The sequence below is a fragment of the Solitalea lacus genome, assembly GCF_022014595.1.
Lineage (GTDB): Bacteria > Bacteroidota > Bacteroidia > Sphingobacteriales > Sphingobacteriaceae > Solitalea > Solitalea lacus.
The window spans coordinates 3,748,416-3,806,086 of sequence record NZ_CP091740.1 but is presented as its reverse complement, the minus strand read 5'-3'; the positions used below and the strand labels follow the sequence as shown (position 1 = coordinate 3,806,086).

The window sequence follows — 57,671 nt, the reverse complement described above, 5'->3', positions numbered from 1 at the left end:
AAACTTTGAAAGTAGTTTAATTAATTTCGCGATCCTTTATAGAGATATTGAAGGTATTCGCACTTAAGAGTCTTGCTTTAGAAACGTAGGAAATTTCACGGAAACAAGACGATAGGTGTAATGCCCATGCTATAGGTATGGGCTCGCTTATCTGTTTCCAGGCTTCCTACGGCCTCTAAAGCGATAAGTTGAGCTCCATGCCTTTTCTTTTTCTGCTTGCTTCACTTTTAAGACTCCTCTAATAAATCTAATCTAAGATTATTGCATTTAAAAGTAACCAATCAATCAGTATATGAAGTCTTATTTAACCATCGAGCAATTCAAAACGCTACCACCTTGATAAGGACAGATGCTGTACGCATCCGGCTTATTTAGGCCGTAACATCTTAACAATCCAATTAATTTTCAATTAATCTTAAAAGCTATGAAAGAAAAAACAGGCTTAATAGGAGCGGTATGGCCGGTTCCCAAGGGCCAAAAAACGGTGCCGCAGGAGCCCAAGGCTCCTTGCGGGCAGAAAGCGCGGTGCAGCCTCGTCATCGGAATGCTGTGCTGCTGCCTCTCGGTAGGCGCACTCGCCCAGGGCCCCAGCTTAACAAAGGAAAAAGCAAACGTGGGCGCCAATCTTTCGGATGTGAGTTTAACCACCATTCTCAACTTTCCGTTAAGCTCCGCTCGCCTGGCGGACTTTAAGGGCAAAGTCGTGATCCTTGATTTCTGGGCGACCTGGTGCGGTTCCTGCGTTTCGGCGATGCCGAAACTGCAGGCTTTGCAGGGGCAGTTTGCCAAAGACTTGCAGGTGCTGCTGGTCACTAATGAAGAACAAGCGAAAATTGAATCCTTCCTCTTAAAAGTCAAACAGGTCCGGGATTTTACCTTGCCGGTGGTACTGGACAGGGATCACCGGCTGTGGGAGCTGTTTAATATACGCCTTGTTCCGCAGTATGCGTGGATCGACCGCCAGGGGATCTTTCGCGGCATCACTACCTCCGAGGAGCTTACCGCTGGCAATATTCAGGATTTTGTCAATGGCAATTATCACTTTCTGCCTGAATATACCCAGGCAATAAATTCAACACCAGCCTCACCCGCGCTGGTTGCAACAGGTGGAGGGGAGCCTTCGCCGGGTTTGCTGTATAGCTCCGTCTTCAGCGGCTACCAAGCGGGAAGTGGAAGCAACAGCTTTATCGGTACTGGGAAGGTAAAGGCGGTGAACTGCACGCCGGAAATGCTCTTTCGCATTACCTACGGCCAGGGGAAACACCTCTTGCCGTATCCCATCTGGAAAACCCGGGTGATCCGGAAGGATTCCTTGTCCCGTGCCCCAAAGGGGAAGAACGCGGCACCCACCTATGGGTACGAGCTGAATTTCCCTGGCGAGGCTACCGATCAACTGCTGCCCATGATGCGTGCGGATCTAGAGCGCTTTTTTCCGCTAACGGCAAGCCTGGAGCAGCAAGCCATCAGCTGTCTGGCCTTACGGTGCAGTGGAAAACCCACCCTTCATTCCAAAGGCGGCCCGCCCCAGGCCGAGGAGAATTATTTCGGCCTGCGCCTGGTGAATCACCCCGTTCAGGCGCTCATCGAAACGCTGCAAGCCTACTCAAAACTTGGCATACTGGATGAAACCAGCATTACCACCAATATAGACATTGAATTGAAAGCAGAGCTGGGGGACCTGGCCCAATTGCAAAAGGCCCTTGCCGTCTATCATTTGGAATTAACACCAGTCACCCGCCAGGTGGAGGTGCTGGTAATTAAAGATCGTACCACTCAACCTAACTGATATGAAACAATTGTTGAATTATTTATGGGCACTCCTATTGTGTGTGCCGCAGCTGGCCAGCGGACAGACCAGCCCGCAAGGCTCGGTCACCGGACAGGTCCTTGCTGCCGATGGCCTTCCGCTGGCGGGAGCCAGTATACTGGTAAAGGGTAGCACAACGGGCACTGCAGCTGATGGGCAGGGACAGTTCCGCTTGCATCTTTCCGAAGGCAGCTATACGCTCGTTGTTTCTTTTATTGGCTACCAGACCAAGGAAGTGAGCTTTAAAGTGCCGCTGAAAACGGCCCTTTCGATTACTTTAACTGAAAATACTGCACAGCTGAAAGAGGTGGTGGTCTCCACGGGGTATCAACACCTGCCCCAGACGCGGGCCACGGGCTCCTTTGCTAAAGTAGACCAGGTGCAGCTGGATAGGGTGGTGGCCACCGGTGTGCTGGCCAAGCTGGAGAACACGGTCAGTGGCCTGGTGGTGAACCGCTCGGCCTTCGGGGAACCGACGCTCACCATTCGCGGGCAGAGCACCATCTACGGCAATTCCCAGCCCCTGATTGTCGTGGATAATTTCCCCTATGACGGGGATATCAATAACCTCAATCCGAGCGATGTGGCCAGTGTGACCGTGCTGAAGGATGCCGCTGCCGCCTCGATCTGGGGCGTCAGGGCCGGAAACGGGGTGATAGTGATCACCACTAAAAAAGGCAAAACGGAAGAACCCTTGAAAATGCAGCTGACAAGCAACGTTACCGTTGGGCAAAAGCCCGATCTCGCTTACCTGCCCACGATTTCTTCGGCCGGCTTTCTGGATTTTGAGCGGCACATGTTTCGTGCCGACTATTACCAAGGGCTGGAGCAGGACGAGACCCAGTCGGCCTTGAGCCCGGCGGTGGAACTGATGATCCAGGAGCGGGACGGGCTGATCTCACCCGCGGAGGCGGCAAGGCGGCTGGAGGCGCTGAGTAAACTGGACGTGCGTAAGGACTTGGCTCGCCATTTCTTTCGCCCCAGCGTCCACCAGCAGTACGCCCTGAGCTTCAAGGGAGGCAGCAAGAACGTGCGCTACTATGTTTCGGGCGGCTGGGACAATAACCTGCCCAGCGAAGTTGCCAATCACTACAAGCGCATGACGCTGAATTCCTCGCTCTCCTTTCAACCTCTCAAGCAACTGGAGCTGGGCGCAGGGCTGAATTATACCCAAAGTACCAACCGCCTGAATAACCCGGGGATTCAGTTGCTCTCCAGCGCCTCGGCCTACGCCAGTAAGCGCCTGTATCCGTATGCCCAGCTGGCGGACGCAGCCGGCAATCCCCTGGCGGTAATCAGCCAGTACCGGGCCGGCTTTGTGGAAAGCGCCCCGGCCAGCGGCTATTTGGACTGGGCCTACCGCCCGCTTGAAGACCTCCGGCTGGCCCAAAACCGTGCCGAGCAGAACGACATGCGGGCCAATGTTCAACTGAAGTACTCCCTGACGGACTATTTGAACGCGGAAGCCAGCTACCAATACGAACGTGCTTTTACCAACACGACCAACCTGCAAGATCGGGCCTCTTTTGCCACGCGCGATCTGATCAACCAGTTTAGTGAAGGCAGTGGAGCGAGCCTAATCCGGAACATTCCCTTGGGCGACATTCTGGACCGGCAGGACGGGCAGCTGAATGCACAGACTGTGCGCGGCCAGCTAAACTTTGTAAAAGACTGGAACCAGACGCATTCGGTGGCAGCGCTCCTGGGCGCAGAGGCCAAGGAGTTATCCACTGCGGCCAGCGCCAGTAGGCTGTATGGCTATGATCCTCAAACCTTGAGCAGCGAAGTACTCGACCTCACTAGAAGCTACCTAGTTCGCCCCTTGGGCTATTATAACTACATTCCCACCTTGCGCGGACAAAGCGAAAAACTGGACCGCTTCCATTCCTTTTATGCCAATGCCTCCTATACGCTGAAAGACCGCTACATGCTGAGCGGAAGTGGCCGCCTGGATCAAAGTAATTACTTTGGCGTAACCACCAATGGCCGCTCCGTACCGCTTTGGTCAGTGGGAGGAGGCTGGATGATCCACCGGGAGCCGTTTTATCAGCTTAAGGGGGTATCCAAGTTGAAGGTACGGGCCACCTATGGCTACAACGGCAACATCGATAAAACGGTGACGGCCTATACCACCGCCCGCTACAGCTACGATCAACTCAACTTCGTCCGGACCCTAGAGATCATCAATCCCCAAAATCCAGAGCTGCGCTGGGAAAAGGTGGGCATGCTGAATGTGGGCCTGGATTTTGAGCTGCAGGGCAAGGTGCTCAGCGGCTCTTTGGAATACTACCGCAAAAACGGACAGGATTTGATCGGGAGCTTGGCCCCGGACCCGACCAGCGGAGTGAGTAGCTTTCGCGGCAACGTCGCGCACATGAAAGGGCAGGGGATCGACGTGAACCTCAACAGTCGGAATCTGGACAAGGGGCTGAAATGGTCGAGTCAGCTGCTCTTCAGTTATGCCACCGATCGGGTGACGGATTATGCTAAAAAGGACGTGGCCTATAACTACACCCAGTTGAGCACCGGGATTGACATCTATCCGCTCAAAGGCCGGCCCGTGTACGGGGTGTACAGCTACCGCTTTGCAGGACTGGACGCACAGACGGGCGATCCGGTGGGCTACGTGAACGGCGAAAAAAGTACGAACTATTCGGCCATTATGGGGGTCCCTCCCGAGGAGCTAGTGTATCACGGCCCGGCCCGCCCCGTCTACTCGGGCGCCTTGCGCAATACGCTGAACTGGAAGAATTTCGGGCTGTCCTTTTCCCTTGGCTACAAGCTGGGTTATTATTTCCGCCGCCCGTCCATCTCCTATTCGCAACTGGCCCAAACCTGGAGCGGGCATCGGGACTATGAGCTGCGCTGGCAACAGCCGGGGGATGAACGGATCACTACGGTACCTTCCTTGCCGGCGCTACTGAACAGCAACCGGGATGATTTCTATTTGAAATCGGAGGTGCTGGTGGAGAATGCCTCCCACCTGCGGTTGCAGGATTTGAACCTGAGCTATGCCTTACGTAAAAAACAGATGAAGGTACTTCCCGTGGAGCACCTGGAGCTCTACCTGTATGCCAATAACCTGGGGGTGCTCTGGAGGGCGAATAAGCAGGGGATTGATCCGGACGCGGTGCCCAACGGAGGCGCCTCGTTCCTGCCTGCGGCCCGAACCCTCGCCTTTGGAATCAGGGTAGATTTTTAACCTTTAACTCGCAAGATCATGAAAAGAACCTATTTCCTATACGTTCTCCTTTTTACAGCAGGACTGTTCTCCTGCGGCAAAGAATGGCTGGATGCCCAGTCGGATAAAGCGCTGGTGGTGCCTAGCAGTCTGCGGGACTTTCGGGAGCTGCTGGATAATGCCTCGGGGGTCATGAATAACAATTATGCCCTATTAGGGGAAATCGGCGCCGATAACTATTACCTCAGGGCCAGTACCTGGCAAGCGGCTTCCCTCACCAACCGGAATGCCTACGTCTGGGCCAAAGATGTCTTTGGGGGCAGAACGGAGCTGAGCTGGAATGCCGCCTACAAGCGGGTGCTCTATTGCAATACGGTGCTTCAGGGGCTGGAGGACCTCAAGTCCTCTTCGGCCCAGCAGGCCGAGTGGAAGGAGCTGAAAGGAACGGCCTTATTTTTCAGGGCTCATACCTTTTACGACCTGGCTCAGATTTATGCCCCGGTCTACTCCGAACCTACGGCAGGATCGGCCTTGGGCATCCCGCTGAGGTTAACCCCCAGCATTAATCAACGCTCGGGGCGGGCAAGCCTGAAGGAAACCTACGAGCGGATTGTCAACGATTTAACCCAGGCAGCACCGTTACTCAGCACGTCTTCCGTGTATAAAACCCGGCCGACCCGGCAGGCGGCCTTGGGCCTGTTGGCCCGGGTGCACTTGTCGATGCAGGACTACGAAAAGGCCTATGCGGCAGCAGATTCCGCGCTGCAGCTTAATCCGACGCTGCTGGATTATAACCTGCTGGATCTGATTGGCGCCAATCCCTTTCTGCCCCTAAATGAGGAGATGGTGTTTTATGCCCAGCTCTCCTACAGTTCAATTTTAGCTTCCACCAGCTACCGGGTGGATTCGACGCTGGTGCGCTCTTACGCGGCTAGCGATTTGCGGCGGAAAGCCTTTTTCTCCCGCCGGCCGGATGGCACCCATACCTTCATCGGCAGCTACAGCGGAGCGTTGCACTTTGGCGGGATTGCCAGGGATGAGCTGTATTTGATCCGCGCGGAATGCCTGGCCCGAAAAGGACAGGTACTGGAGGCGATGAACGATTTGAATACGCTGCTCAAAAACAGGATGGAACGCGCCAGCTTTGTGCCGCTTTCTGCAGGTAGCGCAGAGGAAGCGCTGCGGGTCATCCTCACTGAACGCCGGAAAGAACTCCTGTTTCGGGGGCTGCGCTGGACGGATTTGCGGCGATTGAACCAGGACGGGCGGTTTGCCGTCACCTTGAAACGAAATCTGAACGGTACGATTTATGAACTCGCCCCCAATGATAAACGCTATGTCTACCCGATTCCGGATGATGTGATCAAGGCAAGTGGCATGCAGCAAAATGAGCGCTGATAGACAGGAGTACAACCTTTTCTATACATAGCTAAATGGTAAAGACCGGGCCTTGTGTCCGGACTTTACTTTAATGGGTGCATTCCAATTCCCCTGCAACCATTCCGCTCGGAGAACAGAAATTCTTAAATCATTGAATTGAATGGTTTCCACATAATTAATCAGCTGTGATTAACTTAAAAGCATTATGTGCGTACTTGTTGATCTCGGAACAACAAAGAGGTTGTTGTTTAACAAATAATCAATCAGTAATTATAAATGATTAAAAAATGATAAACTTTAAGTTAATAAACATGATTTAATGTTACGAAGCTGGGTAATTGTACGCATTTTATCAACACTTCCATCAGAATAGTTAAATAATCCATCTATTTTGCATACATTCGCCGCTCGAAATTGCTCTCTACCATATATATAGCTAAGTATTTGCTTTTTATTCAAATCTCATAATTTAAATGAAGTTTAACTTCTATAAGTCGTTCATTGTCGTTTTTTCATTTGTGACAGGCATGCTGGCTACTTCCTGTGTAAGCCGGAAAGAAGTCACCTATTTTCAACCTGCCAGTGTTGAAACTGATCTTTCCAAACTCGACATCAACAATAAATTCATTGCAAAAATTCAACCTGGGGACATTCTAGCCGTATTGGTAAGTAGCCTTAGCCCCGAAGCTAGTGCTATGTTTAACCCTTTCCCGGCACCTGCCAATTTGAATCAACAAAACAACACCGTATTAACTCCTGCTACAGGATTTTTGGTAGATCAAACCGGTTGCATTACGCTTCCTTTGGCCGGAAAAATTAAACTTGACGGGCTAAGTACCAAAGAAGCCGGAGATTTTTTAACTCAAAAACTAAACAAATTTTTAGTTGACCCTACCGTTAATGTTCGCATTCAAAACTATAAGATTTCGGTTATGGGCGAGGTTGTACGGCCATCTCTTTATTCCATTCCCAATGAAAAAATTTCATTGCCTGAAGCCTTAAGCTTGGCGGGTGATTTAACCATTTACGGAAAACGCCAAAACATTTTAGTTATCCGTGAACGTAACGGACAACGTGAATTTGGCCGTGTGGATCTGACCAATCGTGATATGTTCAGCTCTCCTTATTACTATTTACAATCAGGAGATATAGTGTATGTAGAACCGAGTTCAAGTAGGGTAGCAACATCTGACCGTACCTACCAATTAGCACCAGTAATTATAAGTGCACTTTCATTAATTACAGTTATCATCACCAGTATTGCCAAATAAAAAATGAATAACCAAATAGACCCATTTTTCTTTCAACAAGAAGAACAGCAGGATTTTAACCTAAAGACCTTAATATTTAAATATTTAGCCTACTGGAAATGGTTTGTTGCGTCTATTGTTGTGGCAATAATTGCAGCATTCATATTCCTAAGCTATCAAACGCCTCAATACCTGGTTAAAAACAGTATCTTAATAAAAGATGAAAAAAAAGGGTTGGGCCAGGATGCCATGCTAAAAGAGTTAGACATCTTCACATCAAACAAAGTTGTAGAAAATGAAATTGAGATAATCCGTTCGTACACTTTACTGGAAAATGTGGTCAAAAACCTCAACTTGAACATCAGTTATATTGTTCGGGAAGGCATTCGTCACAGGGACCTTTACAAAGAAAGCCCCGTAAAACTGCAACTAATTAATCCACTGGAAACAATTTACGATCAACCCTTGGAACTTGTTTTAAAAGACAATGGCCAAGCCGAATTAAATGGTAAAACCATATCCTTAAATAAAGTAACCCAAACTCCTTATGGTACCCTCTTGTTTATTCGTACCGGACTAAACAAAGACATAAAGCAATTGCACATTGTATTACAACCCATTACTGCAGTGGCCGAAGCTTATCAGGCGCAACTCAATGTAGAAACTACTAACAAAATGGCTAGTGTATTGGTATTAAGCCTCATTACCAACGTGCCTCAAAAAGGAAAAGATTTTCTAAACAACCTTATTGAAGAATATAACAAAGCGGCTATCAATGATAAAAACAAAGTAGCTGCAATAACCTTAGAGTTTATTGAAGAGCGACTTAAACTGATTGCGGGGGACTTAAGTACTGTTGAAAGGAATGTAGAAGACTTTAAATCGAGAGAGGGAATTACCGATATCAGTGCGGAATCAAAGCTATTTTTGGAAAGCATAAAAGAAAATGATACGAAGCTGAATGAAGTAAAAATTCAGCAGAGCGTGTTGAATGATATAGAGAAATACGTTCGTGCTAAAAACAACAGTAATGGAACCGTTCCGGCAACATTGGGAATCAGTGACCCAACTCTACTTAGTCTTATCAAATCTTTAAGTGACTTAGAATTGAAACGTGCCAGCTCCATAAAAGTTGTACGTGCCGACAATCCAATTATCTCCGCTTTAGATGATCAAATTGTTGGTTTAAAACAAAACATCCTGGATAATATACAAACTCTGAAAAGTTCTATTGCCACAACCCGCTATAAATTAGAAAATGAAAATTCGCGGATGGAAACAATGATCCGTACCGTTCCGCGTAAAGAACGGGAACTGGTAGATATTTCACGTCAACAGGCTATCAAAAACAACCTGTATTTATTCTTGCTTCAAAAACGTGAAGAAACTGCCCTTTCATATGCATCAGCAGTGCCTGATAGCCGTATTATTGACAGCGCCCGCAGCAGTAGTGGACCGGTTAAGCCAGTAAAACGTAATATAATAGTTTTATTTGGCTTATTAGGCTTAGCTGTACCATTTGGTATTATTTACCTAATTGAATTACTGAACGACAAAATAACTAAACGAACTGATATAGAAGAGCGAACCAAAGCGCCAATACTAGCTGAAATTTCTTATGACCAACACGATGAAGTGCTGGTGGTAAGCAAAAAAGGACGCTCTGTATTAGCCGAACAAGTTAGAGCGCTAAGAACAAACTTGCAGTTCCTAGTACCGGGATGCAAATTAAAAACACTGTTATTTACCTCTAGTATTAGTGGTGAAGGAAAATCTTTTATTTCCCTTAACCTTGGGGCAAGCTTGGCCATGACTGGAAAGAAAACCATTATTTTGGAATTAGACCTACGCAAACCAAAACTTCAGAAATATTTAGAGTTAAGTAACCCGAGGGGAATATCCAATTATTTAATCGGACAGTTTGATCTGAATGAGCTGATTTCTAAAGTGCCGGGGCAGGATAATTATTACATTATGACCACCGGTCCCTTACCTCCTAACCCAGCTGAGTTACTAATTAGTGCTCGTTTTGAAGAGTTAATGAATACGTTAAAAGATCGGTTTGATTACATCATTATTGATGCTCCTCCGGTTGGTCTTGTAACCGATGCTCAAATTATGGAACCTTTTGTTGATGCAACTTTATTCGTAACCCGTCATCAATATACACCAAAGGAGCGTATTAAAATGGTTGATGCACTTTATAAAGAAAAACGTTTCAAAAACCTTCATTTGATTTTCAATGGAATAAAAGATGGTGGTCAGTATGGATATGGGTATGGATATGGGTATGGGTATTATGCTGAGCAAGAATCACAACAAAAGGTGTTTCATTAAACGGAAATTTGAATATCAAAAAATAAACTAAACCGAAAACCAATGAAAATACTAGTAATCGGAACAGGCTATGTAGGGTTAGTAACCGGCGCCTGTCTTGCTGATGTTGGCATTTCCGTATGCTGCATTGATATTGATAAAGTCAAGATTGATAATCTTCAGAAAGGAATCCTGCCAATTTATGAACCAGGACTTGAAAACACTGTTGTAAACAATACCCAAAAGGGGAGATTGCAGTTTAGTACATCTCTGGCAGAGCATATTCACGGAGCCGATGCCATTTTTATTGCTGTAGGTACCCCACCTGGAGAAGATGGAAGTGCTGATTTAAGCTATGTGCTGAAAGTAGCTAACGAAATTGGTAAGCATCTGCAGCAATACACCGTTGTAGTTACCAAGAGTACCGTACCGGTAGGCACCTCGGAAAAAGTACGAGCCTCCATCCAAACTGCCTTGGATATACGTGATGCTGATATTGAATTTGACGTAGCCTCAAATCCTGAATTTTTAAAGGAAGGCGCAGCGATAAAAGATTTCATGAGCCCTGACAGGATCGTAGTTGGGGTGGACAGTGAAAAAGCTCGTGAAGTAATGGATACCATTTACAAACCGTTTTTACTAAATGGCTACCGCATCATTTACATGGATATTCCTTCTGCCGAAATGACCAAATATGCAGCGAATGCCATGCTGGCCACCCGCATTAGCTTTATGAATGATATTGCTAACCTTTGCGAATTGGTGGGGGCCAATATTAACCACGTACGCAATGGCATTGGCAGTGACCCACGAATTGGTAAAAAGTTTCTATACGCCGGAGTTGGCTATGGAGGCTCCTGTTTTCCCAAAGATGTGAAGGCCTTGGTTAAAACTGGGAAAAGTCTAGGCTATAACTTGCGACTTTTGGAAGCTGTGGAAGCCATTAATGAAGACCAAAAATCGATTTTGTTTGATAAAATAAACCGTCATTTTGATGGAAACCTGAACGGCAAAACCATTGCCATTTGGGGGCTTTCTTTTAAACCCAATACCGACGACATGCGCGAAGCACCTTCATTGGTATTAATTGAAAGCCTGCTAAGGGCAGGTGCAACTATTAAAGTGTTTGACCCTATTGCCATGCACGAAGGGAAGAAAACCTTAGGTGATAAAGTTATCTGGTGCAAGGATGTATACGAAACAGCTTTGGGCGCTCTTGCTATTGCCTTGGTTACTGAATGGAACGAGTTTAGATTGCCCGATTGGGTCAAACTAAAAAACATAATGCACGAACAAGTAGTGTTTGACGGACGCAATATTTATGATGACGTACAATTGCAGAAAGTGGGGTTTGTTTATTATGGAGTAGGATTGACTGTTTAACAAAAAGTGCAAAGAAAATTATACTAGTTAAGGAGAAAAGAAGTGAGCATAAAGAAGAACCTTGCCTATAATATATTGTTATCCGTTTCAAACATCATCTTCCCTATTATTACATTTCCCTATGTTTCAAGAGTATTGGGGCCTGAAGGAACTGGCTTAACAAATTTTGTTCTGTCCTTTTGCCAATATTTTATTTTACTCTCTGCATTGGGCATAAGTATATATGGTGTAAGGGAGATAGCAAAAACAAAAGACAATATTGAAGGACGAAGCAAGGTATTTATCGAATTATTTTTGATAAGATTGTTAACTACGATTATTGTACTGGTACCTTATTTTATAACCATCCTTTATTTTGATAAATTCTCTAGCCACAATGCTCTTTATTTGTGGGGTGGTCTCTACATTTTCTTTAATTTATTTTCCATAGAATGGTTTTTCACCGGAATGGAAAATTTTAAATACATCACCTCCCGTTCCATTATCATAAAATTCATTTCTATTGGTGCCCTTTTTCTATTTGTTAAGGAGAAGTCGGATGTACTGCCTTATTTCTTAATAACTGTTTTCGGTTTAATCTTCAATAGCTTCGTTAATATTCGTTATTCATTGAAATACCTCAAGCTTAATATTTCGTACAAAGAGTTATATTATAAACCGCATGTCCGGCCTATGTTAGTCATCTTCGGATCAACCGTTGCTATCAGTGTGTATGTCCTGATGGATACCATATTGTTAGGATTACTTGCCGATGAAAAAGCCGTTGGCTATTATTCTGCTGCTTTAAAGCTAAACAAACTAAGCCTAACGATAATCACTTCATTGGGGGCTGTATTGGTTCCAAGATTATCAAACGCTGTTGCTAAAAATGATCAAGCAGAAATAAAGCGACTGATTGGACAATCTTTCAACTTTGTATATACATTAGGCATACCTATTATGGTTGGAATTTTTGCCTTAGCACCCGAGCTGACATTGGTTTTTTCAGGCAAAGAATTCCTCCCAAGCGTATTGGCCATGAGAATCCTTTGTCCAATAACACTGATAATTGGGCTATCAAATATTTTTGGCATTCAAATTCTTACACCTCTTTCTAAAGACCGTCAACTCCTATTCTCCGTCTTAAGTGGAACCATAATAAGTTTGCTATTAAACTTTATTTTAATACCACTTTTCCATGAAAACGGGGCAGCAATCACAAATTTAATAGCAGAAACTGTTGTAACTGTTTTAACTTTCTATTTCGCAAGAAAGTACTTAACATTTGAATTAAATTTAAAAGCGTTTACTCAAAATGTACTTTCAGCATTACCCATTTTTTTATTAGCGGAAGCTGCAAAATTAATATTTAGCCAACCATTTTATGTGTTAGTGGCAACCTTAATTGGTTCTATGGTATTGTTCGGTGCTACTCAATTGTACATTATTAAAAATCAAATTGCTATTGACTTTTTTTTAACTTTAAAATCCAAACTGAACTATGCATAAATACGACTACCTGATTGTTGGAGCTGGATTATTCGGTTCTGTTTTCGCACACGAGGCAACAAAAAAAGGAAAACGTTGCTTGGTCATTGATCGTAGAACTCACACCGGGGGAAACATTTATTGTGAAAATATTGAGGGGATTAATGTACACAAGTATGGAGCGCATATTTTTCATACCAACGACAAAAAGATTTGGGACTATGTGAATTCTTTTGTTGAGTTTAATCGCTATACCAATACACCAATTGCTAATTTTAAGGGAGAATTATTTAACCTCCCCTTTAACATGAACACCTTTTATCAACTTTGGAAGGTGAAAAAACCTGAAGAGGCCAAAGCAAAAATTGTAGAGCAGGTTAAAAAAGCAAACATTAATACTCCTACCAACTTAGAAGAACAAGCAATTTCATTAGTAGGAACTGATATTTATGAAAAGCTGATTAAGGGCTATACGGAGAAACAATGGGGGCGCAAAGCGACTGAGTTACCGGCATTTATTATAAAGCGCTTACCTGTTCGATTCACTTACGATAACAATTATTTTAACGATAGGTATCAAGGTATTCCTATTGGAGGTTATAATAAACTTACTGAAGGTTTACTGAACGGAATTGATGTAAAATTAGGAGTAGATTATTTCAAAGACCGTACAAAGTTAGACCAATCAGCCTCTAAAATTGTATTTACAGGTAAGATTGATGAGTTCTACGATTTCCGTTTCGGAGCCTTGGAATACCGCAGTTTGAGATTTGAGCATGAAACATTGGAAAATAAAAATTATCAAGGTAATGCTGTTGTGAATTATACAGATGCGGAAACTCCTTTTACTCGCATCATAGAACACAAACACTTTGAGTTTGGTTGCCAGGATAAAACGGTGGTTACCAAAGAGTATCCTGAAGATTGGCAACCGGGAAAAGAAACTTATTATCCTGTGAATGATGAAAAAAACAACACTTTGTTTAAACAATATCAAACACTGGCAGAGCAAGAACGTAACGTAATTTTTGGAGGCCGCTTGGCAGAATATAAATATTACGATATGCACCAAGTGATTGGATCTGCATTAGTAAGAGTTAATAAGGAATTAAATATACAAATTGCCGATACGCTTTAAAAAACTTCTTTAGCACTCCAGTAATAAGTTCTGATTTACTTATAATCTCTTTTACGTTGCTTCCTATTATTATTGGTAGTATTACATACAAATTTGTTGAACGGCCCTTGTTAACAACCACCAAAGAAGTATCTGAAAAATTATTACTAAAACGAAAACCACAAATAGCATAAACAATGGAAAAAATTGCTGCAGTAGTTGTAACCTATAATCGCTTAACATTATTAAAAGAATGTATTTACGCAATTCGGTCCCAAACCAGATCTCTCGATTGCATTTTAGTTGTTAATAATGGTAGTACTGATGGCACCAAGGAATGGTTAAATGCACAAAACGATTTGTGTGTAATTCATCAAGAAAACTTAGGGGGGGCTGGTGGTTTTCATAATGGGATGAAATTGGCGTTCGAGAAAGGTTATGATTTAATTTGGTGCATGGATGATGACGGAATACCTGCAGATAATTCCTTAGAAAAATTAACATTTTTTGCATCTAATAGTGACTATGATGCGATTAGTCCACTTATTATTGCTAAAGATGACAATGAAAAACTAGCATTCTCGTTTCCTCATCCGTACATTGAAAATGTAGTTATTGATAACCAAACTGAACTTAAAGAAATATTTAAAGATAAATTGGATGGCATTACTCATCTTTTCAATGGAATTCTTTTTAAAAGAAAAGTAATTGAAAAAATTGGCCTGCCCAAAAAAGAAATGTTCATCTGGGGTGATGAAAGAGAATATCATTTTCGAATATTAAAGAACAACCTAAAGAATACAACAATTTTTGATGCAATACAAGTTCATCCAAAAGATAGGTTAATGTATAAAATAACGGAGAAAGGGACTTGGATTTATGATAGTGTGTTGGATTGGAAAAGTTATTGCGTATTTAGAAATAATGGATATATACAAAAGATGTTAGGACATTCCCCATTAAGACAAATTAAACATTATATATCATACTATTGGACTTCGAATATTTCTCTTTTTCTTAAGTTAAAAAGTATAATCTTTTTTCTTCGTGCATTTATGGCTGGTTATAGGGATGATTTTACCAAAAAACTACCCTACTAAGACCTGTAAAATTTATCACCTCTTTAAATTAGAAAATGAAGATTAAAGTTTCTGTCATTATTCCAGTTTATAATGTTAGCATATATTTAGACAAATGTCTTTCTTCTGCTATTAACCAAACTCTAAAAGAAATTGAAATTATAGTGGTTAATGATGGCAGTACTGATGATTCTTCAAAAGTCATTCAGCAATATGCTTTAATAGACAAAAGAATTATTGTTATCAATAAATTAAATGAAGGGTTGCCTTATGCACGCAAATCGGGAATTGAAAAGGCTCAAGGCGAATTTATATATCATTTAGACGGCGATGATTATTTAGAGTTAAATGGTATAGAAGAATTATATATTAAAGCTCAAAAAACGAATGCTGACATTGTTGTAGGTGATTTTATTCTAAATTATTTGGATTTAAACAAAAAGGAGATTATTCGATATGCGGATTTTGGAGAGTTGGACAATCAAGATTTTTTATGCCAGTTAATAAAGTGGAAACAGTTTTTTTCATGTGGTAAGTTAATTCGTTCAAATTTATATAAGTTGAATAATATTGAATTTATAAAGAAAATTTCTTACGGTGAAGACAATGTTTCAATGTCTCAGCTTGTCTACAATTCTAAAAAAATTGTAAAATCAAACATAGTTGTATTCAACTATGTACAAAGAAATAGTTCTATTTCGAATAAGGTTAGTTATGAGAGTAGTAAGCAATTGCTAACGTCTTCAATGTTTGTTAGAAATTTTCTTTTAAGCAAACCAATTAAAAATCAACTTAAATCTCATCTACTTTATTTTAATTTAAGAAACATATATAACTATTTTCAAAACAATAGAAAAATAGATTTATATCAAAAGGAAATAAAAGAGATACTAAATAGTGGTTATGAGAGAGATGTTGAACTGATGAAAATTTTAAAAGTTGAACCGTTTCGAGTAAGGGTGGTCTTAAAGCTCTTGCAAACCCATTTAAGCTTAGCATTGATAGGGCTTCATATTTTTTTGTTTCTTGGTAAAATTAAAAATCTGAATAAAATATAAGCATTCTTTCTAATGACAAGTTTAACAAAAGTAGAAAAGCTAAAAGTCGCTTTAATATTAATTTCAGATGGCTTTAGTGGGGCGGAAAAAGTTGTATGGCAAACGATAAAGTATTTAGAAGACCAAATTGACTTTTATTTGATTACAAATTCGGAATTAAAACCTTTCTTTAACACAGTAATTTCTGAAAAAAAAACTTTAGACATTGGTTCATTGTTCCAACATCGTAAATCAAAATATAGTAGATTATTTGAAAACAGATTTTACAATGCAGTTGAATGGTACCTATTTTTAAAGAGTTCTAAAGTAAAGGAGTTTATAAAAAAGAGTGATATTAAGTTAATTCATCCTCATTTGGAGAACTCACTTTATCTTGCTACAACAAGCAAAACTACCAATAGTAAGATAATTTATACGGTACATGATGTAATATCATTTATTAACAATCATTATAAAGCTTTAAAACAGCGAAAAAAAATTTCGCGCTATTTTAATAAAGTAGACAATGTAATTTTTGTATCATCATATACAAAAAAAGTATATGAAAATGAGTTAAATAATATACCACAAAATACGATTATTTATAATGGTGTTGAAGATAGTGGCCCACCACAAGAAATAGAATACAATACTCATACTGGTAACATCAATTTATTATTTGTAGGTGGGGAGAAAACAGTTAAAGGGGCTGATATATTATTGGAAGCAATAGATATACTTGTAAACCAAAAACACATAACAAATTGTAATGTAAGTATGTTGGGTTCATATCCTGTAAACAATAATACTAATCAATTAATTAAAAAATACAAATTAAATAAATATGTAACCGTATTCGGATTTATAGCCTCACCCAACCATCTCAATTATTTTAAAAAGGCAGATATCTTAATTGTACCATCAAGATCTGAAGCACAGCCTTTAGCCATCTTGGAAGGTTTTAATCTAGGTATTCCAATTATAGCAACTAATGTGGGTGGGATTCCAGAAATTTTAACAGATGGAGAAAATGGTTTATTATGCAATCCAAACTGTAATGATCTTGCTGACAAAATCGAATTACTTTTATCTAATCAAAAATTAAGAGCTACTATTTCTAAAAACAATTTTGAACATTCTAAAAGGTTTCAAATAAATACGATGATTGAAAATCTGAAGAGATTCTATACAACGCTATAAAACTGAACCATTATTTTCATTGAAAACACATATTAAACTTTTCATATACAACCTTTACCTAATGAGTATGTACAAATTTGTACAAAAGGACATATTAGGTATACAGGAAAATAGCTTTATTGTTGATTTATTACTAGATGCTATACTTATTTATCTGGGAATAAGTGCATTTAATAAAAACACTAACCATCAAAAAATATTATCCTTACTTGTTATTGCGTTTTCTATTTTGGGTTTTGCCTATAATTCAACAGACATCATAACCTATCTGAATGGATTAAGAGAGTTATTAATAATACCAGCAGTTATATTATTTCTTGAAGCTGTTAAGAAATCACCTTTGGTGCTATTCTTCTTTAAAGAAGTTAAACGCTTTATTTTCTTTTTCCTCGCACTCCAAATACCTTGTGCTCTTTACCAATTTAGTCAGTACGGTGCAAGTGATAAAGTAGGAGGCTCATTAGGCGCATATTCATCAGGCATACTTACATTAACTATATTTATTTCTTTGTTTTTTCTAACGTTATTCAATTCTACTTTCTATACAAAAAGCAGATTTAAAGCATTATTACCACTAACTGTTTTTTTATTACCAGTAGTTTTAAATGAAACAAAAATTACATTTATCATTATCCCTATTTTTATTTTGTGTGTTATACAAGTGAAAAACTTTAGAAGTATCATTTCAATTTCGATTGGATGCTTAATATTGATAGGGGCTGTATCATCTTTATATTCTGATGGAACAAAAAAAATTAATAACCCAATCAAAGAGATATTTAATAAAGATTTTTTAGAAAAATATTTGACCAATGAAGTTGAAAAAGGAGAGGATGTGCCAAGGTTTACTAAAATTGCATTTGCAAGTAAATTAATAAGTGAAGACAGTGGGAACTTTCTTTTGGGCATGGAATATGGGGCATTTAAAGGTGGTACGTTTCTTAAAACCTCTCCTTTTGCCCAAAAGTATAACTGGCTTTTATTAGGCTCACGCCCCTACATATTCTATTTATTAATAACCGGGGGACTGCTTCTCTCATTACTTATCCTTTATCAAATCAATAAAGTATTATACGCTCAATTTCTAAACATTAAGCTTAACAATTTTCAAACTTTGTTTTTACGGTTTATTATAATAATTATAATGTTATATAATGACGCTTTTAGGGATCGGTTTTTTATTTCTATTTTTTTTACCATACAAATATTGTTAACTGTTTTGAATTGGTATGAGATGCGAAAAATTCAGTATTGTCAAAAAATTAAGGTTCACTTATATGAATGAAAATAGAAAACCAAGAATATTAATCTGCACTACAAGTCAGTTTGGATATCTAACCGATACATATAAGTATTGCGAATACGCAAAAAATAGATTCGACATTACATATATATGCTGGGATTATAATAGGCCCAGAATTGAGCTAACTGATATTAAAGTTCATTATGTAACTAGAGCTGGAAATTTATTAAGGAGGAATTATAGATTGCTTAATTCTATTTATAATGCCATTAAATGGGGCCTATTCGATAATGTTTTTATAGTATACATAAGGGGGGTCTCATTTGTTAAATTTCTATTTCCTAAAACATCTATCAATTTAGATATTCGTACAGCTTCCGTACATAAAAACTTGATAAATCGTACAACATATAATTTCTTTCTTAAACTTGAATCTCTGGCTTTTGCTAATATTTCTGTAATTAGTGAAGGTGTAGCTAAATCCCTTGGCATAAAAAAATATTCGCTATTGCCTTTAGGAGGAGAAAATTTTAAAACAAAACATATTGAAGACTCTCATCTTACATTTATTTATGTGGGTTCTTTACAAGGAAGAGATATTTTAACTTTTGTAAAGGCATTTTATGAGTTTTCCAATAATGCTAATTTAGCTCAGCAATGTTCATTAAAAATAATAGGTGATAGCCCAGAGAATGAACTTCAAATTCTTAAAGAATTTATCAGTTCTAATAAAGTAAAAAACATTCAGTTACTAGGAAGAATTAATCAGGATAAATTGAAACCATATTTTGACAATGCTGATATAGGGATCAGTTATGTGCCAATAACTCCTTGGTATGAGTTTCAACCTCCTACTAAAACATATGAGTATCTAGTTTCCGGCTTGCCAGTTTTAGCTACTGCAACTTATGAAAATAAAAAAATAATTACTCAAAAAAACGGTGTATTAATTAAAGATAATTTAGAATCCATAGTGAAAGGATTACACGTAATAATGGACAATTACAATAAATATATATATGATCCTGAGGAAATAAAAAAAGAAAGTAAATGTTTTTCATGGGAGTACATTGTCTCTGAGGAATTTGAGTTAATTATTAACAGGAAATAATCTTATGAAACTATTATTTGTGACCAATATGTATCCAAATAAGGATCATATATATAATGGCATCCATGTTAAAGAACAAATTGAATATTTATCGAAAAACTATCCTATAGAACATCAAATTTATTTCATTAATGGGCGTGCTTCGAAGCTTAACTACATTAAAAGTATTTTAGGTATTAGTAACCTCATCCGAAAAGAAAATTTTGATATAATTCATATACATTTTGGTTTATCGGGTTTATTCTTATTGTTCAATCCTTTTATTATAACGCCCATTCTAATCACGTTACACGGAAGCGATACCAATCCTAATAAGAGTGGGGGCTTGTTATTAAAAATCACTATGATGGTTGTTAATAGGGTTAACAAAGTGATTATTCTAAATGAAAGAATGCTTTCTTTATTTTATAAGCAATCCTTTAAGTTAAATAAAATACCCTGTGGTATAAATGTTAAAGTATTTGATAGTAAACGGAAAAACACTAAAGAAGTTTTTCGAATTGGTTTTCCCGGAGATAGAAAACGGCCTGAGAAGAATTTTAAATTATTCAAAAGTATTACAGATAGCTTAATTGTTGAGAATAAAAATATTGAAATTATTGAATTTCATAACCTAACAAGAAATCAAGTAATAGAAAACTTAAGTAAACTTGACTGTCTTTTAATGACCTCGTTAAATGAAGGATCACCTCAAATTATTAAAGAAGCAATGGCTGGAGGTATACCTATTATTTCAACAAATGTAGGAGATGTCCAATATTTATTATCGGGAGTTAAAAACTGCTATGTCATAGATTCGTTTGACCCTGATAAATTTATTATTCCCCTTGAAAATCTTATAGCTTTGGAAGCTGCACAAAGGGTTACTAATGGAAAACAAAGAATTGAAGAACTCCAACTTGATCAGGATTCTGTTGTGTCAAAAATTTACGATTTATATAAAGAGATTCTTAATGAAAAAGAAAATTAGTTTGATATTTTATTATTTTATCGCAAACCGTTTGCCATCAAGCTTTTTTCCATTGGGCCCGAGTTTCAATAAATTGAGAGTTGGTTTAGCAAAAAACTTTCTAACTATAGGCGATAATTGTAAAATACAACCAAGAGTTAATCTTGGGGATGGAAATGGAATCTCAATAGGAAGTCATTGCATGATCAATGAAAATGTTTACATACAAGGCGCTACAATTGGTAATTATGTCATGATTGCTCCTAATGTAGCCATCTACTCAAATACCCATAAATTTGATCGAACAGACATTCCAATGGCCTTGCAAGGCAAAACTATTGAAATACCTTGTGAAATAGAAGATGACGTATGGATTGGGAGAAATGTTGTAATTATGCCAGGGTTAAAGATTGGAAAGGGAAGTATTATTGGGGCAGGTGCTTTTGTGGCAAAAGACGTTGAGCCCTATAGCATTGTTGGAGGTGTGCCAGCAAAACTTATCAGAAAAAGAAAGTAAATAATCAAAATTTATGAAAATACTCGCTATTGCCTCTGGTGGTGGTCATTGGATACAACTTCAAAGATTGGTTCCGGCATTTGTGGATCATGAGGTTGTCTACATATCAACAAGTCTTGGATTTGCTGCTATGGTAAAAGATCATCAATTTTATTCTGTACCCGATGCCAACAGATGGAATAAGCTAAAACTTATCAAGATGGGCTATATAGTTTTTAACAAAGTCTTTTCAATAAAACCAAATGTTATTATTTCAACTGGGGCTGCGCCTGGTTTGATGGGAATAATTGCAGGAAGATTAATTGGTAGTAAAACGATTTGGATAGACAGTATTGCTAATGCTGAGAAATTATCAATGAGCGGCAAAATAGCGTCTTTTTTCGCCCATAAGTGCTACACACAGTGGTCACATTTAACCTCTTCAAAAGTTATTTTTCACGGTAATATTATAGGATGATTTTTTTAACCATAGGTACTCAAGAACCCTTTGATAGACTAATTAAAGCTGTTGATGAAATTGCAGAAATCATTGATAGGCCGATAATAGCTCAAGTTGCTAAAACTAGCTATGTAGTAAAAAACATGCAGGCACATGAATTTGTTAGCCCTACTGAGTTTAATTCATACTTTAACCAAGCTAAACTCATCATCAGTCACGCTGGAATGGGAACAATTATTACTGCTCTTGAGAAAGAGAAACCAATAATTGTTTTACCTCGAATAGCAAAATTGGGTGAACACAGAAATGACCATCAATTAGCTACAGCAAAAAGTTTTGATAAACTAAAATATATCCATGTTGCGTACAATGAGCACCAACTTAAAGACAAACTTTTGTCATTATTAAATGAGGATTTAAAACCACTTCATAAAATTGGAAAATTTGCTTCAAAGGAACTCTTAAACTCAATTCAAAGCTTCATTGAATCATAATTTTAGACAATTAGTAGGCTAATACGAATGCTATTTCTAAAATAAAATATTAATATGATTAAGAAAAATATAAAAAGTTACTACGTCTGAAATGGATTGGATATGAGGTTGTTGAGGTGATGCGGAAAAAAGGATTAAAGATTGGAATAAACTTCAAATATGTTGCAAGGATGTAAATAGACTATTCTCATTTTTTACCGTATTGAAATTTGTGATATTGTAACATTCGCTCTAAGAGTTTATATCTTAGCTCATGATGTTAGCGCTAATATGTGTTTAGGATATACAAAAGTCAATAATGTCAAAATAGGTAATAAATTATTTGCGGGAGGGGGGTTAATCATTCTTCTGTGTGTTACAATTGAACAAAATTACATCAGCCGAGGAATGTAACACTCTTTATACAACCCCAAAAACGATACTAAATGCAATTATCAAACGGTCACCTTAGTAATTGTATATACCCAGTCAACTGCTCTGACTTCCGGTCATTATACCTCCTCTCCAATGAATAATAATAGGTCCCAATGGGGAGTTCGCTGCCATTCCAGTTATTTTGATAATTGTCACTTTGGTACACCATTTTGCCCCAAACGTTAAAAATTTTCAAACGATTAAACTCTTGTTCATTGGTGGGTAGTTGAAAAAAGTCGTTGAAGCCATCGCCATTAGGCGTAATTACATTGGGTATTGCGCGGTACTTAATATCTACGGCTGTATTATTCGCCGTATACAAATCCTCTTCACTGTAGGTTATAATTGCTTTATTAACCAATGTACGATTGCTTTCTACTATTACCCAAAGCTCCAACTCGGCGGTTTCGTTGTTCAACAATGAATCTATTTTCCAAGCCAGAGAACGGTTTTGAGCATTAAAGATAGCTTCACCCTTTGTTACCAGCGTTCGCATATACAGCATATCAGGGGGTAAGTCGTCTATAACGTTTACCATTCTAGCAGTTATAGGTCCGTTATTAATGGTCTTTAAGGTATATTTTAACTCATCGCCAGGCTCAACCGGCTTTTTCTCCGACTGGATAGTGATGGCCACATCAGTTTTACATTTCTTTGTTTTCAACTCAACCACATTGCTAATTACATTTTCATTGATACAATTTATATTCCCCTGCCCATAAACAATTACACGATAATAAAAACCAGGTAAAGCATTATTTAAATAAAGTTCTGCGCTTTCGGCCGCGTCAATTATTTGCCAGTTTTTTGTATTTGCACTTCGCTGCCATTGGTAGATCAGATGTTCAAATACATTGGGTGTAAAAGATGAATGCAAAGTTGCAGGTTCACCTTCACAAACTGCATCAGGTAATATAATTTGCAAATCTGGCAAACAGGGGCATATGGTAATGTCATCAATAGCTATATCATTGCCTATCCTGCCTTCATTTGCTAGCTCTACCTCGAACTTTATTGAGGTTTCTCCATCCGGCACTTCAAACATAAGAGTTTGCTGTTTCCAAAGAATATGAGAAGTCTCCATTAGGTCCCCAGTTCTGACCGTTTTTATAATTATGTTTGTTTTAACATCTCTTATATTAAAAATAACGTTTGGGTCTACCCCATCCGGAATTAATAAATTTGCTACCCAAGCAGAAAATTCATACTTCACACCTGAGCATAAACCATTTACAGTTAGTTCATAGACAGGTATATTAGAAATAGATTGATCAATAATTAACATATTCCCATTTTTGTCATTCAGAGTATGATCCGGAGCATCATGCCATTTATTAAAATGACCAGCTGATTTCCCTGATGCAGCACTCAAAATATAGGTATTAGGTCCTGTCAGTCCTGATGATTGAAATTTACAGCCAGTGCTTCCATCCTCAGGTTTCAAAACACTTCTGCTTGTCGGTAAATCTGCTGTCCCAAACGTAATATTCACCACAGGTTCCCCAAGGCTTCTATTACAAGTTTGAGCAAAGGAAAAAAAAGAAGAAGAAAGAAAGAGAAGGAGTAATAGGGAAAATAAGCCTGGCAATTTTACTGATATTACAGGGTAGAAAGCTGAGGTCTTGTACAGTTTGATCATAGTTAAATTATTAAACAGTGAATCAATAAGTCTTGTAGAATAACTAAGAGAAGGAAGGGAAGCGCTTGTTTTCTGAATTCAATAAGCTCGATATAAAATGTTTAGGCAAAACAAATACCGAATCAGGGTTTTCAGCTTGAGCTAATGCAGTTTGATGCAGGAACGCTCAAAACACTTGTTTAAAAGAGGTAGCAATAGGAGTTTTCAGTGGTTGTATGGAAAGGGAGGAGTCCTTAAGATTCTTTCTAACGTATTTTTTTTAAGACATGTTTATAAACTTTTATTAAATTTTACTTCCTGGGATTAAAGTATTTAATTGTCAAAGCAAAGTTTCAAAGTTTCTAGGTAAATCAACGAATGTCCGCAACAGAATTGCACCCTATCCGCCTTAAGTCATTCCGCTCAGGCCAGTATAGGTTATTGTTCCTATTGTGGACATTGAATGGTTTCACATTACGTTTCTGCTATGAACTTCGAGAAGACAAAATAGCGGGCTACGCGTTGGGTATGGGGAGGAAGCTTTGTTTATCTTGATCTTTGGGAACTTTTTTCTGGTATTCGGCCAGTCCTACCGCACAGGATAGACTAAGATTCCTAACGTGGACATTGATTGGTAAAACATGGACTACCCACAAAGGATCCATAGAGACAAGTCGCATAGGTAGATAAAGCCACAGATAGTGCAATATAATTACACTGTTACCCAACTACAAAACAAACTCAATTCTTGCCATAAAAACACCCAATTTGTCCATCCCGTCAACTAGTGGTAACTCCTTCATGTAGTTTTGTCAGTGTTTTTCTGTCAAAACGGTATTGGCATGCGGCTTGATAAATAGGGGTAACGTCCAAAGGAATTATAAGATTATGTCAAAAATTATAGGTATCGATTTAGGAACTACCAACTCATGTGTTGCCGTTATGGAAGGTAATGAGCCGGTAGTAATTCCAAACAGTGAAGGTAGAAGAACTACACCTTCAATTGTTGCATTTGTTGAGAATGGTGAGCGTAAAGTGGGTGACCCTGCTAAACGTCAAGCGATTACTAACCCTAAAAAGACTGTTTACTCTATTAAGCGTTTCATGGGTAATACTTATGAAGAAGACTTAAAAGAGATTTCACGCGTTCCATACACGGTAGTAAAAGGTGACAATAATACACCTCGCGTTCAAATTGATGATCGCAACTATACTCCTCAAGAAATTTCGGCCATGATTCTTCAAAAAATGAAGAAAACTGCTGAAGATTACTTAGGTACTGAAGTGACAGAAGCGGTTATTACCGTTCCTGCTTACTTTAACGATGCACAGCGTCAGGCTACCAAAGAAGCGGGTGAAATTGCAGGTTTAACTGTTAAGCGTATTATTAATGAGCCTACTGCCGCAGCTTTAGCGTACGGCTTAGATAAAGCGCATAAGGATATGAAAATTGTGGTGTTCGACTGTGGAGGTGGTACACATGACGTTTCTATTCTTGAGCTAGGTGATGGCGTGTTTGAAGTGAAATCTACTGACGGTGATACGCATTTAGGTGGAGACGACTTTGACCAAGTTATCATCGACTGGTTAGCAGAAGAGTTTAAAAAAGATGAAGGCTTAGATCTTCGTAGAGATCCAATGGCATTGCAGCGCTTGAAAGAAGCTGCTGAAAAAGCTAAAATTGAATTATCGAGCTCTACTTCAACAGAAATTAACTTGCCATACATTATGCCGGTTGACGGTGTGCCTAAACACTTGGTGCGCAACTTTACCCGTGCTAAGTTTGAACAATTGGCAGATTCGTTGATTAAACGTACCATTGAGCCTTGTAAAACTGCATTGAAAAATTCCGGTTTATCAGTAGGTGATATTGATGAAATCATTTTGGTAGGTGGATCAACCCGTATTCCTGCTATTCAGGAAGCAGTGCAATCATTCTTCGGTAAAGCTCCTTCAAAAGGTGTTAACCCTGATGAGGTAGTTGCTGTTGGTGCCGCAATTCAAGGTGGTGTATTAACAGGTGAAGTTAAAGACGTATTGTTGTTAGACGTAACTCCGCTTTCATTAGGTATTGAAACCATGGGAGGTGTAATGACTCGTTTGATTGAGGCTAACACAACCATTCCTACCAAGCGTAGTGAAGTGTTCTCAACAGCGTCAGACAATCAGCCTTCTGTAGAAATTCACATATTGCAAGGTGAGCGTCCAATGGCTAATCAAAACCGTACCATTGGTCGTTTCCACTTAGACGGTATTCCGCCTGCTCCTCGTGGTATTCCTCAAATTGAAGTAGCATTTGATATCGACGCCAACGGTATTTTACATGTACTGGCTAAAGATAAAGCTACCGGTAAAGAGCAAAAAATCCGTATCGAAGCAAGTTCAGGTTTGTCAGATGCTGATATCGACAGAATGAAGAAGGAGGCGGAAGCTAATGCTGAGTCAGACAAAAAGGCTAAAGAAGAAATCGAAAAGCTGAACGCTGCCGATTCATTGATTTTCTCAACTGAGAAACAATTAAAAGAATACGGTGATAAACTTTCTGCTGGAAACAAATCAGCAATTGAAGATGCATTGAAACAATTGAAAGATGCACATGCTGCTAAAGATTTGGCAACTATTGAAACTGCTTCAGCTGCATTAACCAATGCTTGGAACGCTGCTTCAGAAGAAATGTACAAAGCTACTCAGGAAGCCGGTGGTGCTCAACCTGGTGCTGATGGTTCATCTTCTTCAGGTGACAACAATAGCGGTGATGTAAAAGATGTAGATTTTGAAGAAGTGAAATAATTCACTGATTGAAATACTATAAAAGCAAAGCGGACTGCCAAAATAGGGAGTCCGCTTTGCTTTTTTACTTAGGGCGTTTTCTATCATAAATATTCAATAGTTTAATTTCATAAGCAGCCATTACTCTTCCTTCTTATGTTCTACTAAAGCTCCATTTTCATCTTTTACTTTCTCCTTTTTAGATTTTTGCTGCTCGGCCAAATAAGACTGCTGCATAAAATTATATCTGAAACCAATTGTAACAACACCAAATGAGTCTTTGTATTTATTACCCAATGCTGGATCATAGCCATCCAGCATATCACTGAAACTAAAATTATGTTGATAGTTTAAATTAATGGTCCAAATACTTTCATAAGCCATCCCCAGGATATTGAAATTGATACCTACGTTAACCGGAATGAAAAGGCTTTGTTGGTTTGCTTTTACATCTCCATTAAGCGGTCCGCTGTCGTAAGCTATATTGTTTGGGTTTTGCATGGTTGTAAAGATCCCTCCAATACCTCCACCCAGGTAAATATTGTTTTGGGGTAAATATGCCGAGCGCCAGCCAGGTTTAAATAGGGTAGCGCTGGTAATATTAAACATGGCGCTAAATTGATTGTAGGAGGATTTAAAACTTCTTCCGTATATATCAGCATTCTTTAGGGAAAATTTCCCGTTGCTGTAGGTTGAAGAAATGAACATGTTTGGTAAAAGGTACATATCGGCAGTTGCTCCGAAGGAAAGGTTAAGGTCGCTTTCTTTTGTATCCATAAAAGCTTTTACAGCACCTATATTAACACCTGCTGAAAAACGATGATAATTTAACTGCGCATAACCAAGCTGAACAAACAAATAAAAGGAAAATGATAAAAGTAGAGTCTTTTTCATAGAGCGTAATAATTTTAATTTTAATCTTAGGTTTTAATGTTTTATCTGTAATAATTTGATTATTAGTAAATTATTGTAGATAGATAATCAAGAAAAGCAAAAAATGGGCCTAAGGAATTTATTGCGCCGATATTTTCATAACTCTATTTTGATTGTTGGGTAGAAGTAGTGAACTTAGGTATAGTTCTGACGATGGTATAAAGCCCTAGCCAATTGCCAGGGCGAGTGTATTGTGGTAATCTTTATTAAATGGTGTGAAATTGAAAAGTAATAGCTGAAGATTTATTACTTAATCAACTTCCAGGATATCTTTTATATTTCTCCTGATATTAGAGCAAATCTGTTCAGTAGGCAAATCATTGGTATCAGCTCCAAAAGGATCTTCAATCTCTTCGGCAATCAGCTCTAAACTCACCAAAACATAAAACACAAAAGCAATTAAAAGAACAGTGCCATAGCCAAAGTCATCGACAAAGCCAAATGGCATGGTCATGATGTAAATAAAGATGAACTTTTTCAGAAACAAGCTGTAGGAGTAGGGAATAGGTGTCTTTTTAATTCGCTCACAAACTCCACAACTATCTGTAAAAGCACGTAATTCTTCGTTTAAAACTAAAAACTGTTCAGCACTGATTTTATTGTTATTTCGTAGTTCATATACCTTTTTAACTAGCAAACTAGCTATATAATTAGGCTTATGCGCTTTGCCCGACAGCTCTTCTTCTGTTGTGTTCTCAAAAGGTAAAAAATCACGTGCGTCAAAAACATCTCTTAAATGGTTTTTTAATGCTAAAACATAATTGCTCACCAAAATGTATATTGAATACCGCTCAGGAGCATCAGCGGGTAATAAAGCGTTAATTTTTAAAGCCAAATTACGACTGCTGTTTACCATCGAGCCCCAGGCTTTTCGTCCTTCATACCAGCGATCGTAAGCTGTATTGGTGCGAAAAACCAATAACATGGATAATACAAACCCCAGTATAGAATGTATGGCAGATGAACTGGTGAAAAAAAAGCCTGTGTAACGAATTTCAATAAAAGCAATTATCCCGGTGTAAACCGATAGGATTGTTATGCCCGGAACAAGTTTCCTTAGCGTGTCGCTTTTATGAAATTTAAAGATGAGGCCAAACCAATCTTTGGTATTGTAGTTAATCATTTGCTACAGAATTGTAGATAGTTTAAATCGATAGAGCATAGTCAAGTGAATAATAACTTCACTAGGGACTATGCTCTACTTATTTAAATATCTGCTATTTTATGTATCTGAAATCCTGTCCTTCTTTGATATTTAATAACGATTCGTAAATTAAGCGGATAACATTATCCACATCTTCTTTATGAATCATCTCAACAGTTGTGTGCATGTAGCGAAGCGGAAGCGAGATTAAAGCTGAGAATACACCGCCATTAGAATACGCAAATGCATCGGTATCTGTTCCGGTTGAACGTGAGCTTGCCTGACGCTGGAATGGGATTTCGCTTTTTTCTGCCGTTTCGATTAATAATTTGTTGAGGTTAGTATGTACCGCCGGAGCATACGAAACTACAGGGCCTTTACCACATGACAAATCTCCCTGCGTGATTTTATTGATCATTGGGGTTGTAGTGTCATGGGTTACATCGGTAACAATGGCTACGTTTGGTTTAATTCGATCGGCAATCATTTCCGCTCCGCGCAAACCAATTTCTTCCTGAACGGAGTTCACGATGTACAAGCCGAAAGGAAGCTTTTTCTTATTTTCTTTTAATAAGCGGGCTACTTCGGCAATCATAAATCCACCTGCACGGTTATCCAATGCCCTGCCAACATAATAGCGATCGTTCAAAACCATGAACTCATCTTCGTAAGTAATTACGCAGCCAACATGAATACCCAGTTTTTCAACTTCTTCTTTAGAGGTACAGCCACAGTCAAGGAAAATGTTCTTTAACGTTGGGGTTTCCTCTTTTTCGCCATTGCGCGTATGAATAGCAGGCCAGCCGAATACTGCCTTTACAATGCCTTTATCAGTGTGAATGTTTACCCTTTTAGATGGGGCAATTTGATGGTCTGAACCTCCGTTACGGATTACGTAAATTAACCCATCATTGGTAATGTAATTTACAAACCATGAAATTTCGTCAGCATGTGCTTCAATAACCACTTTGTACTCTGCCTTGGGGTTGATAATCCCCACCGCAGTGCCATAATTATCCACAAAATGGTCATCGATGTAAGGTTTTAGATAATCAAGCCATAATTGTTGTCCGGTCCATTCAAAGCCGGTAGGCGAAGGGTTGTTGATATACTTTTCAAAAAACTCAAGTGATTTTTTAGTAACCACAGGATGATGTTTCTTCTCTGCTTTTTTATCTTCTTTTTTCTTGCTCATATTCGTTGCTGTATTGATTCAAGTGAGGCAATTTAGCCTTTTTCCCGAAAGGAAACTCAACTTGCTAACATATTTTTAGCGGAGTTAATTGCTGAGCTGGTAGGGTTATAACGAAAATGAATTGTTTTCATTGCCCTTTTGGGAGGGTGAAATGATGATCTTTTGTTACTTAAAAGTTATATATAAGTCAAATTTTTAAAATATTTTAGGTGAAAATTTATATTTTCGGTATATAAATTGCCAATTCGATATTTTATTTAAAATAAAAATCAATACTTTAATTAAAGATTATAGAGTTCTGAAGCTAAATACCGGATGGAGAGAAAACTACTTGCCTGCTTTTTAATGTGCTTATTTTTTAGCTTGAGTTTGGCTCAAACTAAAATACCCTTAAAAAAAGGAAGCCTCCACCGATTAGAATCCTTTCACTCCAAGTTTGTCTCTTCACGTAAAGTTGATATCTGGTTACCTCCAAATTATCAGTCTGACTCCACCAAAAGATATGCGGTAATTTATATGCATGACGGGCAAAACCTTTTTATGGCTAAGTATTCACATGGGGGTGTTGAATGGCGGGTTGATGAAAAGGTGGCCGAAATGATGCAGGACGGTAAAATAAAGGACTGTATTGTGGTAGGTATTTGGAATACCAGTAAAAGAATGCGGGAGTACATGCCCAATACGCCTTATGAACTATTAAACGCAACGCTTGAGAATAAACTCTCAAAGGAGTTTCATGGTAAACCATTGGGAGATGCCTATCTGAAGTTTATCACCCAGGAGCTAAAGCCTTACATTGATAAAAACTACAATACGCTGACTGATAAAGCCAATACCTGTATTATGGGTTCTAGCATGGGAGCTTTAATTTCTTTATATGCCATTTGCGAATATCCGGATGTGTTTGGATCGGCTGCATGCATGTCTACTCATTGGCCATTAAGCATGAAGTTTAATGATGAAAATGTAGGGGAGGCTTTTTGCAAGTATTTAAATCACCATTTGCCTTCTAATTCAAACCATAAAATTTACTTCGATTACGGTACTAAAACGCTGGATAGCTTGTATGCTCCGTACCAAACAGCAGTTGACAAAGTGATGCGCGAGGAGTGGCCTAAGGGTAATTGGACAACTATTAAGTATGTTGAAGATGAGCATGGCGAGCTTTACTGGCAACGTCGCTTCGGAACTCCATTAGAATACTTAATGGGGAAGTAGTTTTTACGAATTACTTAATAACTAAAAAGCCGGTCATTATTAATGCCGGCTCCTGAAAAATTAGTTAAGAATTCGTTATAAAGGAATATTTCCGTGTTTTTTCCGTGGATTTTTAACCGCTTTATTTTCCAGCATCCTGAATGCTTTGATTAGTTTATGACGAGTTTCACCCGGCATAATTACCTCGTCAACAAAACCTCGTTCAGCAGCTCTGTATGGATTGGCAAATAAATCCGAATATTCATGCTCTTTTTCTGATAGTTTCTGATACTGATCATCGGCAGCTGTAATTTCTTTTTTGAAGATAATCTCTGCCGCGCCCTTAGCGCCCATTACAGCAATTTCGGCAGTTGGCCATGCGTAGTTAAGATCCGCGCCGATGTGCTTAGAGTTCATAACGCAATACGCACCTCCGTATGCTTTACGGGTAATTACGGTAATACGTGGTACGGTGGCTTCACAAAATGCATATAATAACTTAGCACCGTGGTTAATAATACCATTCCATTCCTGGTCAGTACCCGGTAAAAAGCCCGGAACATCTTCAAATACTAAGAGCGGAATATTAAATGAATCGCAGAAACGAACAAAACGAGCACCTTTAGTTGAGGCTGGAATATCTAATACGCCTGCAAGGTAAGCTGGTTGGTTGGCAACAATACCAACGCTTCTTCCGCCAAGGCGTGAAAATCCTACTACAATATTTTCGGCGTAATTTTGGTGCACTTCAAAGAAAGAACCCTCATCGATTACCTGATTGATAATATCTCTGATGTCATAAGGCTGATTGGCGTTTGCCGGAATAATTGAGTCTAATGCCGGGCGGCTTTCATCTCCACTAGATTCATATTGCCACATTGCCGGGTCATCCTCGCAGTTTTGCGGCATATAGCTCAATAACTGTTTGATATCATTGATGCACTCTATTTCATTGGTGCAAGAAAAATGAGTCACCCCTGATTTAGTGGAATGCGTGGATGCTCCTCCGAGTTCTTCTGCGCTCACCTCTTCGTGTGTAACAGTCTTAACAACGTTAGGGCCCGTAACAAACATATATGAAGTATTTTCCACCATCAGGATAAAGTCAGTTAGGGCAGGGGAGTAAACCGCTCCTCCGGCACAAGGACCCATAATGGCAGAAATTTGAGGGATAACACCAGAAGCTAAAGTGTTTCTGTAAAAGATATCAGCATAGCCACCCAGTGAAACTACCCCCTCTTGGATACGTGCACCACCTGAATCGTTCAAGCCGATAATAGGAGCGCCATTTTTCATGGCCAAATCCATGATTTTGCAAATTTTCTCAGCATGGGTTTCTGATAAAGAGCCTCCAAAAACGGTGAAATCCTGAGCATATACATAGGCCAACCTGCCGTTAATGGTTCCCCAGCCTGTAATAACTCCATCACCAGGGTATTTCTCTTCATCCAATCCAAAATCTGAAGTCCTGTGGGTAACAAGCATACCTACTTCTTCAAATGAACCTTCATCCAATAAAAAATGAATGCGTTCGCGAGCAGTTAGTTTACCTTTTTTATGTTGACTAGAGATGCGTTTCTGGCCTCCGCCAAGTAGCGCTTCTTCTCGTTTTTGTAGTAAATTTTGAGTTCTTTCCACTGAATGATATTGATTAGCCCTCAAATTTAAAAAAAGATGTGAGATGTGGGCGGAAGAGGAATGAAGAAGTTCCTTATTAATTAGATAAGAAAGCGTTTTACAGAATGAGTAGCTTCTGTAAAACGCTTTCTTAGTAATTACTATTAATTATGGATTAAAATCTGAATTGCATGCGTAGCGTTAAAACATCATCCTTAATATCATTACTGTACTCAGGTACAGATGTCTTCTCATTTTTAACAATGTCATAATAAGCAGCCAGGCGAGCGTTGCCTTTAAGTAGGTTCAGGTAAGTACCGAAGCTCCAGGTTGAGTAGGCAATATCGCCGCTAGTGCTATTGCTGCTTGCTGCACCTATTTCTCTTCCGCTAAGAAAGGTATTTGGATCATACCAGTCATATTTAACCATTATGTTTAATGGTGTTTTACCAATGCTTTGATTGAAGGTAAAGAAGTATCCATTAAACTCACGGTTGTAAATATTGGTTGAAGGTTGGGCAGTGAAACTGCGTGAGGATTGTGGTCCATTGATTGTTGAAGAAGACGCTACACCAGGCTGATCACCCCAAATGTATTCAAAGTTTAATTTTGATAAACCAATTGGACTGTTTACACCTACTTGACCATTGAAACCGGTATAAATTCGTTTAGCATAGGCGCCAATGTTCTGGGGGCTTGTATTCAGCACAAAACCTTTTACACCGTTGTTGATGCCATTGTACAACATTACGTTTGTATTAGAACGTGATCCTCCATTATAATAAGATACTCCGGCTCCTAAAACTGGTAATGAATTAAGTTTAAATTTATTGCCGAGGTTAAACTGTAATGACCCGCTGAAGTTCTTTTTACTGTCATAATCATTGAAGTTTCTTCCTGCGCCATTCAAAAGAGCTACCGAAGCTGTGATGAAATTCCATTTTGCTGAATTCTTAGGATTGAAAATTAGTTGAACTCCACAATCTTTCTCATCAGGGAAAAGGGTTTGGATTAAACGGCTGCGTTCTGCTGACTCTAGGGCAAATGATGAATATGGTGTTTCTAAACCAAAAGGCACAGTTCCTAAGCCAAGACCCAATGAAAGTGCTTTAAATTTTTGCTCGGTAAATTGCACGAATGCGTTTGCCAGTCGAACATTGTTTTGTATATAGTCAACTTCAAAATTGGCCGAGAAAAATTTCTCAGCATACCCAACGGCAAAACGAGTTCTGCGAAGCATAAAACGTGAGTCAACATTAGGAGGGAAGTCACCGCCGTCAAAAGAAGGAATACCTGCTGAATCGGCTTTTTCATATTGAGCCTGTATATAGCCAGTTAGAAATACATTCCGAACAGAGTCTTTGTAGACAGTTATCTGTGCTTTGGTTGAATAAGCTGAGAGAAGCAATAAAATAAATACTGTTGATAATGTCTTTAAACTTTTCATGAGTTTGCGCTCTGTAATAAAATTTAGTTGTTTGTTGTTAATTATATTTTATCCATAGCTTAACAACTTGTTAAATATATGTTTACTGGTTGTTAAGTTAACGCTGCAAAAATATTATGTGAATTGAAATGATAGGTTAAGCTAATGTTAAGCAATTATGAATATTCGGTAAATGGGCAGGATAAGTAAATGAATATTAGTTAAGTAGGTGTGGATTTCTGAAATAGCAGATTTACAATTATTTAACGTAGAAGATCGTATGGAATTGTTAACAAAAAGGGCCTTCCTGTTATTGAGGAAGACCCTTTTGTTAATTAAAAGTTATGTTAAGATTATTCCTTATCCATAAAAGGATAGCGATAATCTTTAGGAGGATCGAATGTTTCCTTAATTGTACGTGGAGAAACCCAACGTAATAAGTTAATCATTGAACCGGCTTTGTCGTTTGTTCCTGAACCTCTTGCACCACCGAAAGGCTGTTGACCAACAACCGCTCCGGTAGGTTTATCATTGATGTAGAAGTTACCTGCAGCATTACGCAATTTTTTAGCAGCATGCTCAATTACATAACGATCGCTTGCAATAACAGCACCAGTTAAAGCATATATTGAAGTCGTGTCGATCAACTCAAGTGTTTCTTCAAACTTGTCATCATCGTAAGCATAAACACTTAATACCGGGCCGAACAACTCTTCGCTCATGGTCACATAGCGTGGATCCTGAACTTGAATTACAGTAGGATGAACGAAGTATCCTTTGGATTTATCATACGTACCACCCGCTACAATTTCTACTGATGAATCATTCTTAGCGTTATCAATGTATTTTGCCAGTTTATCGAAAGATTTCTCGTCAATAACTGCATTAAAGAAGTTGGAGAAGTCTTCAACACCGCCAATTTTAATTGAAGCGATATCGCGCTGCATTAATTCTTTAACTTTTGGCCAAATTGACTTAGAAACATACGCGCGAGAAGCCGCTGAACATTTTTGTCCCTGGTATTCAAACGCACCGCGAATTAAGGCCGTTGCAACCACTTCCGGATCAGCTGATTTATGCGCTAAAACGAAGTCTTTACCACCGGTTTCGCCTACAATGCGAGGATATGTTTTATAAATGTGAATGTTGTTACCAATTTCTTTCCAAATATTTTGGAATACTTCGGTAGAGCCGGTGAAGTGGATACCTGCAAAATCAGGATGTTTGAATATAACATCACCTGCGTCAGGTCCTGAAACGTATACTAAGTTGATTACACCATCTGGAACACCAGCTTCGCGGAATACTTCCATTAATACGTTAGCCGCATAAATTTGCGTATTGGCAGGTTTCCAAACCACAACGTTACCCATCATGGCTGCCGAAGTAGGCAGGTTACCAGCAATAGCTGTGAAGTTGAATGGTGTTAATGCGAATACGAAACCTTCCAAAGCGCGTTGCTCAGTACGGTTCCACATACCCTTTCCTGACTCAGGTTGCTGAGCATAGATCTGCGACATGAAGTACACATTGAAACGCAGGAAATCAATGATCTCACATGCCGAATCAATTTCAGCCTGGAATGCACTTTTCGACTGGCCCAACATAGTTGCCGCATTGATTTTAGCACGGTATGGACCTGCTAATAAGTCAGCTGCTTTTAAGAAAATTTTAGCACGGTGTTCCCACGCCAAATCTTCCCATTGCGCTTTTGCTTTCAAGGCTGCATCAATAGCTTGTTTTACATGCTCTTTGCTGCCTTGAGAAAAGTACCCTAAAATATGCTGATGATCATGAGGAGGACGTAAGGCTACCTTCTTATCGGTAAATACCTTTTCTCCACCGATATACATCGGAATATCAAGTTGTATTGAACGTGCATCTTCTAGTGCTGCTTTTAATGATTTACGCTCGGCAGTACCTGGAGCATAAGTTAAAACGGGCTCATTGATTGGTTTAGGAACTTGATAAAAGCCTTTTGACATAAATAATTATGATTAAGTATTTGAGACTAAGGTTTGTTTTGCGGTGCAAAGATAGAAAAAGAACACAAGACCAGAAAGATACTCTATTAATTAAATAGATAAAGCCATTGCGTTTATTTGCAATGGCTTTATGATAAATGTTTTGAGGATTAACTTATTTAATTTCGTAACTGCTGAGTTTTACAATGTGCTTTTCAGCATTGGCAGAAATGTCGGAATAGATAAATCCTATGTTCTTGGCATAATAATATGAACCATTGCTAATCTCACCATAGCCAGGCAATGAAAGAACCATTGATACCCTAATCACATTCTTATAGATTTTATTATCTATTTTAAAATCTATGCCTTTTTCTTTGATAGTGAATTTGTATTCGGCATTTAACTCAACCGGTGATCCTTCAGGTTGTAACTTTATAGTTGAGCTCCATGTGTGATTAACAGGTTGGTTGTCTTTTAAAAAAATCAGTGAAAAAGGGTTTAAGCTTTGAATGTCATCGTCAAACATTCCATTTCCTGTGTACTGGCCATTGTTAACGTTTATGTAGAAATTACCCGAAACGCTGTTGTTGAATGCATGGAAAGATTTTCCTCCAATAGAGGTTTCTTCATTCAAAGAAGTAACAATGTAATTTTCTGTGCCGGTGTACACCCATTTAGAGCCTGGTGTCAAAGGCTGATAACTGCCGGTACTCTCTATAGGGGTTTCTCCTCCTCCAGTTGCAGGTTCTCTGCCCTCCATGTACTCCCATTTGTCTTCACATGCCGTTAAACTTATCAGCGCAATTGCTATTGCTAGAAATCTTTTTTTCATGAAATGATGATTTGGTTTTAATTATTATTATCAGCTTTAGGAAAAAGCCTGCTGTAATTACTTATTACGAATGCTTTATGAAATTGGTTGCAATATTATTTCCTTTTAGTTAACAATAGTTGGCCTTAGGTGTAATTTATATTAATCGACTGCATTATCGGGTTATTGTATTATTTTCGCATTTTATAAATCGGTATTAAATGGAAACAATTAAAAATGGTAAAGTTGTTAGTATTTCTTACACACTTACTAATGATAAAAACGAAGTGCTTGATCAGTCGCAGCCTAATCTTCCTTTAGAATATCTTCATGGAAGCTATAATATTATTCCAGGTTTAGAGAAAGAACTTGAAGGTTTGAAAGTTGGTGATGCTAAAAAAGTTACTGTTTCACCAGCTGAAGGTTATGGAGAGTTGAATAATGATTTAATTTTTGATGCTCAGCGTCAAAACTTCCCGCCTGATGCTCCCCTTGAAGTAGGAATGCAGTTCCAGGCAAATGGAGAAAGCGGTCCAATGGTTATTCGTATTGTTAACATTGAAGGCGACACTGTAACAGTTGATGGTAACCATCCACTGGCTGGTGAAACATTGCATTTTGATGTTAAAGTTGAATCGCTGCGTGATGCTTCTCAGGAAGAAATGGATCACGGTCACGTACATGGCCCTGGTCATCACCACCATTAATCAATTGATAAAAAATAATGACAGTCGGCAGAAACAACTGTTAATGCCGACTGTTTTCATTCTTGTTCCGCCAGGATTCAGGGTTTGCTTATGTCCGGATTACGTTTAATTCTACTTCCATTTTCATTAGTTTACGGTTTAATTATAAAACTGCGAAACCTGTTTTACGATAAAGGCTGGTTTAAATCACACAGCTTTGATTTGCCTATTATTGCTGTGGGCAATTTGGAAGCCGGTGGTGCAGGGAAAACGCCAATGATTGAATATTTGATTAGGTTGTTGGGAGATAAGAAGAAAATTGCAACCATAAGCAGGGGATATGGAAGGCGTACCAAAGGCATGATCATAGCAGATGGAACTTCCACTGCCGAGCAAATTGGCGATGAGCCAATGCAGTTTAAGCAAAAGTTTTCTGCAGTAAGCGTAATTGCCAGTGAAAACAGGGTAAAGGCCATTAACGCTATAAAAGCTGAACATCAGGTAATATTACTGGATGATGCTTTTCAGCACCGTAAAGTAAAGGCAGGATTCACCATTTTGCTTTTAGATTATAACCGCATTGGTGAGCGATCATTTATGCTGCCGGCGGGTAACATGCGGGAGGGGAAAACAGAAATGAAGCGGGCTGATGTGATTGTGGTCACCAAGGCTCCCAAAATATTCTCCCCACTTGATCAGCGCATTGTAGAGGCGAAGATCAGGCCATACTTTGATAAGGAAATCTTTTACTCCTACATTAGTTACGGAGAATTAAAACTCCTGCATCCGAAGGAAAATGTTAAAGAGTATCAACTGAGTGACATTAATCGTAAAACGGAGATTATTCTTTTAACAGGTATTGCCAAAACACGGCCTTTGCTGGACTTTCTTGAACTTAAAACCAAAAAAATTACGCATCTTCACTATTCAGACCACTATAAGTTTGGACTTAAGGATGTTGCAAAATTGGCTGAAGTATATAATGCTAATTCATCGCTGCAAAAAGTAATTATTACAACTGAAAAAGATGCGATGCGATTGCTTTCACCATCGCTGCAGCAAGAAGTTGAGCAATTGCCTATTCATTATATCCCGATTAAAGCCGAAATTTGCGATCGCTTTAAGCAGGATTTTGATAACAAGATTTTAAACTATGTTGGATAAGTTACGTACTACCGTTGAGCATATTGAAAAACGTATTGAAGGCTTTAAACCTGAAATCGGAATTGTTTTAGGAACCGGATTAGGCAAGCTGGTTGAGGATATCGACATTAAATATGAGTTGATGTACTCCAATATCCCTAATTTCCCCATTTCAACAGTTGAGTTTCATGCCGGTAAACTGATATTTGGAACCTTAAATGGTAAAAATGTGGTTGCCATGCAGGGCAGGCTGCATTATTATGAAGGTTATTCGATGCAACAAATCACTTTTCCGGTGCGGGTAATGAAGTTCCTGGGGGTTGAGCGTTTGTTGATTTCCAATGCTTGCGGATGCTTGAACCCTGATTACAGAAAGGGTGATTTGATGATTATCGACGATCATATCAACCTTTTGCCTGATAACCCCTTGCGAGGGCATAACTACGATACGCTGGGGTCTCGTTTTCCTGATATGTCTGCCCCATATGATAAAGCAATGATAAAAAAGGCGGAGGAGATTGCCGCTGCCAATAATATTGTAGCTCATACCGGAGTTTATGTGAGCGTTCCTGGGCCAAACCTGGAAACGCGTGCCGAATACCGTTACCTTCGTATAATCGGGGGAGATGTTGTTGGTATGTCAACAGTACCTGAAATTATTGTTGCCAATCATATGCAGGTGCCGGTTTTTGCTATTTCGGTTATTACAGATGAAGGTTTCCCTGATGCATTGGGTAAAGTTTCGTTAGACGAAATCGTAAAAGTAGCCCAGGAGGCAGAACCTAAAATGACCTTAATTTTAAAAGAGCTGATATCATCATTTTAAGCTTTGAAGAACTTTATACGCCTTTTTTTCGCTTGTTTATTGTTTCCGGTTTTAACTAATGCACAAATAGTTAATCCCAATGATCCTTCGCGCCCCCCATTTGGACGCCAAGACACAGTTAAAAAAACTCCCGAACAAGGAGAGGGTGGGCTAAAAGATTTTTATTCTCGGAAAGATTCTGTAAAGAAGTTTTACGCAAAGTCTATTCGTTTTGCTGAGCCTCGCCAGTTTGATTTAGATACTATTGCTTATTCACGCTTAGATACCTCTATTACTGATTACCAAAACTACAGTCTGTTTTACAGCAATAATAACTATTATCTTAATGTAGGTAATTTAGGGTTGGCCAGCAAAAACATGTATCAGCAGTTTGGTAGTAAACTTGGGTTTGCAACAGGACAAAGTGCATTGAGTTTATACGAATTCAAGCCTGAACGTGTGAATTATTACCGCGTGTACTCTCCTTATACCGAAGTAACCTGGGTCAGCGGATTTGGTAGTGAAAGCTTAATTGATTTTATTCATACTCAAAATATAAAACCCAACTTAAATATTGGTTTTCAGTATAGCTCAATTGGATCTGAGGGTTATTATCCCCGCCAGAGGCCAAAACATAACTTGTTTTCGGCATGGTCATGGTATCAGTCGCGCAATTTGAAATACAATATTTTAGGCAACGTTATTTTTAACAGTTTGAAGGCCCCGGAAAACGGAGGTTTGTCTAATGATAGTATTTTTACGGTACCTACAAATAAGCAGCACGAGTTTGAAAGCATTTATTTGAATGATGCCTTGACAACGTGGAACAATTCATCGGTTTATTTAAAACAATCATATGTAATTGGTGCCCGTGATACTAATGCAGTAACCCAGGCAAAAGTTTTTAAATCGCCTTTTTCAAAAATTACCAATTCAATTCAGTTTGATCAAAGGGAATATAAATTTGATTACAACTATGTTCCTTATAATGAATCCTCTTTGCAGGGAGATGTTTTAACGCCATCGCAATACTTTTCTCATATTTATATTGATTCATTACAAGCCAGGGATAGGGTAAAGGAGAAACGTTTCAGAACGGATCTGGATATCAGTTTGTTTGGACGTGGTCGGAATGAACGTTTTAACCTGGGAGGAGGTATAGCATTTGAAAGTGTTAACTATAATCAGCATGCTCTTGATTCTGTCTTTTCTAATAATACGCAGACAGGATTCCAAGACTCAGTGTATTTAAGTAAATCCATTAACAATGCTCTGTTAAAAGGACGGGTTGGTTTTTCACTTGCAGCAAACATTGATCTTGATATTAGAGGTCAGTATGTATTTGCAGGTTTTAACTCCGGAGATGTGTTGTTAGATGGTACGGCAACAGTTTCTTTAAGCGAAAAAGTTGGTAAGATAATATTGAAAGCGGTTATTCAGAATTCGGAGACACCCACTATTTACAATCAGTACAGTTCAAACTTTCATAGGTGGTCCAATAGCTTTTCAAAAATAAACAGCAACTTGCTTTCGTTTACCTATTCTAATTCAGTTACCAGAACACGCTTGTCGGCTCAGTATAATCTTATTAATAACTACGCATATTTTGGTAAGGTTGGTAACGAAATAATACCTCAGCAAAGTGGAAAGTTGATAAATATTTTACGTCTATCGGCTGATCAGCTCTTCAAGTTTGGAATGTTCAGGTTGGCAAGTCATTTCACCTATCAGGCCAATAATGCACAGGAAATTATTCCTGCTCCGGATTTTTACACTTATCAGAGCTTCTATTATCAAAATAAATTATTCAAAGTTTTAGATTTCCAGATAGGGTTTGATGCTCGTTATTATACCAAGTTTAAATCTATGGGGTATGCTCCGGAACTTGGGCAGTTTTATGTCGCTGAGGGAACGCGTGAGGTTGGAAATTATCCGATTGTGGATGTGTTTTTGACAGCAGGCCTGCGCAGGACCCGATTCCTTATAAAATATGATTATTGGAATCAGGGCTTGAATAAAAAAGGTTATTATACCGTTGATAAGTATGCCATGCCAGACGCTCAGTTTAAGTTTGGATTGAGCTGGAGATTTTATGATTAGAACGTATTAATGCATTAATTGCAAAGAACCAAGAGTAGCTATACATTCTTTAGTGCTACCCTTGGTTCTTTTTTATTATTATTCTTTTAAGATAAGCATCAGGTTTTCTGTTTTTTCTTTTTCGCTGCCGGGAATAGTACGTTATTTAAGATTAAACGATATCCGGGAGAGTTTGGGTAAAGATTCAAATCGGTGGGGGGATCGCCTACCTGATGACGATAATCTTCAGGGTCATGTCCTCCATAGAACGTCCAGGTTCCTTGACCATATTCGCCGTGAATGTATCTCGCTTCATTTAATCCTTTGTTTTCTCCCATAATCAGTACCTCCGGTTTAATCACTTGCTTTCGGAATGCTGTAGTTTGCCCCATAAACCCTTTAATGATTCGGGTATGGTTTTGAGTTAACATGGTTGGTACCACATCCCATTTTGCCGAGAACTCAAACAAGGTAAATAAATCATTTGCTTCGTCGGTTGTTCGCAGAGGAGGCACGTCAATGTCAGCGAATTCATAATTGTATGGGTTCATATCAACCCTGAAATTTTTAAAAGCAAAAGTTTTGCTGAAATCAAGTTTATTGTTCGCTGCAGGGTCGGCAGGGTCTCCGTCAAACATCGACTCGCAAATGTCGATACCCTCGGCCGCTAGTGCAATATCGAAACTGTCGGTTCCGGAGCACATGGAAAACAGGAACCCTCCACCGGTGGTAAAATCACGGATGGTCTTGGCGACAGCCAGTTTCATCTCCGACACTTTTTTAAAGCCTAGGGCTTGTGCCGTCTTTTCCTGAAGGGCTACATCCTGCTGGTACCATGCCATCATTCTGAACTGGGCATAAAAACGACCATACTGCCCGGTGAAGTCTTCGTGGTGCATGTGTAACCAATCGTATTTAGGAAGTTCTCCTTTTAAAACATCCTCATCGTAAAGTGTTGTATACGGAATTTCTGCATAGGTAAGCACCAAGGTTACAGCATCGTCCCAGGGTAATTTGTTTTTGGGAGAATAGACGGCAATTTTGGGCATTTTCTCCAGCTTTACTACATCAGTATTGGATTCAGGATCTGCTATTTCCTTTAAAATAGAAGACACCTGCAAATCTGGCAATAACTCAAAAGAAACTCCTCTAATCCTGCATTCATTTTGAATTTGCTGACTGTTCTCCACCAGGAAACTGCCGCCTCGGTAATTAAGCAGCCAGTCTACGGTAATTTGCTTGCTGAGTATCCAGTAGGCAACGCCGTATGCTTTTAAATGGTTCTTTTGGTTTTCATCCATCGGAATTAATATGGATGAGGCTATTGAGCAATAGCCCCAAAAAACAAACAGCAAGGTTAGCAATGACTTCTTCATGCTCAAATTTAATTATTGGAATTGATTATCAATAGTTCAATGGAGGTTAATGCAATAAATTTAATTGATTAAAACGGAAGCATATTTCATTGGTTGAATGGCTAATATATGAGGGAACTTTTTCGTATTTTTGCGACCTTATTTATTAACTGACGTAAAAAATGGTTAAAGCAATAATTAAAACCGAAAAGGGTGATATGAAGGTGGAGTTTTTTGAGAAAGATGCTCCAAAAACTGTTGCCAACTTTGTAAAATTAGCCAAAGAAGGTTTCTATGACGGAGTAACATTCCACCGTGTTATTCCTAATTTCGTTGTTCAAGGGGGATGTCCATTCTCTAAAGATCCGGCTACGGCATTCCGTGCAGGTACAGGAGGTCCAGGCTACCATATTGATTGTGAATTAGATGGGGATAATCAATACCACGACCGTGGTGTGTTATCAATGGCGCACGCTGGCCGTAATACCGGTGGATCTCAATTCTTCATTTGCCACAGCAGAACCAATACCGCTCATTTAGATCGTAATCACACTTGTTTTGGTAAAGTGGTAGAGAATGTTGATATGGTGGATGATATTCGCCAAGGAGACAAAATTTTATCGATAGAAATAATTGAAGAATAAAACCGATGTCGGAAGTCTGAAATTTGATTACAATTTGTTTCCAGATTTCAGGCTTTAAACTTCATATAACAGAATTATGAACTTAAGAGGAATTGTTGCTGTTTCGGGAAAGCCCGGATTGTACAAGGTAATTGGGCAGAATAAGGCCGGTTTTGTACTAGAATCGTTAGACGAAGCAAAAAATAAAACCGTAATTAATGGTAATGCCAAGGTAGCTGCTTTGCAGGAAATTACTGTTTACGGACAAGCTGAAGATCTTCAGTTAAAAGAAATAATTGCTAAAATGGGCGAGAATCTTGCAGGTGTTCCTGATGCCAAGGCAGATGGAAAAGTATTGAAAGATTACTTTGCTGTAGTAGCACCTGATCATGATACTGAACGTGTTTACGCATCAGATATTAAGAAAATTGTAAGCTGGGTGAAAATTTTGTCGGCTTTGCCATTGTGGAATGAAGCGGATCCAGATGCTGAAGCTGCTTCTGATGAAGAGGTTAAAGCTGAGGAGACTGCTACCCCTGAAGAAGCTCCAAAGAAAGCTAAAAAAACAAAAAAAGCAGAGTAAAACTCTGCTTTTTTAATGTCCTGACTTTGGCTCAAATAGCGCCGATACACTTTGTTACGTTCAATGGAATGTTTTTGTGTTGCGTGTTTTCCCATCTTTGAACAAAGTTAATTGCAATGGTTAAAACCAATAATACAACAAACAGTGTAAAACTTACTGTTTTTTTCCTTTCCATGTTAAGGCATATTGGTTCCATTTCAAAATAATTGTTTGTTTAGTTAGTTATTAGTTAAGTTGAATAGCCTAATTAATATAAAATAATTGTTATAGTCAAGTTATCTAAACAAAAAGAATATAAAATAGTATACAAATTATTCATGATGATAAGGCTCCCCTTTTAAAATGGTATATGCTCTGTAAATTTGCTCGACAAAGAACAAACGTACCATTTGATGAGAAAAAGTCATTTTGGATAAACTGATCTTTTCATTTGCCCTTTCATAAACGGTTTTGTCGAAACCATATGGCCCTCCGATAATAAAAACAAGGTTTTGTACGGCCCTATTCATATACTTGTTAAGTTGATCGGCAAACTGAACTGATGAAAAATCTTTACCTCTTTCATCTAATAGCACTACATGGTCACTAGGAATTAGGTGCTTGAAAATCAAATCACTTTCTTTCTTTTTTTGCTCTTCAGCAGAGAAGTGTTTCGTATTTTTCAATGCTGGAATTGTGATAATGTTAAAATTGATATAATGTTTCAATCGTTTCTCATATTTATCAATACCCTCAATAAGGTAACTGTCTTCTGTCTTTCCAAGTTGAATCAGCGTTATTTTCATTTATATTTTCAGAATGCTAATAAATCACAATAATATCACCGGCCTTTTTAGCGGTTTGTAGAGCAAATTTACACCTTCAATTAAATAAATTGGTTTGCTTTTTTGGTGCTATTTGAGTTTTGATACACAGACTTAATGGCCATAAAATTCCAAATTAATCTGATTGTTATTGACAATAAAAAAAACTTGGGGCTTGTATTTTGAATGAAGTTTACTTATTTTGCAAAATAAATACGAAATAAGCCATGTTGCTTGAATTTAAAGTCTCCAACTATAGATCAATCGGCGAGGAGCAGACGATAAGTTTAATCCCTGCGCCAAAACAAAAAGACCATCTCCAAAACATTATCACAAAAGGGCGATACCAAGCGTTAAACGCTATATCACTTTATGGACCAAATGGTGGAGGTAAATCAAACATTTTAAAAGCCATGAGTCTTTTGGACAGATTGGTTCATGTTTCCGCCAGGACATCATCAACGACTCGCTTGCCATATGATCCTTTTCTTTTGCGGGAAGGTTGGGAAGACAAACCAACAGGATTTGAAATCTCTTTCGTCATTGAAGAAAACCGTTATCGTTATGGATTGGAGTTTACAGCAAGTGAAATTAAAAAAGAATGGTTGTTTCGCAAATCGGCAGGAAGAGAAGTTAATTTATTTGAACGCGATGGAGAAATTATTGATGCCAGTTCGGGTTATAATGGCTCAAAAAAAATTATTGATGCAGCGATTGAAGCAACAAGAATTAATGCATTGTTTCTTTCTACTTGTGACATTCTAAATGTTGAAGAAGCCAAAAGTATCATGCAATGGTTTAGACACTTTAGTATGATTGACGGACTTAATACTGAATTTGAAGAAATCAAAACAGTTGAACTTTGGGAAGAAAAGGATTACAGAGAAAAAATAAAGCAATACTTGGCATTATTAAGTTTAAATATCGTTGATGTAGACGTAGCAACAAAAGATTTTGAAGAATCTGAATTGCCAGACGACATGCCTAAGAGTATGAAGTCCCAATTAGCAAAGTCACTGAAAGGCAAACAGAGTTATACGGTTTTTGCAAAACATCGCATGTATGATGATAACGCTTTGCCAACAAACAAAACACATAGTTGGAAATGGGAAGATAGAGAATCATCGGGGGCAAAAAAGGCATTTCACTTAAGTGGACCTATCTTATGGGCATTGGCTAACGGTGGTGTTCTTATCATTGATGAAATTGAAGCCAAATTACATCCAGTTATGACTTTGAACACAATTGATGTATTCTTAGACAAAAAAAGTAATCCTAATAATGCACAATTGATTTTTGCAACTCATGATACAAACCTTTTAAGTTATTCAAATCTTAGACGCGACCAAATTTGTTTTGCAGAAAAAAATCAATGGGAAAGCACCGAAATATACTCTCTTTCTGACTTCGTTTATTTCGGAGAGAAAAATGGTGAGTTCAAATCAGAAAAAGAAAGACCTGACACTGATAAAGAAAAACGCTATTTTGAAGGTAGGTATGGTGCAATTCCAGCATTGGGTAATTTTCAAAAATTTATTCGTAATACCCAATGGCAAAGCGAGGAGTATTAAATAAAACTAAACTTAAAGAAAGAGAGAAACGACCAATTCGTTGGCGAAAGTATCCTCATTTATTTCTCATAGTATGTGAAGACGGTAACACTGAACCAACTTACTTCCGAACATTTGAAAAGCATATTCCCGAAGAAACAATTTTTCTTAGAGCAGTTGGAACTGGTAGAAGTGCTAAGGGAGTTGTTGAACAAGCAATCCTTGAACGTGCAAAATTAGCAGAGGAAGCGAACAAAAATGTTGATGAAGTTTGGGTGGTATTTGATAAAGATGATGCAGAAAAAGTTCCTGCAAATACTCTTCGGTTTGTTGACGCATTTAAAATAGCACAAGAAGAAAAAATGAGAGTTGCTTATAGCAACGAAGTCTTTGAGTTGTGGTTATTGCTTCATTTTAGTGATGTAAGTTCAGCTAAACCAATTCCACGTGCTGATATTTATTTAAGTTTGGAAACAGCAATAAAATCTTTTGAATCTCATAAGCTGTTTGTTTACGAACATGGAAAAGCAGAAATAATAGATGCGCTTATTGAATTGGGAAGTGAAACAAAAGCAATTGAACGAGCAGAGAAACTTTTAGCCGAACAAAAAAGCAAACTACCTATCGAAGCTAACCCAAGCACGACAACACATATTTTAGTTAAGCGATTAAGAGATCTTATTGATTGGTATTCTTATTCACCAGAATGACTGTGATTATAACAACACAATCTCAACATAAATGTAGTCGAGCCAGTAACATAATGTGGCCAAAATGGGGAAGCGAACGTGCATTTAATGAATATTCTACAGTTGTTCAACGTGAGTGCTTTTTATGGTTTTGTGCTATAAATCCCCCACTTCGGCAACACTCACCCGTTAGCAGCAAGCAATAAAGCCCTGACATCGAATATAATTTGAAATTAGTTGATGTTGTAATATGAATTATATAATCTTGTACTTTAAGCAAAAAGTATAATGGCAATAGCTATCAATCAATTCCAGTTTTAAAAGATAAGGCAGCTGCTTCTTTTGCAAAAAAGATAGCGATAAATAGTGCCAAAAAATATTCTGTAAATTTTTCTCAACAGACATCTATCTCTGCTAAAATTTTGGCTAAAGCAAAAATTTAGATATTGGGCTTTTTATTTGACAAGTGTACTTTATAAGTATATAATCAAGCTATTTTAGAATCATGTCAACCATTTGACTGTGATAATCTAGATTTAAATGATTTTTTTGCTGATGACTCAATCAACTATTCCTCTGAGCTTCTAGGTGAAAGTTATTGCTTTGCTTTAGACGAAAACCATGAAATCATCTCTGCGCTTTTACTATTCAGAACGATAGTATAAATCCATTAATTTTCCTGCGCCAGCAAGAAAAAGTAATTAAAGATATTTCGAGGCCAAAGAATATGCAGTTAAAACTGCTGTTTTAATAGGACTTTTGGGTGTGCATAAGGATTTTCGAAATGTAGTAGGACACTCTTCCTCTAAAGTTTTCAATGAACTCCTTGATAAGTAAAAAACCTCTGAAAATTGTTCATCCAATTTTCAGAGGTTTTTTTTAGAGGTTGTGCAACAGCACACATTTGCGCAGCGCAGACAACTAATATTTTTACATCACAACAAACTGGACGTCGCAGTTTGCATCGCGCCGAATCGATATACGCACTTCTTATAGAAGAGCAAAGGCTTATCTAGTTGTAAATCGGGCTAGGATGCAAGGCTAGTTTTTTAGCCAAATCAGCCGACATGATCTCATTGAATGCAGAATATGCAGTAATTAATGCTCCTTTAAACAATCCATCGTTTGATTCAATAGCGAAAACCAAGGAAGCATCTTTTGGATCTTTAAGACCTTCCAGTTTATAGTATTCTTTAATTGTAAAGTTTTCAGGAGTAAAGAATAAATTCTCTTCAATTAATTTAATTCCATTGCCCGCTAATTCAAATGTATAATTGTACCCTTTTTTGGTTAATCCTGTTAGGTACTGAAATAATTGAACGAATTTATTCATAGCCGTTAAGTTTAATTTGTAACAGCGATAATAGGATATTTACCTAATAAAACAATGGAAAAAATGAATTTTGTGGATAAATATTTTTAGGTAAGGGTGTTTTGTAAACTATTGTTTTGATTTATAAACTAACTGTAAGATTTGATAACAATCGGATCTTACCTTTAGGAGGTATAGCTAATTGTTTATAACACAGTCATGTAGTTATAGGAGCGGCAGATGCCTAAAGCATCTGTTTAATTTATTGAATTTTATACTTAAATTTAGTTCACTTCCATTAAAACAGCTGCTATCCATCTCATTTAAAATTAATTCCAATAATTTATTCAACTTAAAAAGGAGGATTTATGAAATTTATTAAAACCTATGCAGTTATTGCAGGCTTGGTTTGTTTGGCCTTTACTGCGCAAGCTCAATCTGCCAAGTCTTATACAGAAGGCTCGGTATGGAATGTTACAATGATTAAAGTGAAACCGGGTATGGGCGAAGATTATATGAAGAGTTTGAATACGGGCTTGCGGAAGGTGTATGATGAAGCAATGAAGCAAGGATTAGTGTTGTCCTACAAGGTGTTGTCAGGTTCAGCCAGTTCACCACAGGACTGGAACATGCTGATTATGGCTGAATACAAGAACATGGCTGCTTTAGACGGTTTAAATGATAAAATGGACGTTATTGAAATGAAGGCGATAGGCAATGAAGATGTGCAAAAGAAAATAATGATGTCACGAATGGAAATGAGAGAGATAATGGGTGCAAAACTGATGCGGGAACTGAAATTTCAATAAAATAAAAAAACCGGGATCCAGTCCCGGTTTTTTATTTATGCTTAAATATGTTTTTATTTAGCAGCTTGTTTACGGATGATATTCAACGCACCACCAGCCTTAAACCATTCAATTTGTTGTTCATTGTACGTATGGTTTACAGGGAACTGTTCTGTTGTGCCATCTGCATGGTGTAAAACAATGGTTAATTGTTTGCCTGGAACAAACTCTGTTAAGCCAAGAATGTCGATAGTATCATTTTCCTGGATCTTATCATAATCACTAGGACTGGCAAACGTTAAGCCTAACATTCCTTGTTTTTTCAGGTTAGTTTCGTGGATACGAGCAAAAGATTTCGTTAATACCACACGAACACCTAAGTGACGAGGTTCCATAGCAGCGTGTTCACGCGATGAACCTTCACCATAGTTTTCATCACCAACAACAATTGAACCGATGCCAGCAGCTTTATACGCACGCTGAGTAGCCGGAACCGCACCGTATTCACCTGTTAACTGGTTTTTAACGTTGTCAGTTTTTTCGTTGAAATAGTTAACTGCACCAATTAACATGTTATTTGAAATGTTATCCAAGTGGCCACGATATTTCAACCATGGACCTGCCATTGAAATATGGTCAGTGGTACATTTTCCTTTTGCTTTGATCAAAAGCTTTAAGCCTTTAAGGTCGGTGCCTTCCCAGGCTGCAAATGGATCCAACAGTTGTAAACGGTCAGAAGTAGGAGATACCGCTACTTGTAAACTGCTGCCGTCTTCTGCTGGTGCCTGATAACCGGCATCTTCAACAGCAAAACCTTTTACTGGTAATTCATCGCCTGTAGGAGCATCTAATTTTACTTTCTCACCATTTTCATTAGTCAAATAATCTGTAGATGGATTGAAAGTAAGATCTCCGGCAATAGCCAACGCTGTAACCAGTTCAGGAGAACCTACAAATGCAAAGGTATTCGGGTTGCCATCGGCGCGTTTAGCAAAGTTACGGTTGAAAGAGTGTACGATAGTGTTCTTTTCAGCCTTCTCAGCTCCTACACGTGCCCACATACCAATACAAGGACCACAAGCATTGGCAAATACTTTTGCGCCAATTTTATCGAAAGTATCTAAGAAGCCATCACGCTCAATGGTATAACGTACTTGCTCAGAACCAGGAGTAATGGTAAACTCAGCTTTGGTTTTAAGATTTTTAGCAGCAACTTGTTTAGCTAATGATGCCGCACGAGAAATATCTTCATAAGAAGAGTTAGTACATGAACCGATCAAACCAACTTCAATTTTGGTTGGCCAGCCATGCTTCTCAGCTTCTTCTTTCATCTTTGAAATAGGAGTAGCTAAGTCTGGAGTGAATGGACCGTTTAAGTGCGGTTCCAATTCATCTAAATTGATTTCGACTATTTGATCGAAGTATTTTTCAGGATTAGCATACACTTCTGCATCGGCAGTTAAGTGTTCTTTAATTCCGTTGGCTAAGTCTGCAACATCAGCGCGGCCGGTTGAACGTAAGTAACGCTCCATAGACTCATCATAGCCAAATGTTGAAGTGGTAGCACCGATTTCAGCGCCCATGTTTGCAATGGTGCCTTTTCCGGTACAAGACATAGAGGTTACACCTTCGCCAAAGTATTCAACGATGCAGCCAGTTCCGCCCTTTACAGTTAATATGCCTGCAACCTTTAGGATAACATCCTTAGGAGCTGTCCAGCCACTTAGCTTACCGGTTAATTTAACGCCTATCAATTTAGGGAATTTAAGTTCCCATGGTAAACCGGCCATTACGTCACAAGCATCAGCGCCTCCAACTCCAATAGCAATCATACCTAAACCGCCAGCGTTTACTGTGTGTGAGTCGGTACCGATCATCATACCACCAGGAAATGCATAGTTTTCTAAAACCACCTGGTGAATGATACCTGCACCTGGTTTCCAGAAACCAATGCCATATTTGTTAGAAACAGATGATAAGAAGTCGTAAACCTCTTTATTTGACACTTCAGCAGTATGTAAATCCTCTGCCGAACCTACTTTTGCAGTAATTAAGTGATCGCAATGTACAGTTGACGGTACTGCAACTTTAGGACGGCCGGCCTGCATAAATTGCAACAATGCCATCTGAGCGGTTGCATCCTGCATAGCTACACGGTCAGGGGCGAAATCAACGTATGATTTGCCACGCTCAAAAGTGGTAGCAGCAGTGCCATCCCATAAGTGTGAATAAAGAATTTTTTCAGTAAGAGTTAACGGACGGCCTACGAGCTTACGGGCAGCCTCTACACGGGCTGGCATGCGCTCATAAACCTTCTTAATCATTTCTATGTCAAACGCCATTTTATGAGTATTTTATGTTTTTAAATAATGGACATAATTGTAACTTCTGTTTGGGCAGAAGTGTTTCTTGGCTTGGAGGAATCATGAAAAGTTTTTCAAACTTTTGTGATATTCACAATTTAAGCATTGCGAATTTACGAAAATTCGAATTATAAATATCCTTTATAGAGGGTTTTCCTTATTTGTAAAGGTTCTAAATAGCAGGCAGGGAAATACAGATGTTTATCAAAAAAAAGGGTTGTCTGTTACATGTTTCTATAAACTTGTCCAGACAACCCGATAAGTGATTTTAATGCGTTTACCTTACTTCCATGCTACAGCGCAGCCTTTGTAATTACGGCCATTAATTGAAACTTCGGCGCTGTATTTATAAACATGATCCGACATAGTGTCATTGCAGTCCTGCTTGCGGATGATCACCCGAATGTTGGAACGTTCTTCCCGGTTGCGGCTTTCATATGTCCAAGACGTTGTGTCGCTGTTAATTCTGGGAGTTTTATAGTTAAAACGATATCCTTTTTGTGTGTTAAAATCTTCAAAAGAGATCAGGTTTTCTGATTGAGAGATTTGCAGATTCCAATTCGGCTCACTACCAAGGGCCCAAAAATCATATTGAATGCAAACGTTCTGGAAGTTTTTGCGCTCAATGCGGTTAATTGAGTAAACGTTAAGTGTTCTCGGTAGTGTTTTGGCAGTACTGTCATTTGTTGTTTTTACCACAACCCCTTTCAGCTCAACTAGTACAGCTTCATTAGTGTGCTGGATACCAGGTAAGCTATCATAACGGGTACCAAGTTTACCGGTTTGATCTTTTACAAAATAGACCACCGTAGTATCTGCACAATCCCGTAAGCTGTCAATCTTGTCTGAATGGATGTAAAGACCTTTTACCAAAACAGTATCAGCGCCCATTGTATTTTGATTGTTTTTTCCGCCTTTACACGAAAGAATAGATATAGCCCCTAAGGAAAATGCAAAAACTAATTGAAGTGATCTTATCATAGATTTTTTTGTCATGTTTGGTTGTTGTCTAAGTCGAATTGAACTCAAAAATATCTATTCAATTCATGTAGAACAAATGTAAATTCAACCAAAAGTTAATATTATGTAATATTAGTCGATTGATATGAAACTTGTTTAACTCATTCAAATAAAAACGTCCGAATTTCTATTTCGGACGTTTGATTATCAGCAATAAATAAAGGGTCAAATTTTACTTAAGGCTTTCTTCTTTAATATTCATCATTTTTCGCAAGTTGTTAAGCGCATAGCGCATGCGGCCCAGTGCAGTATTTATGCTTACTTCTGTAATATCGGCTATTTCTTTGAAGCTCAAATCGGCATAATGGCGCATAATCAACACTTCGCGTTGTTCTTCAGGAAGCATCATAATTAATTTACGTAAATCGGCAACGGTTTGCTCGCGCACTATCCTGTCCTCGGCATTCTCATCAACAAAATGTAAAATATTGAAAATGTCCTGGCCATCAATGGTAGTTACAACAGGGGTGCGTTTCTCTTTGCGGAAATGATCAATAACCAAATTGTGAGCAATTCGTAATGCCCAAGGTAAAAACTTACCTTCTTCATTGTATTTGCCAGCCCTTAGGGTGTTAATTATTTTAATAAATGCATCCTGGAAAATATCTTCGGCTAAATAACTGTCTTTAACCAATAAATAGATAGTGGTATAAATTTTAGTTTTATGACGATTGATAAGAATTTCGAGCGCATTCTCGTCTCCTCGAAGGTACGAGTGTATAAGGGATTGGTCGCTTTCTTGATGGCGGTTCATGGGCCTTTATCTAATTTAACTCTTAATTAATAAAAATGTTTAAGTCGTGTAGATTTTTAGCCTATAATTTCCTCCTGTTATATTTGGGTTACTTCACAAATAAACAACTATTTTCAAAGAATCAAAAATATATTTTTGTTACAAGAACTATTTTTCAGATCAAAATTACTTTTATTAAGTGTTGAAATTGTGCAGTTTTGCTAAACTTTTCTCACCAGGAATTTGTTCATTCAACATACCTATCAAGCGGTTTTAATGAGTATAAATATTGACGAAGTAAGTGCGAAAACGCACATTGTTATAAAAGGGGCCAGAGTACATAACCTGAAAAATGTGGACGTGGCCATACCTAAAAACAAACTGGTAGTTATTACGGGGTTGTCGGGTTCGGGTAAATCAAGCTTGGCATTTGATACTTTGTATGCCGAAGGTCAACGTCGTTACGTTGAAAGTTTATCGGCCTATGCACGGCAGTTTATGGGGCGCATGAATAAACCCGATGTTGACTACATTAAGGGTATTGCTCCGGCCATTGCCATTGAGCAAAAGGTAAATGCTACCAATCCTCGCTCAACGGTTGGAACATCCACAGAAATCTACGATTACTTAAAACTGCTCTTTGCGCGAATTGGCAGAACCTATTCGCCAATTTCAGGACTAGAGGTAAAAAAAGACAGCGTAACGTCTGTTACTGATTTTATCCTTTCTCTAACCGATGATACTGCTGTAAACATCTTTTGCCCTTTGCACCCTCATAATAATCGTTCTTTAAAAGAAGAACTTGCGGTGCTTTTGCAAAAAGGCTTTAGACGCGTTGCTTATCATGGCAATGTTTCTAAAATTGAAGATATTCTTGATGATAAAAAGATTGATGCCATTCATCCTTTAAAGGAAGGTGAACTGCGAATATTAGTCGATCGTATTGTTGTTGATCGCCAGGAAGATACGCTGAACAGAATTTCAGATTCGGTTCAAACCGCATTTTTTGAAGGTAAAGGTGATGCCTACCTGCAATTCAGAAATGAAGAAACCGATGCGCAAACTGAACGTCATTTTTGTGATCGTTTTGAACTGGATGGTTTAACTTTTGATGAACCGACTTCCCAATTTTTTAGTTTTAATAATCCTTACGGAGCCTGTAAAACTTGTGAAGGCTACGGAAGCGTTATCGGAATTGACCCGGATTTGGTAATTCCGGATAAATCAAAATCAATTTACGACGGTGTCATTGCCCCTTGGAGAGGCGAAAAGATGAAGGAGTGGAATGAAGCTCTTATCAGAGCAGCCGGCAAGTTCGATTTTCCAATTCATCGTTCTTATATCGATCTAACTGAAGAGCAAAAAGAGCTGCTATGGACAGGTAATCGTTATTTTGGGGGCTTAAACGATTTCTTTAAAGACCTTGAATCGCAAACGTATAAGATTCAGTACCGTGTAATACTTTCTCGTTACAGAGGTAAAACGGTTTGTCCTGATTGTAAGGGAAGCCGTTTGCGTAAAGATGCCAGCTATGTTAAAGTTGCCGGTAAATCCATCACCGATATTGTGCTTATGCCATTAGAAAAGGCTTCTGCCTTTTTTAATGATATTCAATTAAACGAATATGATGCCCAGGTTGCCAAGCGTTTGTTGATCGAAATTCAGAACCGGCTTCGCTTTTTGAATGATGTTGGATTAGGGTATTTAACCTTAAACCGTTTGTCGAATACTCTTTCTGGTGGGGAGTCACAGCGGATTAATTTGGCGACTTCGTTAGGCAGCAGCCTGGTAGGGTCTGTTTATGTATTGGATGAGCCAAGTATCGGTTTGCACCCGCGCGATACGCACCGTTTAATCGGCGTGTTAAAATCACTGCGTAATGCCGGAAACTCTGTACTAGTGGTAGAGCATGAGGAAGAAATTATGCATGCTGCTGATCATTTGATAGACATAGGTCCTCGTGCAGGTATAAACGGAGGAGAATTGGTTTTTGAGGGCGATTTTAATCAGATTATTAACGATGAGCAGAGCCTGACCGGAAAGTATTTGTCGGGAAAAAAGGAAATTGCTATTCCCGAGCAGCGCCGAAAATGGGCTGATTATATTGAAATAGAAGGAGCCCGGGAAAATAACCTTAAGAACATCGATGTAAAGTTTCCTCTGCACACCTTAACCTGTGTTACAGGAGTGAGCGGTTCAGGAAAAACCAGTTTGGTGAAACGTATTTTATATCCTGCTTTGCAAAAAGGTATTGGCAATTTTACGGGAGAGCAAAGCGGAGCATTCAATAACATTTCGGGTGACATCTCAAAAGTTGCTCAAATTGAAATGATTGACCAGAATCCTATTGGCCGCTCGTCGCGTTCAAACCCGGTAACTTATGTAAAAGCATATGACGAAATCAGGAATTTGTTTTCATCTCAGCCAGCTGCAAAAGCATCTGGTTTAAAGCCATCGGCGTTTTCATTTAATGTTGAAGGTGGGCGTTGTGATACTTGTCAGGGTGAAGGCGAGGTGAAAATTGAAATGCAGTTCATGGCTGATATCTATTTGCCTTGTGAAACCTGCGGTGGAAAACGCTTTAAGCAGCATGTGCTCGATGTAAAATACAAAGAGAAAGATATTTCAGAAGTGCTTGATTTAAGTATTGACGAAGCACTGGAGTTTTTTGCTGAAGAGAAAAAGATTATAAACAAAATCCAACCCTTGCAGGATGTTGGTTTAGGCTACGTGAAATTAGGGCAATCGTCTAATACACTTTCAGGAGGAGAGGCCCAGCGTATCAAACTTGCTTCATTTTTGGTGAAGGGGCACAACCCGCATCATACCCTGTTTATCTTTGATGAGCCAACTACCGGTTTGCACTTTGATGATATTAACAAACTGATGAAATCTTTCGATGCGCTGATCAATCAGGGAAACACCATCATTGTTATTGAACATAATTTGGATGTAATTAAATGTGCTGATTGGGTAATCGATATTGGTCCTGAAGGAGGCGAAAAGGGCGGTAGTTTAGTGTTTGCCGGTTTGCCGGAAGATTTGATCAAGTGTGAAAATTCATATACGGGCAAGTTCCTGAATGAACGGTTAAACCATCGGAAAGTCTTATAAATCAGTTTTTGCGAATTTGTAAAAATCGCTTTATTAGCTTTGCTAAAACAATTTAGTTTGTAAATTGGGCGATCAAACTATAATAAAAACAATTGCTGTGAAACTTACTTTTTCCTTTACCTTAAAATGCATAGTTGCCGCTGGTGTTGCTTTTATGAGCACACAGGTCATGGCGCAACAAAAAAGCAAAAAAATAGATTATGTAAATCCGTTTATCGGCACTGGAGGGCACGGACATACTTACCCGGGGGCAACGGTGCCGTTTGGAATGGTGCAACTAAGCCCCGATAATGGTACACAAGGATGGGATTGGTGTTCGGGTTATCACTATTCTGATTCTGTAATAGCAGGTTTTAGTCATACTCATTTAAGTGGAACGGGTATAGGGGATTTAGCAGATATCTCTGTGATGCCAACCGTAAAACTGGTTGAATCAGCTAAAATTAAAGAAAGATTCTCTCATCAGCATGAAAAAGCTAGTCCCGGGTATTATTCAGTTGACCTGCTCGACTCAAAAATAAAAGTGGAATTATCTGCAAGTCAAAATGTAGGCTGGCATCGATATACGTTTCCTAAAGCCCAGATTGCATCGATTCGTTTCGATTTAGGTTTTGCAATTAACTGGGATGCACCGGTTGAAACATTTATCAAAATAGAAAATGATTCAACGGTTGTTGGCTACCGCAAATCAAAAGGGTGGTCTGAGGAGCAATGGGTGTTTTTTGCGGCCCGTTTAAATAAAAAGGTAGAAGGCTTTTCAATGGTAAAAGATGGCCAATCTTCAGGGTATAAAACCGAAAAAGGTAAAGACGTTAAAGCTTCTTTGATTTTCAGCACTAATGCTGGTGAAGAAGTATTGATGAAAGTGGCCATTTCTTCAGCTAACATTGAAGGTGCATTAAAAGCGTTAGATGCCGAAAAAGGATGGGATTTTGATCAAACACGTAAAAATGCCGAGCAAAAA

At 38.6% G+C, this 57,671-nt stretch carries 44 protein-coding genes and 1 pseudogene (1 of these 45 only partly in view); 30 read left to right on the top strand and 15 right to left on the bottom strand.

Going from position 1 to position 57,671, the window contains the following annotated elements; translation table 11 throughout:
- The first annotated feature begins 424 nt into the window (after window positions 1–424).
- The 17 genes and pseudogenes from L2B55_RS16325 to pssE all read left to right on the top strand — a co-directional run bounded on the left by L2B55_RS16325 (window position 425) and on the right by pssE (window position 21,970).
- The gene (locus L2B55_RS16325) at window positions 425–1,786 is read left to right on the top strand and encodes a redoxin domain-containing protein (protein WP_237847253.1); all 1,362 of its coding nucleotides are present in this window, start codon (window positions 425–427) and stop codon (window positions 1,784–1,786) included.
- Window position 1,787: 1 nt separating this feature from the next.
- Window positions 1,788–5,009 carry a SusC/RagA family TonB-linked outer membrane protein gene (locus L2B55_RS16320; RefSeq protein WP_237847252.1) on the top strand — a complete coding sequence of 1,074 codons (3,222 nt, stop codon included), beginning with the start codon at window positions 1,788–1,790 and terminating at the stop codon, window positions 5,007–5,009.
- Window positions 5,010–5,027: 18 nt separating this feature from the next.
- On the top strand, window positions 5,028–6,386 hold the full coding sequence (locus tag L2B55_RS16315; protein WP_237847251.1) for a RagB/SusD family nutrient uptake outer membrane protein: 1,359 nt from the start codon (window positions 5,028–5,030) through the stop codon (window positions 6,384–6,386).
- Window positions 6,387–6,841: 455 nt separating this feature from the next.
- The gene (locus tag L2B55_RS16310; protein WP_237847250.1) at window positions 6,842–7,639 is read left to right on the top strand and encodes a polysaccharide biosynthesis/export family protein; all 798 of its coding nucleotides are present in this window, start codon (window positions 6,842–6,844) and stop codon (window positions 7,637–7,639) included.
- 3 nt (window positions 7,640–7,642) lie between these two features.
- On the top strand, window positions 7,643–9,955 hold the full coding sequence (locus L2B55_RS16305) for a GumC family protein (protein ID WP_237847249.1): 2,313 nt from the start codon (window positions 7,643–7,645) through the stop codon (window positions 9,953–9,955).
- 42 nt (window positions 9,956–9,997) lie between these two features.
- Window positions 9,998–11,317, top strand: coding sequence for a UDP-glucose dehydrogenase family protein (locus tag L2B55_RS16300; protein ID WP_237847248.1), 1,320 nt, complete (start codon window positions 9,998–10,000; stop codon window positions 11,315–11,317).
- Window positions 11,318–11,359: 42 nt separating this feature from the next.
- Window positions 11,360–12,805 carry a flippase gene (locus tag L2B55_RS16295; RefSeq protein WP_237847246.1) on the top strand — a complete coding sequence of 482 codons (1,446 nt, stop codon included), beginning with the start codon at window positions 11,360–11,362 and terminating at the stop codon, window positions 12,803–12,805.
- Window positions 12,798–13,922, top strand: coding sequence for a UDP-galactopyranose mutase (glf, locus tag L2B55_RS16290; RefSeq protein WP_237847245.1), 1,125 nt, complete (start codon window positions 12,798–12,800; stop codon window positions 13,920–13,922). The genes L2B55_RS16295 and glf overlap by 8 nt, the downstream gene beginning before the upstream one ends.
- A 176-nt stretch (window positions 13,923–14,098) precedes the next feature.
- Window positions 14,099–15,001, top strand: a complete 903-nt coding sequence (locus L2B55_RS16285; protein WP_237847244.1) for a glycosyltransferase family 2 protein — start codon at window positions 14,099–14,101, stop codon at window positions 14,999–15,001.
- 35 nt (window positions 15,002–15,036) lie between these two features.
- A complete protein-coding gene (locus L2B55_RS16280; protein WP_237847243.1) occupies window positions 15,037–16,038 on the top strand; it encodes a glycosyltransferase family 2 protein in 1,002 nt (333 codons plus the stop codon).
- A gap of 12 nt (window positions 16,039–16,050) precedes the next feature.
- A complete protein-coding gene (locus L2B55_RS16275; protein WP_237847242.1) occupies window positions 16,051–17,217 on the top strand; it encodes a glycosyltransferase family 4 protein in 1,167 nt (388 codons plus the stop codon).
- A gap of 61 nt (window positions 17,218–17,278) precedes the next feature.
- Window positions 17,279–18,502, top strand: a complete 1,224-nt coding sequence (locus L2B55_RS16270) for a hypothetical protein (protein WP_237847241.1) — start codon at window positions 17,279–17,281, stop codon at window positions 18,500–18,502.
- The gene (locus tag L2B55_RS16265) at window positions 18,495–19,571 is read left to right on the top strand and encodes a glycosyltransferase (protein WP_237847240.1); all 1,077 of its coding nucleotides are present in this window, start codon (window positions 18,495–18,497) and stop codon (window positions 19,569–19,571) included. The genes L2B55_RS16270 and L2B55_RS16265 overlap by 8 nt, the downstream gene beginning before the upstream one ends.
- A gap of 4 nt (window positions 19,572–19,575) precedes the next feature.
- Complete coding sequence (locus L2B55_RS16260; protein WP_237847239.1) at window positions 19,576–20,541, top strand: glycosyltransferase; 966 nt, start codon at window positions 19,576–19,578, stop codon at window positions 20,539–20,541.
- A gap of 334 nt (window positions 20,542–20,875) precedes the next feature.
- A pseudogene (locus L2B55_RS19100) lies at window positions 20,876–21,037 on the top strand (DapH/DapD/GlmU-related protein); the annotation flags it as partial.
- A gap of 13 nt (window positions 21,038–21,050) precedes the next feature.
- Window positions 21,051–21,494, top strand: coding sequence for a glycosyltransferase family 28 protein (locus tag L2B55_RS16250; RefSeq protein ID WP_237847237.1), 444 nt, complete (start codon window positions 21,051–21,053; stop codon window positions 21,492–21,494).
- Window positions 21,491–21,970, top strand: coding sequence for a PssE/Cps14G family polysaccharide biosynthesis glycosyltransferase (gene pssE / locus L2B55_RS16245; protein WP_237847236.1), 480 nt, complete (start codon window positions 21,491–21,493; stop codon window positions 21,968–21,970). The genes L2B55_RS16250 and pssE overlap by 4 nt, the downstream gene beginning before the upstream one ends.
- Before the next feature lie 442 nt (window positions 21,971–22,412).
- On the opposite strand, the gene L2B55_RS16240 is transcribed toward pssE, so the two are convergent.
- Window positions 22,413–24,023 (bottom strand): T9SS type B sorting domain-containing protein, encoded by a 1,611-nt coding sequence (locus L2B55_RS16240; RefSeq protein WP_237847235.1) that lies wholly within the window; start codon window positions 24,021–24,023, stop codon window positions 22,413–22,415.
- Window positions 24,024–24,890: 867 nt separating this feature from the next.
- Here L2B55_RS16240 and dnaK point away from each other — a divergent pair.
- The gene (gene dnaK / locus L2B55_RS16235) at window positions 24,891–26,792 is read left to right on the top strand and encodes a molecular chaperone DnaK (protein ID WP_237847233.1); all 1,902 of its coding nucleotides are present in this window, start codon (window positions 24,891–24,893) and stop codon (window positions 26,790–26,792) included.
- 120 nt (window positions 26,793–26,912) lie between these two features.
- On the opposite strand, the gene L2B55_RS16230 is transcribed toward dnaK, so the two are convergent.
- The 3 genes from L2B55_RS16230 to L2B55_RS16220 form a co-directional block, all read right to left on the bottom strand.
- On the bottom strand, window positions 26,913–27,665 hold the full coding sequence (locus L2B55_RS16230) for a hypothetical protein (RefSeq protein ID WP_237847232.1): 753 nt from the start codon (window positions 27,663–27,665) through the stop codon (window positions 26,913–26,915).
- A 289-nt stretch (window positions 27,666–27,954) separates the two neighbouring features.
- Window positions 27,955–28,827: a bestrophin family protein gene (locus tag L2B55_RS16225; RefSeq protein WP_237847231.1), complete on the bottom strand. Its 873-nt coding sequence runs from the start codon at window positions 28,825–28,827 to the stop codon at window positions 27,955–27,957.
- Between the two features lie 94 nt (window positions 28,828–28,921).
- Window positions 28,922–30,043, bottom strand: coding sequence for a M42 family metallopeptidase (locus tag L2B55_RS16220; protein WP_237847230.1), 1,122 nt, complete (start codon window positions 30,041–30,043; stop codon window positions 28,922–28,924).
- 315 nt (window positions 30,044–30,358) lie between these two features.
- Between L2B55_RS16220 and L2B55_RS16215 the strand changes: the two genes are divergently transcribed.
- The gene (locus L2B55_RS16215; protein WP_237847229.1) at window positions 30,359–31,261 is read left to right on the top strand and encodes an alpha/beta hydrolase; all 903 of its coding nucleotides are present in this window, start codon (window positions 30,359–30,361) and stop codon (window positions 31,259–31,261) included.
- Window positions 31,262–31,336: 75 nt separating this feature from the next.
- Here the strand turns inward: L2B55_RS16215 and L2B55_RS16210 are convergent, their stop codons facing one another.
- The 4 genes from L2B55_RS16210 to L2B55_RS16195 form a co-directional block, all read right to left on the bottom strand.
- Window positions 31,337–32,878 (bottom strand): acyl-CoA carboxylase subunit beta, encoded by a 1,542-nt coding sequence (locus L2B55_RS16210; protein ID WP_237847228.1) that lies wholly within the window; start codon window positions 32,876–32,878, stop codon window positions 31,337–31,339.
- 154 nt (window positions 32,879–33,032) lie between these two features.
- A complete protein-coding gene (locus L2B55_RS16205) occupies window positions 33,033–34,304 on the bottom strand; it encodes a porin (protein ID WP_237847226.1) in 1,272 nt (423 codons plus the stop codon).
- A 332-nt stretch (window positions 34,305–34,636) separates the two neighbouring features.
- The gene (gene pruA, locus L2B55_RS16200) at window positions 34,637–36,268 is read right to left on the bottom strand and encodes an L-glutamate gamma-semialdehyde dehydrogenase (RefSeq protein ID WP_237847225.1); all 1,632 of its coding nucleotides are present in this window, start codon (window positions 36,266–36,268) and stop codon (window positions 34,637–34,639) included.
- Window positions 36,269–36,422: 154 nt separating this feature from the next.
- On the bottom strand, window positions 36,423–37,082 hold the full coding sequence (locus tag L2B55_RS16195) for a hypothetical protein (protein ID WP_237847224.1): 660 nt from the start codon (window positions 37,080–37,082) through the stop codon (window positions 36,423–36,425).
- A 200-nt stretch (window positions 37,083–37,282) separates the two neighbouring features.
- Here L2B55_RS16195 and L2B55_RS16190 point away from each other — a divergent pair, with 200 nt between their 5' ends.
- The 4 genes from L2B55_RS16190 (at window position 37,283) to L2B55_RS16175 (ending at window position 41,795) form a co-directional block, all read left to right on the top strand.
- Window positions 37,283–37,768, top strand: coding sequence for an FKBP-type peptidyl-prolyl cis-trans isomerase (locus tag L2B55_RS16190; RefSeq protein ID WP_237847223.1), 486 nt, complete (start codon window positions 37,283–37,285; stop codon window positions 37,766–37,768).
- Window positions 37,769–37,858: 90 nt separating this feature from the next.
- Complete coding sequence (gene lpxK / locus L2B55_RS16185; RefSeq protein WP_237847222.1) at window positions 37,859–38,911, top strand: tetraacyldisaccharide 4'-kinase; 1,053 nt, start codon at window positions 37,859–37,861, stop codon at window positions 38,909–38,911.
- Complete coding sequence (locus tag L2B55_RS16180) at window positions 38,901–39,716, top strand: purine-nucleoside phosphorylase (protein ID WP_237847221.1); 816 nt, start codon at window positions 38,901–38,903, stop codon at window positions 39,714–39,716. The genes lpxK and L2B55_RS16180 overlap by 11 nt, the downstream gene beginning before the upstream one ends.
- Before the next feature lie 3 nt (window positions 39,717–39,719).
- Entirely contained in the window at window positions 39,720–41,795 is a 2,076-nt protein-coding gene (locus tag L2B55_RS16175; protein WP_237847220.1) for a putative porin, read from the top strand.
- Between the two features lie 98 nt (window positions 41,796–41,893).
- Here the strand turns inward: L2B55_RS16175 and L2B55_RS16170 are convergent, their stop codons facing one another.
- Window positions 41,894–43,150: an asparagine synthetase B gene (locus L2B55_RS16170; RefSeq protein WP_237847219.1), complete on the bottom strand. Its 1,257-nt coding sequence runs from the start codon at window positions 43,148–43,150 to the stop codon at window positions 41,894–41,896.
- Window positions 43,151–43,311: 161 nt separating this feature from the next.
- On the opposite strand from L2B55_RS16170, the gene L2B55_RS16165 reads away from it, so the two are divergent.
- Entirely contained in the window at window positions 43,312–43,773 is a 462-nt protein-coding gene (locus L2B55_RS16165; protein WP_237847218.1) for a peptidylprolyl isomerase, read from the top strand.
- Between the two features lie 76 nt (window positions 43,774–43,849).
- Window positions 43,850–44,335: a DUF5606 family protein gene (locus L2B55_RS16160; RefSeq protein ID WP_237847217.1), complete on the top strand. Its 486-nt coding sequence runs from the start codon at window positions 43,850–43,852 to the stop codon at window positions 44,333–44,335.
- Window positions 44,336–44,366: 31 nt separating this feature from the next.
- On the opposite strand, the gene L2B55_RS16155 is transcribed toward L2B55_RS16160, so the two are convergent.
- Window positions 44,367–44,510 carry a hypothetical protein gene (locus L2B55_RS16155; RefSeq protein ID WP_237847216.1) on the bottom strand — a complete coding sequence of 48 codons (144 nt, stop codon included), beginning with the start codon at window positions 44,508–44,510 and terminating at the stop codon, window positions 44,367–44,369.
- A 136-nt stretch (window positions 44,511–44,646) separates the two neighbouring features.
- Window positions 44,647–45,120 carry a 23S rRNA (pseudouridine(1915)-N(3))-methyltransferase RlmH gene (gene rlmH, locus L2B55_RS16150; RefSeq protein WP_237847214.1) on the bottom strand — a complete coding sequence of 158 codons (474 nt, stop codon included), beginning with the start codon at window positions 45,118–45,120 and terminating at the stop codon, window positions 44,647–44,649.
- 245 nt (window positions 45,121–45,365) lie between these two features.
- On the opposite strand from rlmH, the gene L2B55_RS16145 reads away from it, so the two are divergent.
- Together L2B55_RS16145 and L2B55_RS16140 are read left to right on the top strand one after the other, a co-directional pair.
- Window positions 45,366–46,709, top strand: coding sequence for an AAA family ATPase (locus tag L2B55_RS16145; protein WP_237847213.1), 1,344 nt, complete (start codon window positions 45,366–45,368; stop codon window positions 46,707–46,709).
- Window positions 46,688–47,398 (top strand): RloB family protein, encoded by a 711-nt coding sequence (locus tag L2B55_RS16140; RefSeq protein ID WP_237847212.1) that lies wholly within the window; start codon window positions 46,688–46,690, stop codon window positions 47,396–47,398. The genes L2B55_RS16145 and L2B55_RS16140 overlap by 22 nt, the downstream gene beginning before the upstream one ends.
- 991 nt (window positions 47,399–48,389) lie before the next feature.
- Here the strand turns inward: L2B55_RS16140 and L2B55_RS16135 are convergent.
- Window positions 48,390–48,710, bottom strand: a complete 321-nt coding sequence (locus L2B55_RS16135) for a hypothetical protein (protein ID WP_237847211.1) — start codon at window positions 48,708–48,710, stop codon at window positions 48,390–48,392.
- A gap of 347 nt (window positions 48,711–49,057) precedes the next feature.
- Between L2B55_RS16135 and L2B55_RS16130 the strand changes: the two genes are divergently transcribed.
- Window positions 49,058–49,498 (top strand): hypothetical protein, encoded by a 441-nt coding sequence (locus tag L2B55_RS16130; protein WP_237847210.1) that lies wholly within the window; start codon window positions 49,058–49,060, stop codon window positions 49,496–49,498.
- A 53-nt stretch (window positions 49,499–49,551) separates the two neighbouring features.
- On the opposite strand, the gene L2B55_RS16125 is transcribed toward L2B55_RS16130, so the two are convergent.
- From L2B55_RS16125 to L2B55_RS16115, 3 genes are all read right to left on the bottom strand, one after another.
- Window positions 49,552–51,819 (bottom strand): aconitate hydratase, encoded by a 2,268-nt coding sequence (locus L2B55_RS16125; protein WP_237847209.1) that lies wholly within the window; start codon window positions 51,817–51,819, stop codon window positions 49,552–49,554.
- 303 nt (window positions 51,820–52,122) lie between these two features.
- Window positions 52,123–52,836: a COG3650 family protein gene (locus L2B55_RS16120; protein WP_237847208.1), complete on the bottom strand. Its 714-nt coding sequence runs from the start codon at window positions 52,834–52,836 to the stop codon at window positions 52,123–52,125.
- Between the two features lie 196 nt (window positions 52,837–53,032).
- Complete coding sequence (locus L2B55_RS16115) at window positions 53,033–53,614, bottom strand: RNA polymerase sigma factor (RefSeq protein WP_237847207.1); 582 nt, start codon at window positions 53,612–53,614, stop codon at window positions 53,033–53,035.
- Window positions 53,615–53,869: 255 nt separating this feature from the next.
- On the opposite strand from L2B55_RS16115, the gene uvrA reads away from it, so the two are divergent.
- Together uvrA and L2B55_RS16105 are read left to right on the top strand one after the other, a co-directional pair.
- Window positions 53,870–56,707, top strand: a complete 2,838-nt coding sequence (gene uvrA / locus L2B55_RS16110) for an excinuclease ABC subunit UvrA (RefSeq protein WP_237847206.1) — start codon at window positions 53,870–53,872, stop codon at window positions 56,705–56,707.
- A gap of 97 nt (window positions 56,708–56,804) precedes the next feature.
- Window positions 56,805–57,671, top strand: partial view of a GH92 family glycosyl hydrolase gene (locus L2B55_RS16105; RefSeq protein ID WP_237847205.1) — the start only. It continues 1,383 nt past the right edge of the window; only the first 867 of its 2,250 coding nucleotides appear in the window; its start codon is at window positions 56,805–56,807; its stop codon lies beyond the right edge, outside the window.

Bases quoted from the DNA above. Each gene is read 5' to 3' on its own strand.
- L2B55_RS16230 (WP_237847232.1), bottom strand. From the start codon at position 27,665: ATGAAAAAGACTCTACTTTTATCATTTTCCTTTTATTTGTTTGTTCAG.
- L2B55_RS16125 (WP_237847209.1), bottom strand. From the start codon at position 51,819: ATGGCGTTTGACATAGAAATGATTAAGAAGGTTTATGAGCGCATGCCA.
- L2B55_RS16275 (WP_237847242.1), top strand. From the start codon at position 16,051: ATGACAAGTTTAACAAAAGTAGAAAAGCTAAAAGTCGCTTTAATATTA.
- L2B55_RS16225 (WP_237847231.1), bottom strand. From the start codon at position 28,827: ATGATTAACTACAATACCAAAGATTGGTTTGGCCTCATCTTTAAATTT.
- L2B55_RS16195 (WP_237847224.1), bottom strand. From the start codon at position 37,082: ATGAAAAAAAGATTTCTAGCAATAGCAATTGCGCTGATAAGTTTAACG.
- L2B55_RS16130 (WP_237847210.1), top strand. From the start codon at position 49,058: ATGAAATTTATTAAAACCTATGCAGTTATTGCAGGCTTGGTTTGTTTG.
- pssE (WP_237847236.1), top strand. From the start codon at position 21,491: ATGATTTTTTTAACCATAGGTACTCAAGAACCCTTTGATAGACTAATT.
- L2B55_RS16165 (WP_237847218.1), top strand. From the start codon at position 43,312: ATGGTTAAAGCAATAATTAAAACCGAAAAGGGTGATATGAAGGTGGAG.
- L2B55_RS16325 (WP_237847253.1), top strand. From the start codon at position 425: ATGAAAGAAAAAACAGGCTTAATAGGAGCGGTATGGCCGGTTCCCAAG.
- L2B55_RS16205 (WP_237847226.1), bottom strand. From the start codon at position 34,304: ATGAAAAGTTTAAAGACATTATCAACAGTATTTATTTTATTGCTTCTC.
- L2B55_RS16260 (WP_237847239.1), top strand. From the start codon at position 19,576: ATGAAACTATTATTTGTGACCAATATGTATCCAAATAAGGATCATATA.
- L2B55_RS16170 (WP_237847219.1), bottom strand. From the start codon at position 43,150: ATGAAGAAGTCATTGCTAACCTTGCTGTTTGTTTTTTGGGGCTATTGC.
- L2B55_RS16180 (WP_237847221.1), top strand. From the start codon at position 38,901: ATGTTGGATAAGTTACGTACTACCGTTGAGCATATTGAAAAACGTATT.
- L2B55_RS16190 (WP_237847223.1), top strand. From the start codon at position 37,283: ATGGAAACAATTAAAAATGGTAAAGTTGTTAGTATTTCTTACACACTT.
- pruA (WP_237847225.1), bottom strand. From the start codon at position 36,268: ATGTCAAAAGGCTTTTATCAAGTTCCTAAACCAATCAATGAGCCCGTT.
- glf (WP_237847245.1), top strand. From the start codon at position 12,798: ATGCATAAATACGACTACCTGATTGTTGGAGCTGGATTATTCGGTTCT.
- L2B55_RS16120 (WP_237847208.1), bottom strand. From the start codon at position 52,836: ATGACAAAAAAATCTATGATAAGATCACTTCAATTAGTTTTTGCATTT.
- L2B55_RS16250 (WP_237847237.1), top strand. From the start codon at position 21,051: ATGAAAATACTCGCTATTGCCTCTGGTGGTGGTCATTGGATACAACTT.
- L2B55_RS16145 (WP_237847213.1), top strand. From the start codon at position 45,366: ATGTTGCTTGAATTTAAAGTCTCCAACTATAGATCAATCGGCGAGGAG.
- L2B55_RS16265 (WP_237847240.1), top strand. From the start codon at position 18,495: ATGAATGAAAATAGAAAACCAAGAATATTAATCTGCACTACAAGTCAG.
- L2B55_RS16280 (WP_237847243.1), top strand. From the start codon at position 15,037: ATGAAGATTAAAGTTTCTGTCATTATTCCAGTTTATAATGTTAGCATA.
- L2B55_RS16160 (WP_237847217.1), top strand. From the start codon at position 43,850: ATGAACTTAAGAGGAATTGTTGCTGTTTCGGGAAAGCCCGGATTGTAC.
- L2B55_RS16310 (WP_237847250.1), top strand. From the start codon at position 6,842: ATGAAGTTTAACTTCTATAAGTCGTTCATTGTCGTTTTTTCATTTGTG.
- L2B55_RS16305 (WP_237847249.1), top strand. From the start codon at position 7,643: ATGAATAACCAAATAGACCCATTTTTCTTTCAACAAGAAGAACAGCAG.
- L2B55_RS16240 (WP_237847235.1), bottom strand. From the start codon at position 24,023: ATGATCAAACTGTACAAGACCTCAGCTTTCTACCCTGTAATATCAGTA.
- L2B55_RS16140 (WP_237847212.1), top strand. From the start codon at position 46,688: ATGGCAAAGCGAGGAGTATTAAATAAAACTAAACTTAAAGAAAGAGAG.
- uvrA (WP_237847206.1), top strand. From the start codon at position 53,870: ATGAGTATAAATATTGACGAAGTAAGTGCGAAAACGCACATTGTTATA.
- L2B55_RS16155 (WP_237847216.1), bottom strand. From the start codon at position 44,510: ATGGAAAGGAAAAAAACAGTAAGTTTTACACTGTTTGTTGTATTATTG.
- L2B55_RS16315 (WP_237847251.1), top strand. From the start codon at position 5,028: ATGAAAAGAACCTATTTCCTATACGTTCTCCTTTTTACAGCAGGACTG.
- L2B55_RS16115 (WP_237847207.1), bottom strand. From the start codon at position 53,614: ATGAACCGCCATCAAGAAAGCGACCAATCCCTTATACACTCGTACCTT.
- L2B55_RS16220 (WP_237847230.1), bottom strand. From the start codon at position 30,043: ATGAGCAAGAAAAAAGAAGATAAAAAAGCAGAGAAGAAACATCATCCT.
- rlmH (WP_237847214.1), bottom strand. From the start codon at position 45,120: ATGAAAATAACGCTGATTCAACTTGGAAAGACAGAAGACAGTTACCTT.
- L2B55_RS16300 (WP_237847248.1), top strand. From the start codon at position 9,998: ATGAAAATACTAGTAATCGGAACAGGCTATGTAGGGTTAGTAACCGGC.
- L2B55_RS16285 (WP_237847244.1), top strand. From the start codon at position 14,099: ATGGAAAAAATTGCTGCAGTAGTTGTAACCTATAATCGCTTAACATTA.
- L2B55_RS16320 (WP_237847252.1), top strand. From the start codon at position 1,788: ATGAAACAATTGTTGAATTATTTATGGGCACTCCTATTGTGTGTGCCG.
- L2B55_RS16215 (WP_237847229.1), top strand. From the start codon at position 30,359: ATGGAGAGAAAACTACTTGCCTGCTTTTTAATGTGCTTATTTTTTAGC.
- L2B55_RS16135 (WP_237847211.1), bottom strand. From the start codon at position 48,710: ATGAATAAATTCGTTCAATTATTTCAGTACCTAACAGGATTAACCAAA.
- L2B55_RS16270 (WP_237847241.1), top strand. From the start codon at position 17,279: ATGAGTATGTACAAATTTGTACAAAAGGACATATTAGGTATACAGGAA.
- dnaK (WP_237847233.1), top strand. From the start codon at position 24,891: ATGTCAAAAATTATAGGTATCGATTTAGGAACTACCAACTCATGTGTT.
- lpxK (WP_237847222.1), top strand. From the start codon at position 37,859: ATGTCCGGATTACGTTTAATTCTACTTCCATTTTCATTAGTTTACGGT.